Origin of the sequence: Streptomyces sp. NPDC007189, from assembly GCF_040703635.1 — a bacterium.
Lineage (GTDB): Bacteria > Actinomycetota > Actinomycetes > Streptomycetales > Streptomycetaceae > Streptomyces.
The window spans coordinates 137,823-185,571 of the sequence record NZ_JBEYEY010000014.1; the positions used below are offsets into that span (position 1 = coordinate 137,823).

The window sequence follows — 47,749 nt, forward strand, 5'->3', positions numbered from 1 at the left end:
GGAACCGGACCAGTCCCCCTGCCGAGCCCGATCAGGCCGGGGCCGCCTGGATCGAGACCAGCCCTCAGCCCGCCGGAGCGCGACGAGTCTCCAGCCCACCGGAGCCCGACCAGGCCCCAGTCAGCCAAGTCCCGACCAGGCCCCAGTCAGCCAAGTCCCGACCAGGCCCGCCCAGCCCGTCCCAACCAGCTCCCAACCCGCCGGAGCCCCGACCAGGCAGGCACGCCCGGGTCCAGACCAGGCCGGCACGCCCGGAAGCCGACCAGCCCCCACCTCGCCGGCCCTACGAGCCCCCCGCATCCCTCTAGGGCCCTCACCCCGCCGGAGCCCGACCAAGCCCCAGTTCGTCGTGTCCCGATCAGGCCCGGCCTGCCCATCCCGATCAGCCCCCACCTCGCCGGCCCCACCAGCGATCCCCTCTCAGGCCCCCACCCGCCGCAGCGTCAGCAAGCCCCCCGCATCCCCCCTCTCAGGCCCCCCATCCCGCCTGCTGTCCCCCCACCCGTTCCTCGGTGATCCTCTCCGCCCAGCCCGAGCGGCGGTACGCCGTTACCGGGTCGGGGTCCAGGCCCAGTTCCTCGCGGACCTCGGCCAGCAGCGGCCGTACATCCGTGTTGTACGCGTCCATCAGCACGGCGTTCGCGCCGAGCACGTCGCCCTCGCGCTGAGCCGCCGCCAGCGCCTCGCGGTCGACGAGGAGTGCCTTGGCCGTGGCCTCCTGGACGTTCATGACCGAGCGGATGATCGCCGGGATCTTCGCCTCGATGTTGTGACACTGGTCGAGCATGAAGGCGACCTCGGAGGTGAGCCCGTCGCCCCGGACGACCTCGTACATGATCCGGAAGAGCTGGAAGGGGTCGGCGGCGCCGACCATGAGGTCGTCGTCGGCGTAGAAGCGGGAGTTGAAGTCGAACCCGCCGAGCTTCCCCTCCCGCAGCAGGGTGGCGACGATGAACTCGATGTTGGTGCCGGGCGCGTGGTGCCCGGTGTCCACGACCACCTGGGCCTTGTCGCCGAGCTTGAGGCAGTGGGCGTAGGCCGTGCCCCAGTCCGGGACGTCGGTGGCGTAGAAGGCGGGCTCGAAGAACTTGTACTCCAGCAGCATGCGCTGCCCGTCCCCGAGCCGCTCGTACACCTCCGCCAGCGCCTCGGCGAGCCGGTCCTGCCGCTCCCGGATGTCGTCCTGGCCCGGGTAGTTCGTGCCGTCGGCGAACCACAGCTTCAGATCTCTGGAGCCGGTGGCGTCCATGATGTCGACGCACTCCAGCAGATGATCGACCGCCTTGCGCCGGACCGCCGGATCCGCGTGGCAGACGCTGCCGAGCCGGTAGTCGTCGTCCTGGAAGGTGTTGGAGTTGATCGCGCCGAGCCTCAGCCCGTGCTCCTCGGCGTACTTGGCCAGGGCGGCGTAGTCGTCGACCTTGTCCCACGGGATGTGCAGCGCGACGGTCGGGGCCACGCCGGTGAACTCGTGGACCTTCGCCGCGTCCTGCAGTTTCTCCCAGGGATCGCGCGGCACGCCGGGCTGGGCGAACACCTTGAACCGGGTGCCCGAGTTCCCGTACGCCCACGACGGCGTCTCGACGGCCTGGGTCTTGAGCGCGGCCTTCACCGCGACGAGGTCGGTCACTGCGGGGCTCCTGGTGATGTCGGTCGGGACGGTACGGCCGTATGAAACGATTCAGAACCGCAAGCTATGAGTCCTCCAGTGGGGTGTCAAGCGCTCTGACCGACCCTGTTGCCCGTGACTCCGTCGTGACCTTTGGCGATCGAAAGTTTTTCGATCCGGACCCATTGACGTGACATGGCTGTGGTGCCTACGGTCCCGGCAATCCAGTTGAAACCTTTCACGACCCCCGTGGAGGCCCCCAGCGGCCCTTCCGCCGGTGTCGTCGAGGAGCCTGACATGACCCACCCGCCTGACACGGGGCCGGCGCCGGTGCTGGCGCTGAAGGGCGTCTCCAAGTCCTTCGGCGCCGTACGCGCCCTCAGGGACGTCTCCCTGGAACTGCTGCCCGGCGAGGTGCACGCCCTTGCCGGCGAGAACGGCGCGGGCAAGTCGACCCTCATCAAGACCCTCGCCGGGGTGCACCGGCCGGACGCCGGCCAGGTGCTGCTCGACGGCGAGCCCGTCGTCTTCCACGGGCCCGGCGACGCCCGCGACGCCGGCATCGCCGTGATCTACCAGGAGCCCACGCTCTTCCCCGATCTGTCGATCGCCGAGAACATCTTCATGGGACGCCAGCCGCGGCGCGCGCTCGGCCGGATCGACCACAAGGCCACCCGCGCGGCCACGGCCGCCCTGATGAAACGCCTCGGCGTCGAACTCGACCCCGACCGCCCGGCCCGCGGCCTGTCCATCGCCGACCAGCAGATCGTGGAGATCGCCAAGGCGCTCTCCTTCGACGCCCGGGTCCTGATCATGGACGAGCCGACCGCCGCCCTCACCGGCAGCGAGGTCGCCCGGCTCTTCGGCGTCGTGCGCACCCTGCGCGAGCAGGGCGCCGCCGTGCTGTTCATCTCGCACCGGCTGGAGGAGATCTTCGAGATCTGCCGGCGGGTCACCACCCTGCGCGACGGCGCCTGGATCTCCAGTGAGCCGATCGACGGCATGACCGAGGACGACCTCGTACGGCGCATGGTCGGCCGCGACCTCGACGAGCTGTATCCCAAGCAGGCCGTCGAGCCCGGCGAAGTCGCCCTGAAGGTACGACGGTTGACCCGCGAGGGGGTCTTCACCGACGTGTCCTTCGAGGTGCGGCACGGCGAGATCGTCGGCCTTGCCGGGCTCGTCGGCGCGGGCCGTACCGAGGTCGCGCGGGCCGTCTTCGGCATCGACCGCTGGGATGCCGGCGAGGTCGAGGTGGAGGGACGCCGGCTCACCAACGGCGCCCCGTCCACCGCCATGGCGGCCGGGCTCGCCCTGGTCCCCGAGGACCGGCGCGCCCAGGGCCTGGTGATGGACATGTCCATCGAGCGCAACATCGGCCTGACCGGACTGCGCACGACCGTCCGGGCCGGGCTGGTGAACCGCCGTGCGGAACGCAGCCGGTCCCTCGACTGGGCCGTCAGGCTCCAGGTGAAGTACGCCCGGATCGCCGACGCCGTCTCCACCCTGTCCGGGGGCAACCAGCAGAAGGTCGTCCTCGCCAAGTGGCTCGCCACCGGCCCGCGCGTGCTGATCGTCGACGAGCCCACCCGCGGCATCGACGTCGGCACCAAGGCCGAGGTGCACCGGCTGCTGGGCGAGCTGGCCGCCGACGGCGTGGCCGTCCTGATGATCTCCTCCGACCTGCCCGAGATCCTCGGCATGGCCGACCGCGTGCTCGTCATGCACGAGGGCCGCCTCACCGCCGAGATCCCCCGCGACGAAGCCACCGAGGAAACCGTGATGGCCGCAGCCACCGGGAGGGCCGCCGCATGACGGTGACCACGCCCGACCGAGCCCCCGCCGCCGAGGTGCCCGAGTCCAGCGGCACCCGGCTCGTCGACCGCGTCTTCAAGATGCGCGAACTCGCCATTCTCGCCGTCTTCCTGGTGATGATCGTCGTCACCCAGCTGGGCAACAGCCAGTTCCTGTCCGAGCAGGGCGTCAAGGACCTGCTCCTGAACGCGACCATCCTGGTGCTGGTCGCCACCGGCCAGTCCCTGGTGGTGATCACGAGGAACGTCGACCTGTCCGTCGGCTCCACCCTCGGCATCTGCGCCTTCGCCGCCGGCGACTATCTGCACGGCGGCGGGAACGCGGTCGTGGCCCTCGGGCTGGCGGTGCTGCTGGGCATCGGATTCGGCCTGCTGAACGGCCTGCTCGTCAGCCTCGGCCAGGTGCCGGCCCTCGTGGTCACCCTGGGCACGCTCTACATCATTCGCGGCGTCGACTCCATCTGGGTCGGCTCCCGGCAGATCACCGCGGCCGACCTGCCGGGCGGCTTCGTGGACTTCGGCTCCGGCGGCGTCTCGGCGGTGCCGTGGCTGGCGCTGATCGCGCTCGCCGTGCTCGTCGCCACCGCCTACTACCTCAAGCACTTCGGCAGCGGGCGGGAGTTGTACGCCCTCGGCTCCAACCCCGAGGCGGCGCGGCTCGCCGGCATCCCGGTCCGCAAGCGGATCCTGGCCGCGTACACCTTTTGCGGCGGCCTCGCCGGGCTCGCCGGCGCGATGTATCTGGCCCGCTTCGGCAACGTCGACTCCGGCACCGGCAACGGGTACGAACTCACCGTCGTCAGTGCGGTCGTGGTGGGCGGTGTGGTCTTCACCGGCGGCTCCGGCAGCGTGTACGGGGCCGCGCTGGGCGCCCTGCTGCTCACCTCCGTCAACAGCGTGCTGCCCGCCCTCGGCGTCAGCTCCGTGTGGGTGCTCGCCATCAACGGCATCCTGCTCATCCTCGCCATCGCGGTCGACCGGATCGTCGCGCTGCGCGTGGCCTCCGCCCTGAAGAAGAGGAACGCCCGCCATGCCTGAGTCCCTGACGCGCGCGGTCCGCTGGGACACGGTCGTCGGCGCGCTCCTTCTCGTCCTGCTGCTGCTCTCCTTCGGCACCGTCGACGGCTTCGGCAACGCCCTCAACCTGTCCTTCCTGATCGGCAACACCCTGCCGATCGCCCTCATCGCCCTGCCGATGACCCTGCTGGTCGTCGCGGGCGAGATCGACCTGTCCGTCGCTTCCACGGCCGGCCTGTCCGGCGCGGTGATGGGCAAGCTGTGGAACGAGGGCATGGCCATCGAGACGATCATCCCGCTGTGCCTGCTGCTGGGCGTGGTGTGCGGGCTGGTCAACGGACTGCTCGTGACCCGCCTCGGGCTGCCCTCCCTCGCCGTCACCATCGGCACCCTCGCCGCCTACCGGGGCATCGCGCAGATCGTGCTCGGCTCGGACGCGGTGACCGACTTCCCCACGCAGTACCTCGACTTCGCGGCCGGACGCATCGGGAACACCTTCCTCCCGCAGGCCTTCGTGCCCTTCCTCGTCCTGCTCGCCGTCGCCGTCGTCGTCCTGCACGCCACGCCGTTCGGACGCTCGCTGTTCGCGATCGGCGCGAGCGAGGAGGCCGCGCGGTTCGCCGGGATCCGGGTCAAGCGGCACAAGCTGATCCTGTTCACGGTGACCGGGCTGATGGCGTCGCTCACCGGTGTCTACTGGGCGCTGCACTACGCCAGTGCGCGGTACGACAACGCCACCGGGCTCGAACTCTCCGTGGTCGCGGCGGTGCTGCTCGGCGGCATCGACTTCGACGGCGGCAAGGGCACGCTGGGCGGTGCGATCGCCGGGGTGTTCCTGCTCGGTGCGCTGCAGAACGTGATGAGCCTGCTCAACGTCTCCGCGCAGTCGCAGATCGTCGTCACCGGTGTGCTGCTCGTGATCTCCGTGCTCGGTCCCCGGGTCGCCCGGCAGATCGGTGTGGCCAGGGCGGCCCGCTCAGCCGGATAGGCCGTTCGCCGGCTGCGGGCCCGTACAGCCGTACGTCCGCACAGCCCCGCGCCCCTCTCGGTGCTTCTACCCCTCCTCCTCGCAAAGGACCGCGTTATGCGTAAGTCGTCCCTCCGCCGCACCTGTGCCGCCCTCGCGGCCGGCACCTCCCTCGCCCTCGCCCTCACCGCCTGCGGCGGCACCACCAAGAAGGACGTGGACAGCGGCGGCCCCGCGGCCGCGTCGACCGCGAAGGCCGACCCCAACGCCGCCACCAAGAAGGGCCTGACCGTCGGCTTCCTGCCCAAGCAGGTCAACAACCCGTACTTCACGACCGCAGACAAGGGCGGGCAGAAGGCGCTCGCCGAACTCGGCTCGACGTACAAGGAGGTCGGCCCCTCCAGCGCCACCGACACCGCCGGGCAGGTCAGTTACGTCAACACCCTCACCCAGCAGCAGGTGAACGCGATGGCCGTCTCCGCTCAGGATCCCGGCGCCCTGTGCACCGCGCTGAAGCAGGCCATGAGCAACGGCGTCAAGGTCGTCACCTACGACTCCGACACCAAGGCCGACTGCCGCAACGCCTTCGTCTCGCAGGCGTCCGCCGAGGACCTCGGCCGTACCGAGGTGCAGCTGCTCGCCCAGCAGATCGGCTACAAGGGCGAGATCGCCGTCCTGTCCGCGGCCCAGACCGCCACGAACCAGAACACCTGGATCGGGTACATGAGGGACGAGCTGAAGGACCCCAAGTACAAGAACGTCAAGCTGGTCAAGATCGCGTACGGCAACGACGACGCCCAGCAGTCCTTCCAGCAGACCCAGGGCCTGCTCCAGCAGTACCCGAACCTGAAGGGGATCATCTCCCCGACCACCGTCGGCATCAAGGCCGCCGCCCAGTACCTGTCGGGCTCCAAGTACAAGGGCAAGGTCAGGCTGACCGGCCTCGGCACGCCCAACGACATGCGCAAGTACGTCAAGAACGGCACCGTCGAGGCCTTCGAGCTGTGGGACCCGGCGAAGCTCGGCGACCTCGCCGCCCGCACGGCGGTCGCGCTGGCGTCGGGGCAGATCAGCGGCAAGGAGGGCGAGACCTTCAAGGCCGGCGGGACGACGTACACCATCGGCAAGGACGGCGTGATCAGCCTCGGCAAGCCGACCGTGTTCGACGCGAAGAACATCGACCAGTTCAACTTCTAGGCGTACAGGGGTCGTTGATGCAGCGCGTGTGCTTCCTGCTGAAGGTCAGGGCGGACCGGCTCGACGAGTACCGCGAGCGGCACGCCGCCGTCTGGCCGGAGATGCTCGACGCCCTGAAGGCGGCCGGCTGGCGCAACTACTCGCTGTTCCTGCGCGAGGACGGCCTGCTGGTCGGCTATCTGGAGACGGACGACTTCGCCGCCGCCCGGGCCGCGATGGAGGCAACCGAGGTCAACGCCCGCTGGCAGGCGGAGATGGCGCCGTTCTTCGAGTCGCTGGACGGCGCCCGGCCCGACGAGGCCATGAAACCGCTCACGGAGGTGTTCCACCTGTCATGACCGCCGCCGTCAGCGGGCGCGCGGCCCCCGGGATCACCCGGCTCGGCCGCACCCTCCTCGACGCCCGGGCCCTGTACTTCGTGTCGTACGACGGCCTGGTCAACACCAACTCCTTCCAGAAGAACGGCCTGTTCACCCACCGGGGCCGGCAGTACGCGGCCTGGTACGCGGCCGACCGCCGTGCGACCGTCGCCCGCCGCGGCCCCGGTGCGGACCAGTGGCGGACCGTGACGCTCGGCCACCGCCTCAAGAGCGACGACTCCCACAACGTGATCTCGATGGGCGTCTCCCGCGCCGACGGCCGGCTGCACATCGTCATGGACGCGCACAGCGACGGCTTCTTCTACGTGAAGTCCGTCGCCGGACTCCTCGACACGGACCAGCCGTGGACTCCGGCCGCGTTCGGGCCCGTGCGCACCACACTCGACGGACTCGCGCTCACCCCCGAGTTCACCTATCCGCAGTTCGTCTCCACCCCGGAGGGCGGGCTCCAGCTCGGCTACCGGGCCGGGATCTCCGGTGACGGCCGCAACGCCCTCGCCGAGTACGACGGTTCGGCGTGGACGGCACTGGGGGAGTGGACCAGTTCCGAGGGCGTCTACTCCAGTCCGCACGGGTCCAGCACCGCCCGCAACATGTACCTGCACGGCATCGACTACGACGTCCACGGCCGGCTGCACGCCTTCTTCACCTGGCGCGAGCGGAACGCCTCCGTGCTGCGCGGTACCGGGGGACTGACCAACCACGACACCGGTTACGTCCGCTCCGACGACCGCGGCCGGACCTGGCGCAACGACGCCGGCGAGGTCGTGGGCGCGACCGGCGGCCCGCAGAAGGTCGCCGTGGACGGTCCCGGACTGGTGGTGGACCCGCTCGGTCCCGACCACTGCCTGATGAACCAGGAGAGCCAGGCGACCGACTCGGCCGGCCGGCCGCACGCGATCATCAGCCACGTACCCGGCCGCCTCGGAGAACGCACCGCGGACTACGTCGCCGACCGCACCGCCCACGGGTGCGCCTACCACCTCCACAAGGACGCCTGCGGCGCCTGGCGGAAGACCGAGATCCCCGTCCCGCTCCACTCCAGCCAGCGCACCGGGCTCGTCCTGGACCGCTACGACAACGCCTACGCCGTCCTGCCGTTCGGCCGGGTCGCCGCCGCCTCCCAGGCCTCCGGGTACACCGACTGGACGCTGCTGTACGACGGCGGCGACCTGAACGCCTTCGGCGAAGTGGTGATCGACGGGACGCGGGCGCGTGCGCACAATGTCCTGTCCTTCATGTACCAGGAGAAGTCCGCCGGCACCACGCCGTCCCCCCTCCACGTGGCCGACTTCGCGCTGCCGTCATGACGGTAATGTGAAGGTCGTCCCGCCGCCCCTCGTCCCCCTGGAGGTCTTCGCCCGATGGCCCAGTCGGTGGGTATCAAGGATGTCGCCCGTGCCGCCGGAGTGTCGGTGGGCACGGTGTCGAACGTCATCAACCGCCCGGACACCGTCGCCAGTGAGACCCGGGCGCGGGTGCTGTCGGCGATCGACCGGCTCGGCTACGTCCGCAGCGAGTCCGCACGGCAGTTGCGCGCGGGCCGCAGCCGGATCATGGGTCTGCTCGTGCTCGACATGGGCAACCCGTTCTTCGTGGACGTGGCGCGCGGCGCGGAGCGGGCGGCCCGCGACGCGGGGCTCGGCGTGATGGTGTGCAACAGTGCCCAGAACGCGGGCGAGGAGGCCGAGTACCTGTCCCTCTTCGCCGAGCAGCGAGTGCGGGGGGTGCTGCTGACCCCGGCCGACGCCACCGGCCGGAACATCAAGGCGTTCCGCCGGCACGGCATCCCGTTCGTACTCGTCGACCGGGTCGCCGAGGGCGCCACCGAGTGCTCGGTGTCCGTGGACGACGTGGCCGGCGGCGCGCTCGCGGTCCGTCATCTGGTGGACGCCGGACATCGGTCCATCGCCTACGTCAGCGGACCGCCCGGCCTGAACCAGGTCCGCGACCGGCGCACCGGCGCGCTGAACGCCCTCGCCGAGGCCGGGCTCGGCCCCGACGCGCTGCGCGAGCTGCCCACCGAACGCCTCGACGTGGCCGCCGGCCGCGACGCCGGCGCCCGGCTGCTCGGCCTCGCCGACCGCCCCACCGCCGTGTTCTGCGCCAACGACCTCCTCGCCCTCGGCGTCCTGCAGGCCGTGTACGCGGCGGGCGTCGCCGTCCCCGACGACCTGGCGATCGTCGGCTACGACGACATCGAGTTCGCGGCGGCGGCCGCCGTACCGCTGACCTCGGTGCGGCAGCCCGCCGTCACCATGGGCGCCCTCGCCGCCGAACTGCTGCTGGAGGAGACCGAAGAGGGCGAGGGCGCGGGGGCGCACGAGCACCGCCGGGTGGTGCTCCAGCCGGAGCTGGTGGTGCGCCGCTCCAGCCTCGGCGCCCGCTGACCCGGCGTGCGGCGGGAACCGGCGATCCGGGTCTCCGCCCGCGCCCGGTGATGTGCTGAACTGGCTCCCGTCCGTACCGTCCGTGCCGTCCGTCCCGGGAGCCCCGTTGAGCCTCAGCTACCGCCAGCCCGGCGTCGTCCTCACCGACCGCCGTTTCTCCGTGCCGCTGGACCACGCCCAGCCGGACGGCGAGACGATCGAGCTGTACGCCCGGGAAGTGGTCGCGAGCGACAAGGCCGGACGGGAACTGCCGTGGCTGCTGTACCTCCAGGGCGGTCCGGGCTTCGGGGCGAATCGTTTCGTCGGACGTCAGTCCTGGCTCGACCGGGCCCTGAAGGACTACCGGGTGCTGCTGCTCGACCAGCGCGGCACCGGCAGTTCCACGCCCGCCACCCGGCAGACGCTGCCGCTGCGCGGCGGCCCCGCCGAGCAGGCCGACTACCTCACCCGCTTCCGCGCCGACTCCATCGTCCGGGACTGCGAGGCCGTCCGCCGCCAGGTCACCGGCGGCGCCCCCTGGACCGTGCTCGGCCAGAGCTTCGGCGGTTTCTGCGCGGTGTCGTACCTCTCCCTGGCCCCCGAGGGCCTGGACACCGCCGTCATCACCGGAGGCCTGCCCTCCCTGCACGCCCACGCCGACGACGTCTACCGCGCGGCCTATCCGCGCGTCGAACGCAAGGTCATCGCGCACTACGCCCGCTATCCCCAGGACGTAGAGCGGGCCCGCCGGATCGCCGACCACCTCCTCACCCACGAGGTGACCCTCCCCAACGGCTACCGGTTCACCGTCGAGGCGTTCCAGTCCCTCGGCCTGATGCTCGGCACGGGCGACGGCAGCCACCGGCTGCACCACCTGCTCGAGGACGCCTTCGTACGCACACCGGCCGGCCCGGAGCTGTCCGACGCCTTCCAGGAGCAGGCCCAGTCCCTGCTGTCGTACGCCTCCCACCCCCTGTACGCCCTGGTCCACGAGGCGATCTACGGCCAGGACGGCCGGCCCACCGCGTGGTCCGCGGAGCGGATCCGCACCGAGTTCCCGCAGTTCGACGCGGCCAAGGCCCTCGCGGGCGACGCACCGGTGCTGTTCACCGGCGAGACCGTCCACCCCTGGATGTTCGACGCCGACCCGGCCCTGCGGCCCCTGCGCGAGACCGCCGACCTGCTCGCCGCCCGCACCGACTGGACCCCCCTGTACGACCCCGCCCGCCTCGCCGCCAACGAGGTCCCGGTCGTGGCCGCCGTCTACCACGACGACATGTACGTCGACACCGCCCACTCTCTCGAGACCGCCCGCGCCATCCGAGGCCTGCGCACCTGGGTCACGAACGAGTACGAACACGACGGCCTGCGCACAGGCGCCCCACGGGTACTGGACCGCCTGCTGGCGATGGCCCGCGACGAGATGTGAAGCGGGGGCGAGTGCAGCGCCGCTGAAGCGGCACGGGGAACCACGCGCCCGGCCGGCCACCGGACGAGGGCGGACGCAAGACGCCCCAACCCGCCGGGAGACAGCGCCGGTCCCGCCCGGCCGACCGCAGGTCGGCGGACGAGGGCGGAAGCAAGACGCCTGGCCCGCCGGCAGGCGCCGCCGGCCGGCCGCCGGGCGGTGGACGGGGGCGGACGCAAAGGCGCCCCGGCCCACCCGCAGGCCGCCCAGGCCGCGCGCGGCAGCCGGCTGAACGGCGGACGAGGGGGACGCGAAGGCACCCTGGCCCGCCCGGAGGCTGCGCCCGGCCCGCCGGCAGGCGCCGCCGGCTGGCCGCCGGGCGGTGGACGGGGGCGGACGCAAAGGCGCCCTGGCCCACCCGCAGGCCGCACCGGCCCATGCCCAAGTCGCGCCCGGCAGCCGGCTGAACGGCGGACGGGGGAGACGCGAAGGCAACCCCGGCCCGCTCGCAGACCGCGCCCGGCAGCCGCCGGCCGGCGGACGAGGGCAGATGCAAAGGCGCCCCGGCCGCGCCCCCAGGCCGCGCCCGACCGCCCCATTCCTCGCCCGACCAGCCCCCAGACCGCGCCTGGCGGTGCCCCAGGCCACGCCCGGCAGCCGGTCAGCCGCCGGACGAGGGCGGACGCGAAGGCACCCGGGCCCGCTCCCAGGCCGCGCCCGGCAGCCGCCGGCCGGCGGACGAGGGCAGACGCAAAGGCGCCCCGGCTGCGCCCGACCGCCCCAGGCCGCACCCGACCAGCCCCCAGACCGCGCCTGCGGCTGCCCCCCGGGGCCGCGCCCCGCCCTCCCGGCGGAGCGCATAGTCTGCGGCGCATGACCGAGCCCGATATCTCTCGACTCCGGCCCATGCCCGAGGACTGGCAGCGCGCCCTGGCTGTGGTGGCGCATCCCGATGACCTGGAGTACGGCTGCTCCGCGGCCATCGCGGCCTGGACCGACGCCGGCCGTGAGGTCGTCTATGTGCTGGCGACCCGCGGCGAGGCCGGCATCGACAGCCTCGACCCCGCCACCTGCGGCCCGTTGCGTGAGCGCGAGCAGCGGGCCGGTGCGGCCGTCGTCGGCGTCAGTGCCGTGGAGTTCCTCGACCACCCGGACGGCGTGGTCGAGTACGGCCCAGCGCTGCGCCGGGACATCGCCGCCGCCGTCCGCAGGCACCGGCCCGAACTCGTCGTCACCCTCAACCACCGCGACACCTGGGGCGACTTCGCGTGGAACACCCCGGACCACGTGGCCGTCGGCCGGGCCACCCTGGACGCCGTCGCGGACGCCGGGAACCGGTGGATCTTCCCGGAGCTCCGCGAGCAGGGGCTGGAGCCCTGGGACGGGGTCCGCTGGGTGGCGATCGCCGGTTCCAGCCGGCCCACCCACGCGGTCGACGCCAGGCCGGGCCTGGAGCGGGCGGTGCGCTCGCTGCTCGAACACCGCACCTATATCGAGGCGTTGACCGACCAGGACCCCGAGGCCTACGCCCGCGACTTCCTGACCGCGCGGACGACAGCCACCGCCGAGCGCTTCGGCGGCACTCCGGCGGTGGCGTTCGAGGTGTTCGGCCGCTGACTCCTACTGGCCCGGCTTGCACACCTGGGTGACGGCCTGCCTCTCGCCCTGCGGTGTGTACGTGATGCTCTTGCCGTCCGTGTTGAAGCGCAGCCGCACCGAGCCGTCGTCGTAGGCCCCGCCGGGCGACAGGATCTGCTGCACGAAATGACCGGTGCCGGAGACGACGACGGCGCGTCCCTCGGAGATCAGCACATAGGTGTTGTCGACGCCGGTGGAGCAGGACGGGAGGCTCGCACTGGACGGCGGCACGGCTTCGCCGACCTTGAAGGACGGGGACGGCGACGGGCTCGCGGCGGCCGTGGACGGCACGGCGCCGGCCAGGATCTGGACGGCGAGCGCGGCACCGCTCAGCGCGGCGGCAAGGGCGAGCTGGGGCGTGCTGGGCATGAACGACTCCTTTGCCGGTCGGTTCGAGCATCGCTCCTCACACACGAGGGAAGGCCTTCCGGCACCGGTCGGCGATCGCGCGTAGGCCGGTCGGGTGAACCCGGGCACGTCCGGCGGCCCTCGACCGTGCACCGGTGGCGGTCGCGCGGTCGGTGGGCGACCATGTGCCGCACGCCCGGCCCCCCCCGAGCGGCGGGAGCGGCCCGGACCGTAGGGCCCAGTAGGCTGGCCCGCATGCCAGATCCGATAGCCGGCCTTCCGGAGCTGCGCGGGGACTGCGCGCGCTGCTTCGGGCTGTGCTGTGTCGCCCTGCCCTTCGCCGCCTCCGCGGACTTCGCGCTGAACAAGCCCGCCGGGAAGCCGTGTCCCAGTCTCCAGGACGACCACCGCTGCGGCATCCACGCCGACCTGCTGACGAAGGGGTTCACCGGCTGCACGGTCTACGACTGCTTCGGCGCCGGACAGAAGGTCTCGCAGCTCACCTTCGGCGGCCGGGACTGGCGTACCGGCAGCAAGGACCACGCCCGGCGGATGTTCGACGTCTTCCCGGTCGTACGGCAGCTGCACGAACTGCTGTGGTACCTGACCGAGGCGCTCGCCCTGTCCGCCGCCCGCCCGGTCCGCCCCGAGCTGCGCCAGGCGCTGGAGGAGACCGAGCGGCTGACCCGGCAGCCCCCCGGGGCCCTGGCGGCGCTGGACGTGGCCGCGCACCGGCAGCGGGTCAACGTGCTGCTGCTGCGGACCAGCGAGCTGGCCCGGGCCGGCACCGGCGGCGGAAAGGGCGGCAAGAAGAACAACGGCAAGGGGAAGGACCGCCGGGGCGCCGATCTCATCGGGGCCCGGCTGCGCGGCGCCGATCTGCGCGGGGCGAGCCTGCGCGGCGCCTACCTGATCGCCGCCGACCTCACCGGCGCCGACCTGCGCGACGCGGACATGATCGGCGCGGATCTGCGGGACGCCGACCTGAGCGACGCGGACCTCACCGGCGCCTTCTTCCTCACCCAGCCGCAGATCAACGCGGCGCGCGGGAACGCCGGTACCCGGCTGCCCGAGTCAGTCACCCGGCCGGTGCACTGGACAGCGGCCGGCTGACACCGACTGCTCCGCCGCGACGGCCACCGTGGGTGAGGGACAGGAGAGGGCATCCTCCGCGGGCTCTCGCGCAGCCGCGTCCACGGCCTCGTCCCGCGCCGCCTCGGGGCGCTTGCGCCGCTCCAGTGCCAGCCGCAGCCCGTCCGGCATCACCGTCAGCCGCTCGGTGACGCTCAGCCGGTACGCGGGGTCGCCGATCAGGGCGTAGCGGCGCAGCAGCAGGCCGAGGACCAGGGTCGCCTCGTGCAGGGCGAACTGGCGGCCGATGCACGCCCGCGCGCCGGTGCCGAACGGCTTGAAGGTGTGCGGGGGCCTGGCCCGTACCGCCTTCGCGTCGAAGCGGTCCGGGTCGAAGCGCTCGGCGTCCTCGCCCCAGACCTCCGGGTCGCGGTGCAGCATGGGCGTCAGGACCAGGGCCCACGCGCCCCGGCGCATCGGGTGGTCGCCGGCCAGTACGGTGTCCCGCAGGGCCTCGCGGGCGAAGGCCGGGGCGGTCGGCCACAGGCGCAGCGACTCGTCCAGCACCCGGCGGACGTAGCGCAGCTTGGCCACCTGCTCGTAGCCGGGCTGTGCCGCGTCGCCCCAGACGCGGTCCACCTCGGCCCGGGCCCGGGCGGCGATCTCGGGGTGCCGGGCGAGGTAGTACAGGGCGAAGGAGAGGGCGCCCGAGGTGGTCTCGTGGCCCGCGACCAGGAACGTGATCACCTGCTTGCGGACGTTCTCCGCCGACAGCCTCTCGCCGGTCTCCGGGTGGGCCGTCTCCAGCATGCGGTCCAGCAGGTCGCCGTCCCCGCGGCCCGTGCGCCGCCGCACCGCGACCAGTTCGTCGACCGTCCTGTTCAGGTGGGCCATGTCGGCCGCGTTGCGGCGGGCGGCGGTGCGCAGCAGCAGCGGGGCCAGCGGCGCGGGCACGCTGTTCAGGCGCTGGGCGTAGGTGAGCGTGCCGACCATCGCGGTGACGAAGGGGTGCGGCCGGTCCCGCTCGAAGGAGCCGAAGTCGTGCCCGAACCCGGTCCGCGCGATCGTCTCCAGGGTCAGCTTGGTCATGTCCCCGGGCACGTCCACCGTGCGCCCGGCCGCCGCCTCGCGGTCCCAGTGGTCGGTCAGCCGGCCGGCGACCGACAGCATCATGCCGTGGTAGCCCTCCATGGCCTCGCGGCTGAAGCCCGGCGCCAGGACGTCGTGGGCCAGCTGCCAGTTGGGCTCGTGGTTGTAGGCGGTGAACAGTCCGTCCCCGGCGACCGGCCGCAGGTTGGCCACGCCCAGACCCACGTGCTTGGCGAACCGGGACTCGTCGGCCAGGTCCGCGACCAGCCGCGCGCCCCACACGAACACGAACTCCTTGCCGAAGGCCCGCCGCCGGAAGAGAGGCCCCAGCTCCCGCGCGAACCGCATGGAGTCCTGCAGCGGCGTGCGCCGGTCGACGCCGAGGACATCGCCGAGCAGCGGCAGCCGGCGCGGCGGGTGCGGGATGCGGTGCAGCTCGGGCCAGCCCTGCTCGGCGCTCCGGAAGCCCTTCGGCAGTCCGGTGTCCGTCGTTTCCGCCATGACGCCGATCTCCCTTGATCCAACCGTGGTCCAACGGACATGTTGTACGTGGGTTCAATAGCCGGTCCCAGTGTCGACCGCTTGTTGAACCCGCGTCAAGTAGAGTGGCGCCATGCCCGCGAACCAGGGGGAACGCGCCCGGCGCCGACTCAGCACCGAGGAGCGCCGTGAGCAGTTGCTGTCGGTCGGCGCGAGGCTGTTCTCCGAGAGCCCGTACGACGACGTCTGGATCGAGCAGGTCGCCGAGATCGCCGGGGTCTCCCGCGGGCTGCTGTACCACTACTTCCCGACCAAGCGGGACTTCTTCGCGGCGGTCGTCGAGCGCGAGAGCGAGCGGATGCTGCGCATGACGGCGGCGGTGCCCGGCGTGCCGGTGCGCGAGCAGCTCACCGCCGGCCTGGACACCTACCTCGGTTACGTCCAGGCGCACGCCCACGGCTTCCGCGCCTTCCACCGCGCCGACGCGGCCGGCGACCAGGCCGTGCGCCGGGTCTACCAGCGGGCGCTGGCTGCCCAGGAGCAGCAGATACTCGCCGCGCTGGCCGCCGACCCGGAGTTCGGGCCCGCGTTCGAGAACGCCCCGCACGTCCGCCTGGCCGTGCGCGGCTGGCTCGCCTTCACCACCGCCGTGTGCCTGGAGTGGCTGCGCGACGGCGAGTTGACGCGCGAGCAGGTGCGCGACCTGTGCGCGCGGGCACTGCTGGGCGTCATCGCCTGACCGTCCGTCCGGCTCCTTGCGCCGGGGGCGTGGTTGGCGTGCGCCCCGATCTCCGATAAGTTAGGCAAGCCTTACCTAAGGAGGTCTCGGATGGGTGACACGCAGGACTGGACCGCCGCACCCGGCGCGGCGGAACGGGCACGGTCGGTGCTGGCCACGGCCTGGTCGTGCGCGGTGACCGCGGACGGCGCCCGGGAGGAGTACGTCGGCGCCCACACCGTGGCCGACGACGGCGCCGTGCGCCTGGCGGTGCCCGACGACAGCGCCCTGACGGCCGCCGCCCTCTGCGCCCCGCGCCAGGAACCCCCCGCCGTGCTGGAGTTCGCGGACGTGGCGCCCGTACCGGTACGGGAGCGGATCCGGGCCCGGCTGTATCTGTCCGGCCGGATCACCCCGGACCGCGGCGGCTTCCTGTTCCGGCCCGCGCGGGTGGTGCTCAGGCGGTCCGGCGGGGCCGTCGTCGTCGGCCTCGACGAGTACGCCGCCGCCCGGCCCGACCCCCTCGCCGGGGCCGAGGCCCGGCTCCTCACCCACCTCGCCGACGCCCACCCGGACGCCGTGGAACGGCTGACCCGCCTGATCCGCCCGGAGAGCCTGCACGCCGCGACCCGCGTGCGGCCCCTCGCCGTCGACCGGCACGGACTCACCCTGCGCATCGAACGCACCCGCGCCCACGGCGACGTACGGCTGCCCTTCCACACGCCCGCCGACGACGTCGCCCAGCTCACCGAACGCGTGCACGCCCTGCTCGCCCGGGCGAGCGCCGCCGCCTGCCCCCGCGCGCTACAGCGGCAGCGCGCAGACGGCGACGGGTGACGCGAACGGCTCGCCGGCCGACCGGAGTTCACCGCTGGCCGGGTCCACGTGGAAGACGGTGACCGTGCCCGAGCGCTGGTTCGCCGCGAACAGCAGCCCGCCGTCCGGCGAGAGAGCGATCTGCCGCGGGAAGTCCCCGCCCACCGGCACCGTGCCGAGCAGTCGCAGCCGGGCGCCGCCGGCCTCGACGGCGTACCGCGCGAGGCTGTTGTGACCCCGGTTCGCCAGGAACGCGTACCCGCCGTCGGCCGTCACCACGAACTGCGCCGGGTAGTTGGCGCCGCCGCCGGAGCCGGTGGACTGCGGCTCACCGATCGTCAGCCGGCCGCTGCCCGGGTCGTAGGCGCACACGGCCACCGTGTCGTCCACCTCGTTGGCCAGGTAGGCGTACCGGCCACCCGGATGGAAGGTCAGATGGCGCGGTCCAGCGCCCGGCCGGGCGTGCGCCCGCGCCACCTCCGTCAGCGTGCCCCGCGCCGGGTCCAGGCGGTAGCTGTAGACGGTGTCGGTGCCGAGGTCGACCGCGAGGACATGGCCGCCGTCCGGGCTGGTGACGAACTGGTGCGCGTGGGGCCCCTGCTGGCCGGGGCCCGGCGGTGGGCTGGTGTGCGTGACGAGGGCGGTGCGTTCGCCGGGGGCGCCCGAGGCGTCGAGGGGGTGCACGGCGACGCTGCCCGAGCCGTAGTTGGCGCTCAGCAGCCAGCGCCCGGAGGGATGCACCGACAGATGGCACGGGCCGGCGCCGCCCGTGCTCCGGGTGCCCAGAATCCGCCGGTCGGCCAGGCGTACGGCCGTCACCGCGCCGTCCGCACGCTCGTCCACCGCGTACAGCGTGCGGCCGTCCGGGTGCACGGCCAGATACGACGGGTCGGGGACGCCGGTGAGGGCGCCGGAGCCGGTGATCCGGCCGGTCGCCGGGTCGTAGGAGGCCAGCGCGATGCCGGCGCCGCCGCCGTCGGCCGAGGTGTAGGTGCCGACGTACAGCGGACGCGGACCGGACGGCCTGCCGCGCGAGGGAGCGGGCCCGGGCTCGTCCGCCGAGGCCGGGGCGCCGGACGGCGGGGCCGCCGGGGAGGGCACCGCCACGACGGCCGCCGCGCCCGCCAGGACCCCGGCGAACCGGCGCCGGCTCCAGCGTCCCCGCACCGGCTCGTCGTCCGTGTCCATGCAGCACCTCAGGTCGTCGGTCGCCCCCCGCGTGACAGCCACCTTGGCCTCTGCGGGCCCCGGCGGGCAAGTACGGCAGCCGGCGCCGCACGCCCTACCACTCGCCGTCCTCCACCGGCTTGCCGGGCGCGTCCTTCAGCGGGGTCACCTGGCCGGGGGACGGCGCCTGCCACGGGTCCAGGTCGTCGCCGAGCCACTCGCCGACCGGCTTGACCGCCCCCAGGGCGTCCGTGGGGGCCAGATCCTCGGCATCGGCGTCGTAGTAGTCGTACCAGGGCAGTCCCGCGCGCGTGTACGCCGCCCGGTCCACCGGCGACGGCGGGGGCGCCTCGCCGGTGATGCGCCGCCACTGCGGCGGCGTGACCAGATGCACGAACACGCGCCCGGCTGGCTCCTCGGACCAGTCCGTCAGCGGCCGGTCGTCCCGGTACACCTCCTGGCGCATCGAGCCGCCGACGCCCAGCCCCATGGCGGCAGCAGCCCGGGGCGCCCCGCCCGGCGCCGGGGGAGGCGGCATCGCTCCGGGCGCGGCCGCCGCCATCGGCATCGGCGCGCCGTACCCGCCCGCCGGAGGAGAGGGCAGGGCCCTGCGCCGGGCCTGCTCCCGCTCCCGCTCGCGGCGCCGCCACTCGGTCAGAAGCGGCTCCCGCAGCGGGAACGCCTGCAGCTGCACCCCGCCCCACACCTCCTCGCCGGTGACCTGCCCCTCGACCGTCGCGCCGAGGCCCAGCGGGACGGCGACGAACTGGCGGACCGTCCCCTTGCCGGAGTTGATGCCGTCCAGCCAGGGCTGGCGGGGGAGCACCAGGTAGTTCTGCGGGTCCCGGGCCAAGTGGCCGCTCCAGGGCCGGCCGGACACCGCGCACACCTTGCCGACGCCGACCTGGAGCGCCGCCGGCTCCCGCGTGCCGGCAAAGCTCAGCCACATCGCCTCGCGCAGGTACACCGGCAGCATCACCCCACCGCGCGCCCGCCACTCGGCCGGCACCGTGCCGGGGTGATCCTGGACCCGGCGGACGGGGAACTCGCCCAGCCCGGGCGGCAGCGGATGCGTGCCCGTCTCCGGCAGCCGCAGCGTGCGGACGAACCGCACCGCCACCCCGCCCGGCAACCGCAGCGTGTTCCCGTCGATCCGCACCCCGGAACCGGTCATCCGGCCGCCCCCCTCGTGTCCGCGCCGAGCCCGCCCGGCGTCCTGTCACCAGAAACGTTCGCCGAACCCCACCCGGTTCCGCCACAGCTCGTCCTGCACGCCGATCCGCTCGCGCAGCCGGGACATCCGCGGCAGCTTCGTCCGCTGTTCCCGCGAGACCCGGTCCAGCTCCTCCAGCAGGCGGCGGGTGCGGTGCTCGGTGTTCAGCTCGTCGATGATCCGGGTGGTCTCGGTCAGCACGGCCCCGTACAGCTGCCAGTGCGCCGGGTCCTTGCCGATCTCCTCCCGGAGCAGCTCGGCCAGCCGGTCCCGGGTGCCGGCCGCCGTGTGCAGCTCGGCGGACAGCCGGGCCTCCGCCGACTCGGCGTTCTCGCTCAGATGGGTCGTGACCAGGACCGCGAAGCTGACCACCGCGTCGGCGATCTCCGACAGCAGCTGCTCCACGGTGGCGCCCACCCGGGGCGGGAACAGCTCTTCGGCGCCGCGGGCCTTCGCGAGGTCGGTGAAGGTGCGGGCCAGCACCCGCAGGACCACCGTGCAGATCTCCAGCGTGTCCAGGCCGGTGCGCAGCACCACCCGGTGCAGCAGCCCCTCCTTGACCCGCGGATTGAGCCGCAGACTGTCCTCGGCCTGCCGCAGCGACGCGTCCACCTGGGTGATGTGGTGGTCCAGCCGGCGGGCCTCGTGCAACCGCTCGGCCGCCCGCTCCCAGGAGATCCGGCCGGCCGCCTCCTCGCCCATCCGCAGCATCAACTGCCGCACCCGGCGCGCCTGGTCCTCGATCGACCGGCCCGCCTTGTCCACCCACACCGGGGGCGGCAGCAGCAGATTGCAGGCCGTCCCGACGACCGCGCCGATCAGCGTCTCCACGATGCGCGCCCAGGCGGTGAACCCGACGGTGGTGACCCCGAGCACCAGCATGGCGCTGATCGCCACCTCGGCGACGTACTCGTCGACGCGGACCAGGTGTCCCACGGCCAGCGCGGCCACGATCAGCAGCGCGAGGCTCCACCAGGTCAGCCCCACCAGCACGCTGAAGGCGATCGCGACCAGCACCCCCGCCACCACCGAGTTCACCCGGCGGATGCCGTTGGTGAGCGTGGCGTAGAAGGTCACCTGGACCACCAGCAGCGCGGTCAGCGGCGCGGTCAGCGGGGCCGGCTCGGGGCTGAGCCGCAGCGCGACGACATAGGCGATCGTCGCCGCCGTCGCCGAGCGCAGCGTCTGGACGACCACCGGCTCCCGGCGGCGCTGCAGCAGGCCCAGCAGTCCCGTGGTCCACTTCCGTACGTCGTGCATCCCTTGGCCTGTTCCCCTTCCTCGTGCGAGTCGAACGTGCGCCGATCGCGGACCGAAACTGTCCGCAAGTGTTCCTACAGTGATCTCAGTGGGGGACGGACCGCCACGTCACAAGACCAGGAGGAGCCGGTATGGGGAACATCGACGGAGTCGAGGTGCTCCTGAAGGCGCACGCCCATCTGCGCGAGGTCGTCGCCGCAGTGCCGGAGAACGCCTGGGGCGGGCCGACGCCGTGCTCCGAGTGGACCGTACGGCAGGTGCTCAACCACGCGCGGATCGACCAGCAGGCGTACGGCCTCGCGCTCGGCGCGGACCGGCCCGGCGAGGACCCGTTCAGCCCGGCCGACGCCCTGCACGGCGACCCGGTGACCGAACTGGAGAAGGTCCTCGACGCCGTCGCCGGCGCGTACGCGCGGCTGCCCGGCGACGCCGAGTCCGTGCCGACGCCGCTTGGCCCGCTGCCCCTGCCGCTCGCCGCCGGAGCGGCCGCGCTGGACGCCGCCGTGCACGGCTGGGACATCGCCGTCGCCACCCATCAGATTCGGCCACTCGCACCGGCCCTGGCGGCGGCCCTGCGGCCGGCCGCAGACCACCTGGTGCCGCGCCTGCGCGCGTACAGCGTCTTCGCCCCCGCCCGCACACCCGCCGACCCACGGGACGAGACGGCGGCCCTCCTCGCCTTCCTCGGCCGCGACCCGGAGTGGGCACCGCCGGCGTCGTGACTGCGAGGGCCCGGCCGCGGCGTACGGCTCGCGGGTGTGCCGTCAGGCGTACAGCTTGTCGATGAACGCGGACAGGTTGCCCGTCGTGCGGGCGATCTGCTCCGCCGTCGTCAGGCTCTCCTCGAACCGGGTGCCGGACTCCGGCACCTTCTTGCCCCGCACGTACAGCGAGCACGCGAGATCGGTGCACATGTACACGCCGACCGAGTTGCCCTCACGGCCCGCCGGCCCCGCCTTGCGCGCGGTCATCAGCGTCACGCCGCCGCCGGGATGCGTGGTCAGGCACAGCGAGCACATGCTGCGGTGCAGGAATCCGCGCTGCGACGTCTGGAAGCGCAGGGCGACGCCGACGAGCCGGCCGTCCCGTTCGGTGACCAGATAGCCGCGGTCGGGCGCCCCCGGATCCCGCCAGCCGAGGAAGTCCAGGTCGTCCCACGGGCGTTCGCCGAGGTCCCGGGGCACGGCCAGCCGCTTGGCCTCCCCCTTGGAGCAGTTGATAAAGCAGTTGCGGATGTCCTGCTCGGTGAGCGATCTCATGAGGGGAGCCCTTTACGGATTCGATGCCGCGAACCTTGGCCCAGGGGATCCATGGTCCAGAACCTAATGGTCCTAGGTTCGCGGCTAGCCTAGGTAGCCAGGGGGAGGTCGGCCAATGGATTTCCGGCACGCGCTGCCGCCGCGCGCCCGACGCGCGCTGCACCACGTCGCCACGCGGGTGTGCGGCCCGCCGCTCGACCCCGCGCTGCGCATCACCCTGAACTTCCATCCCGACCGGGTCTCCGGCGGACTGCCCATCCTCGAGGCGCTGGCCCGGGACGGCGCGTACCACTCGCAGTACGTCACCGGCACCAGCAACGGCGGCCTCACCGCGCACCCCGGCGGCGACCGGACCCGCTGGGAGAGCCGGATCTTCGGCGGCGTCTACGACGACGCGCCGCCGGCCGAGCGCCCGCTGTACGGCGCGCTGGACTTCCGCCGCCAGGTCGTCGGCGCGGCCCCGCGCTTCGGCTCCTCGCACCTCAGACTCACCGGAGCGGTCCTGGACCGGGCCACGTTCTGCTACCCGGACAGCGCGGCCGAGCCCACCGACTTCGGCGTGTCCTCCGCGATGCCGCTGATCGCGCTGGCGGAGGCCGACGAGCAGGACCCGCTCAACGACTACATCGAGAGCCATGTGCACGGCGGCGTCCTGCTCGCCCGCGACGCGGAGGCGCTGGTCCTGGATGCCGGCTACCGGGGCACCCCCGTGGAGGCGGCGGCCCGGCACCTGCCCGTCCCGCTGGAGTGGCACCCCGGCTACCGGCTCACCGTCACGGAGCTGCGCCGCCACGCCGACTACCGGGGCCCCGAGTACGCCGACCTCGGCGCGCTGATCGCCGACCGCGGCCTGCTCACCCCGCGCGCCATCGGCGACGCCGCCCGCACCGGCCGCCACGACCTCCAGGACCTGAAGATGGTCTGGCACACCCTGGCCCGCTTCGGCGCCCCGGAGGGCGCGGGGACGGCGCACCGGGCCACGGTGGGCGCGGGCGAGGAGTTGCGGGCGGCCGGGGAGGGCGCGGGCGCGGTGTAACGGGCGTGACCTCTCTCACCCCGGCTCCGCCGTCCTCGCCTCCGGGGGCCACACCCCCGGGCTGAGGACGCCCAACGCGTAGGCGCGGGCGATCAGTTCGGTGCGGGTGGCGGTGTTCCAGCGGGCGGACAGGCGTCGTAGGTGGTAGGTGACGCCGTCCTTGCTGAGGCCCAGTTCGCGGGCGGCGCCGGCCGTGGTGGCGCCGCCCGCCAGCAGGGCCAGCACCCGGCCCTCGACCGGCGTGACCCGGGCCGGCTCCGGGGCGGGCGGCGCGCACTCGCCCCGTACCCGCAGCATGACCAGCAGGGCCGGTGTCGCCTCCACGCTGTCGCTGACCGGGTCCGCCGTCAGCTCGCCGTACCGCTCGGCGCCGCCGGACACCCGCCAGCGCACCGACACCTGGTAGCGCGAGCGGTGCCGCAGGCGCAGCGCCTCGGCGATCCGCTCGACCTGCCCGGCCTCCTGCGGGCGGAACAACTCCAGCACGTCCTGGCCGCGCAGCCGTCCCGGCGTCCTACCGCACTCCGCCGCCATCGCGGGATTGGCCAGCAGCACCCGGCCGTACACATCGCACACCGCGACCGGCACCGACACCCGGTCGAAGAGCATCAGTGCCCGGTTGCGCCACACGACCCCGTCGGTCCGCCCCAGGTCCATGACCACCTCCCGCAGGGCCGCACCACTCCCTCATCCAAGACGAACGTCCAGGTCAGCGGCAAATCGGCCGAGGCCCCGGCACGCGCGCCGAGTCCGTTCGCCGCGCTCCGCGCAAGCCCCGCGACCGAGTTTTGACTGCGCGATCGTGTAGTGCCGTGGCGCGGGCGGGCGCCTTCGGCCGCTCACCCTGAAACGCAGTACTCCGTTACCGCGAAAGGCAGTTGTCGCGTCATGCCCCCCACCGCACTGCACCCCGGCCCGGCCGGCACCCTGCCCGGCGTCCCCGTCGTCGACATCACCGCCACCGGCCCCGGCCGCACGCCGATCCAGCAGGCCATGGAACTGATGCGCGCCCACGGCCCGGTGCTCGTGCGCCGGCTGCACGGCCGGGACGTGCTGTTCGTCGCCGACGCCGACCTGGTCGCGGACCTCGCCGACGAGCGGCGGTTCGCCAAGCACATCGGGCCCGCGCTGGAGAACGTGCGCTCCTTCGCCGCGGACGGCCTGTTCACCGCCTACAACGACGAGCCGAACTGGGCCAAGGCGCACGACATCCTGATGCCCGCCTTCGCGCTCGGCTCGATGCGCACCTACCACCCGGTGATGCTCAGGGTGGCCCGCCGGCTCATCGAGTCCTGGGACCGCGCGGCCCGGGACGGGCGGGCCGTGAACGTGCCGGACGACATGACCCGGATGACCCTCGACACCATCGGCCTGGCCGGGTTCGGCTACGACTTCGGCTCGTTCGCACGCGACGAACCGCACCCCTTCGTCGAGGCGATGGTGCGCTGCCTGGAGTGGAGCATGACCCGGCTCGCCCGTACCCCGGGCGAGGACCACTCCGCCGCCGACGCGGCCTTCCGGACCGACGCCGACTACCTCGCCGCGGTCGTGGACGAGGTGATCGCCTCCCGCACGGGCACCGACCAGAGCGGCGCCGAGGACCTGCTCGGGCTGATGCTCAGCGCGCCGCACCCGGCCGACGGCACCACCCTGGACGCCGCCAACATCCGCAACCAGGTCATCACCTTCCTCATCGCCGGCCACGAGACGACCTCCGGCGCGATGTCCTTCGCCCTGTACTACCTCGCCAAGCACCCCGCCGTGCTGCGGCTGGTGCAGCGCGAGGCCGACGCGCTGTGGGGGGAGACCGCCGACCCGGAGCCGTCGTACGACGACATCGGGCGGCTCACCTACACCCGCCAGGTGCTGAACGAGGCGCTCAGGCTGTGGCCGACGGCCGCCGCGTTCAGCCGGCACGCCCGCGAGGACACCCTGCTGGGCGGCCGGATTCCGCTCGCGGCCGGACAGGCCGTCACCGTGCTCACCCCGATGCTGCACCGGCAGCCCGTCTGGGGCGACAACCCGGAGCTGTTCGACCCCGAGCGGTTCACCGCCGAGGCCGAGGCGGCCCGCCCGGTGCACGCCTTCAAGCCGTTCGGCACCGGTGAACGCGCCTGCATCGGACGGCAGTTCGCGCTGCACGAGGCGACGATGCTGCTCGCCATGCTGGTGCACCGCTACCGGCTGCACGACCACGCCGACTACCGGCTCACCGTGAAGGAGACCCTCACCCTCAAGCCCGAGGGCTTCACCCTGACCCTCACCCCGCGCACCCCCGCCGACCGTGTGCACGCCCCGCTGCCCGGCGGCCTCCCCGCACCGGCCGACCAGGGCACGGCCCCCGACTCCCTCCCCGCCGGGGTCCGCCCCGGCACCGGCGTCCTCGTGCTGCACGGCAGCAACTACGGCACCTGCCGCGCCTTCGCCGCCCAGCTCGCCGACGAGGCCGCCGCCGTCGGCTGCGCCACCGAGGTCGCCGCCCTCGACGCGTACGCGGACGCACTGCCCACCGACCGGGCCGTCGTCATCGCCGCCGCCTCCTACAACGGCCGGCCCACCGACGACGCCCGCGCCTTCACCGCCTGGCTCGACGGCACCCCCGACCTGACCGGCGTCACCTACGCCGTCCTCGGCGTCGGCGACCGCAACTGGGCCGCCACCTACCAGCACATCCCCACCCGCATCGACGCCCGCCTCGCCGAACTGGGCGCCACCCGCCTGACCGACCGGGCCGCCGCCGACGCCTCAGGCGATCTCAGCGGCGCCGTACGGGAGTTCACCGCCCGGCTGCGCAACGCCCTGCTGAGGGAGTACGGCGACCCGGACGCCGCCGCCCCGGCCGAGGAGCCCACGACCGCCTACGAGGTGCGCACCCTGACCGGCGGCCCGCTGGACGCCCTCGCGGCCCGCCACGATCTGGTCCCGATGACCGTGACCGAGGCGTACGACCTCACCGCGCCCGAACACCCGCGCACCAAGCGGTTCCTGCGCATCGCCCTGCCCGAGGGCGTCACCTACCGCACCGCCGACCACCTGACCGTGCTGCCCGCCAATGCCCCCGACCTGGTGGACCGCGCCGTCGCCGCGTTCGGCCTCGACCCGGACGCCGTCCTCGACATCCGTGCCACCCGGCCCCGCCGCGACGGCCTGGCCGTGGACCGTCCGCTGACCGTACGGCAACTCCTCACTCACCACGTCGAGTTGCAGGAGCGGCCGAACGCCCGGCAGCTCGCCCTGCTCGCCGAGGCCAACCCCTGCCCGCCCGAACGCGCCGCCCTCGCCGCGCTCGGCGACGACGACCCGCGCACCCTGGTCGAACTCGCCGAGGACCACCCCGCCCTGCGCGGCGCCCTCGGCTGGCCGCTCCTGCTCGACCTGCTGACCCCGCTCAGGCCCCGCCACTACTCGGTGTCGTCCTCGCCGGCCGTCGACGCGGGCCATGTGGACCTCATGGTCTCCGTCCTCGACGCCCCCGCCCGATCGGGGAGGGGCCGCTACCGGGGCACGGGCTCCGGCCACCTCGCGACCCTCCGCCCCGGCGACACCGTGTACGCCCGCGTCCAGCCCTGCCGCGAGGCCTTCCGGATCGACGGCTCGGCGCCGGTCGTGATGATCGCCGCCGGCACGGGACTCGCCCCCTTCCGGGGTGCCGTCGCCGACCGCGTCGTGGCCCGCGCCACGGGTGCCGAACTCCCGCCCGCGCTGCTGTACTTCGGCTGCGACGCCCCCGATGCCGACTTCCTGCACGCCGGTGAACTGAGGGCCGCCGAGGCGGTCGGCGCGGTCGCGCTGCGCCCGGCCTTCAGCGCCGCGCCCGAGCGGGGCGCGATGTTCGTCCAGCACCGCATCGCCGCCGAGGCCGACGAGGTGGGGGAGCTGCTGGACGCCGGGGCCCGGGTGTACGTGTGCGGCGACGGTGCGAGGATGGCCCCCGGCGTGCGGGAGGCGCTGCGCACGCTGTACCGGCAGCGGACGCCGGGCGCCGACGCGGCGGCGGCCGAGCGGTGGCTCGGCGGGCTGGTGGCCGACGGGCGTTATGTGGAGGACGTGTACGCCGCGGGGTGAGCGGCCCCCGGACCCGCCGGGCCCCGGCTCTGCGGCATCCCCGCACGCCCTCCTTAGCTCATATCGTGAACTAAGGGTTGGGAGAAACTCGCCTTCGGCCCGGCCGAAGGGGTATGTTGCAGGTCGGGCCGGGTTCGTGAAGGGAGCCGTATGGCGGGGCGTAACGGGCGTACAGTGCGCGACCTCAGGCGAGGCAACCGTACGGCCGTGCTGCAGAAGCTCTACTTCGACGGCCCCCTCAGCCGCTTCGAGCTGGGCCCGGCCACCGGCCTGAGTTCCGGCTCGATCAGCAACGTGGTCGCCGACCTCGTCGCGGACGGCCTGGTCGAGGAGGCCGGCAGCGTCGACTCCGACGGCGGCCGGCCCCGCACCCTGCTGCGCGTCGCCCCCGACAGCGGGCAGATGATCGGCGTCGACGTCGGCGAAACCCGCGTCCGCGTCGAGCTGTTCGACCTGGCCCTGACCGAACTCGCCCGTACCGAACACCCGTTGACTCCGCAAGGTTACGACGTCGAGGTGATCGCCGGGCACATCCGCGACGGCATCGCCGAGGTGCTCGGCGCCGAACAGGCCGTACCGGAGCGGCTGCTCGGCGTCGGGGTCGGCGTGCCCGGCATCGTCGAGCACACCCCGGACCGGGGCGCCGTCGTCCACGGGCAGACCATCGGCTGGGACGCCGTCCCGCTGGAGCGGCTGCTGCGCTCGGCCTCCCGGCTCCCGGACGAGATCCCGTACTTCATCGACAACGGGGCCAAGACCCTGGGCCAGGCCGAGATGTGGTTCGGCGCGGGGCGCGGGGCGCACAACGCCGTCGTCGTGCTCTTCGGCTCCGGCGTCGGCGCGTGCGTGGTCACCCCCGAGGTGGAGCACGGACGGGCCGTCGAGTGGGGGCACCTGACGGTGCGGGTGCGCGGCCGCCGCTGCCGCTGCGGCGCCTCCGGCTGCCTGGAGGCCTACGCGGGCGCCGAGTCGCTGCTCGCCCGCTGGCAGGAGGAGGGCGGACGGCCGCCCGAGGACACCGACGAGGAGACCGCGCTCACCGCGATGCTCGCCGCCGCGTATCCGGCCGACGGCGCGGCGGCCGACCCGGTGGCGCTGGCCGTGCTGGAGGAGACGGCCGAGTATCTCGGCGCCGGGCTCTCCGACCTGATCAACCTCTTCCAGCCCGAGCGGATCCTGATCGGCGGCTGGGCGGGGCTCCAACTGGGCGCCCGCTTCCTGCCCGCCGTACGCCGGCACGCTACGGCGTACGCGCTGCGGCACCCGGCCGACAAGGTGACCATCGACCTCGGCCGGCTGGGCCCGGACGCGGTCACCGTCGGCGCGGCGATCCTGCCGCTGGCCGACTTCTTCGCCAGCGGCGGCCGCCGCCCGGAACCGGCGACGGAGGACCGCCTGCCGGCATGGCGAGCGGCGCTACGACAGCGGTCGCCGCGCTGACGGACGGGCGCCGATCACCCTTCTGGGGGGGGCAGCCTGAACGCGCGCCCGCCGCTCACGCAGGTGATTCGTCCGGTGACGGGTGTTCGGGGTGGACCGTCCCCGAGCGTGGCGAGCCGCGTGGGCCCGTGCCGGCCTCGTCCGTGTCGGGGACGTCGGTGTCCGGCGGGGAGGCCTCCTCGGCGGAGTCCTCCGCGCCCTGAGTGTCCTCGTCGCGTCGGCCCGGGCGGACCTCCCACGGGTCCTCTCCCGCGCCCGCCTGCTGGTCGGGCATGTCCCTCGGTACCGGGCCCGTGCCGCGCTCCGGCTCGGGCTCGCGTTCTGCGGCCATGACGTACTCCCCTCGGCCCGCTCAGCCGACCTTCTGCCCGCGCATCGGCTCGGTTTCCATTCCCGCGCCCTTCTGCAGGCCGTCCAGGAACTCCTGCAGCACTTCGGTCGCCGTGCGCCGTGGCTGCCAGCCCAGTTCGGTCTGCGCCCGGCCGCAGTCCATCAGCGGCAGGCGCAGCACGGCGTCGAACAGATGCGGCGAGGCCGGCAGCAGATGCAGTCCCCAGGCCGCGGCGATCGCCGACCGGGCCGCCGTACGCGGCAGCCGTACGGGGCGGCTGCCCAGCATCTCGGCGAGCACGGCGGCGTCGAGCGGCGGGTCCGCGGCGAGGTTGAACGCGCCCCGCGCGCCGGCCGTGTGCACCGCCAGCCGGTAGGCCTCGGCGGCGTCGTCGGTGTGCAGCGCCTGCACCCGGAGCCCCGGGATGTCCGGCAGGAAGGGCAGCAGCTCGGGGCGGGCCAGCGGCCCCGGCAGGAACCGACCGCCGAAGATCCGCCGCTGCTCGCTCGCGGACTGCCACTTGAACAGGAACGCCGGGCGCATCCGCACCACCCGCACCTCGGGGTGGTCCCGCTCGAACACGTCCAGCGTGCGCTCCAGATACGCCTTCTCCCGGCAGTACGCGGCGTCCGGCCAGCCGTGCGTCGGCCAGGACTCGTCCACCGCGCGGTCCTTCGGGCCCGGCGAGTACGCGCCCACGGACGAGGCGTGCACCAGCACCGGCACCCGAGCGGCGGCGACGGCCTCGAACACCCGGATGCTGCCGAGGACATTGGTCCGCCAGGTGGTCGCCGGATCGTGCGTCGGCTGGAACGCCCAGGCCAGATGGACCACCGCGTCCGCGCCCTCGAAGCGCTCGGCGAGGCTGTCCTCGTCGGCGGCGAGGTCGACGGCGGACCACTCGGTCTTCGGCGGCGACCACCCGGGCGTCCGCCGGGCCAGTCCGCGCACGGACTTGACCTGTGGATCCTCCGAGAGCAGCCGCACCACGCTCGTGCCGACATTGCCGGTGGCGCCGGTGACGACGACCCTGATGCCCGTTGCGCTGCTCACCTTCGGCTCCTCTCGGCCAGGGTTTCGCGGACGGCCGGGTACCCGGCTCCTCACGCGGGCACACCCGGCCATGACGTGGGGGGTAATCGACCGGCGTGCCCGGTCTGGGCAGTATCGGGACCGTCAGCGCGACGAGAGGCGTCGCACCAGGTCCCCACCGCCGAGGAGGCACCCATGCCGTACTTCGACAGCCCCGTCGACGGCACCCGTCTGCACTACGTCGACCACGGCCCCGCCACCGGCGCCGTCGTCGTCTTCGCCGCGAGCGCCTACCTCGGCCACGAGATGTGGGAGCAGCAGACGCTGCCGCTCGCGGAGGCCGGATTCCGCTGCGTGGCCCTGGACCGGCGCGGCCACGGCCGCTCCGACGACACCTGGAACGGCTACGACCTCGACACCCTCGCCGACGACCTGCACGGCCTGCTCGACCATCTCGACCTGCGCGGGGTCACCCTCGTGGGGCACTCCGTGGGCGCCGCCGAGGTGATCCGCTGCGTGACCCGGCACGGCGCCGCGCGCGTGGACCGGGTCGCCCTGGTGGCCGGGGTCAGCCCCGGGGTCGTCCGCTCGGCGAACCTCCCGGAGGGCATCGGCCCCGCGGACGTCCGCGCCGACGAGGAGCTGTTCCGGCGCGACCGGGCGGCCTACTTCACGCTGCTCGCGGACGACTTCTTCGCCGTCCGGCTCGGCAACGACGTCTCCCCGGCCTACGTCCGTCATCTGATCGACCGCTGCATGGTCGCCGGGCCCCGCGCCGCGACCGGCGTCCGGGCCGTCGTCGCCGGGCTGGACCTCACCGACGAGCTGCCCGCGCTGGACCTGCCGGTGCTGGTGGTGCACGGCACCCACGACGCCTCCGCGCCGTTGCCGCTCACCGGTGAGCGCGCGGCCAGGCTGGTGCCGGACGGCACTCTGAAGGTGTACGAGAACGCCGGGCACGGCCTGTTCGCCACCCACGCGGCACGGCTCACGGCCGACCTGCGGGAGTTCGTCGAGGCGGGTGGCGTCCGCGCGGGCGGGCCGGTCGGTGCCGGAGCGGCCGGCCGGTGAACGGGGAAGCGGCGGCCGGCCCCGGCCGTGAAAGACGGCGGCCCGCCCCCGGGCAGGAGAAAGCCCCGGCCGTGACGGGGGATTCACGGCCGGGGCGGTCAGGTGGCGGGCACGGATGGCGGTCGCCTCTCGGCGAAAGGCTCCACAGGGCTTCAGCCGAACGATCGTCCCTGTGGGCAAAAGGTGAGGCCCGGGGACACTGTCCCATCCGTACCCACGCCTTGTTCAACGGGCAACCACCCTAGGGTGTTCCGGTCGCCCCTGTGACCTGCGTCACCCTCTGTGAAGCTCAGGCCAGCGGGCTGGTGTCGAGCCGCTCCAGCAGGTCGGCGGGGTCGGCGTACACGGCCTCCGCCCCGGCCTCCTCCAGATCGGCCCGGGGGATCCCGCCGCACAGCACCCCCACGCAGCGCACCCCGGCCTTGCTGCCCGCCCGCATGTCCCACACGGTGTCCCCCACGAGCACCGCCCGCGAGGCCGGCGCCCCGGCCAGCTCCAGCGCGTGCTCCACGGGCTCCGGGGCCGGCTTGCCCTCCCGCACGTCCTCCGAACTCGCGGTGTCCGCGATCGCGTCGTCGGCGTCGATCGCCCGGCGCAGCGCGCCCAGTTCGGCGCCGCTCGCCGAGGTGGCGAGGACGACCGTCCAGCCGTCCCGGTGCAGCCGGCGCAGCAGCTCCCCGGCCTTCGGCAGGGCGGGCAGCCGGTCGAAGTACTGGCCGTACAGCGTCTTGTGCGCGGCGCTGAGCCGGGCGTCCTGATCCTTGTCGCGGCCGTCGCCGAGCAGATGGGCGATCAGATCCGTGGAGCCGAGGCCCACGGCCCGGTGCACCGCGTGCATGGGCACGTCGTGCCCGGCCTGCCGGAAGGCCTCCCACCAGGTGACGACGTGCAGGTGATTGGTGTCGACCAGGGTCCCGTCGACATCGAAGACGGCGGCGCGCTCCATCAGGGTTCCTTTCCTGGCTCTCGGTGCGGGCCGGGTACCACACCGGGCAGGTCAGGAACCCGCGGCGCGGGCCGGAACCCGGCCGTCCCGGGTCCAGGCCAGCAACTCATCGGCGGACCAGGTGGTCACCACCCGCTCGGCGGGCACCCCGCACTCCTCGGCCCGGGCGCAGCCGAGGATCTGCCAGTCCAGCTGGCCCGGCGCGTGCGCGTCGGTGTCGACGGAGAACAGCACCCCCGCGTCCACGGCCCGCCGCAGCAGCCGGCGGGGCGGGTCCAGCCGCTCGGGGCGGCTGTTGATCTCCACGGCCGTACCGGACTCGGCGCAGGCGGTGAAGACCGCGTCGGCGTCGAACTCCGACTCCGGCCGCCCCCGGCCCGTCACCAGCCGGCCCGTGCAGTGCCCGAGCACATCGGCGTGCGGATTGCGGACGGCGGCCACCATCCGGCGGGTCATCGAGCGGGCGTCCATCCGCAGCTTGGAGTGCACCGACACCACGACCACGTCGAGCCGCTGAAGCAGCTCCGGCTCCTGGTCCAGCGAGCCGTCCTCGAGGATGTCGCACTCGATGCCGGTGAGCAGCCGGAACGGCGCCCACCGCTCGTTCAGCTGCGCCACCACCTTCAGCTGCTCGCGCAGCCGCTCCGGCGACAGTCCACGGGCCACGGTCAGCCGGGGGGAGTGGTCGGTCAGCGCCGTCCACTCGTGGCCCAGCTCGGCCGCCGCCCGCCCCATCTCCTCGATCGGGCTGCCCCCGTCGGACCAGTCCGAATGGGTGTGGCAGTCCCCCCGGATCAGCGCCCGCAACGTTGCCCCGGCGCCCTCCGCGCCGGGGGACGCCCCGGCCTCCTCCTCCAGCTTGCGCAGATACCCGGGCACCTCCCCGGCCAGCGCCTCGCGCACCACCTGCGCGGTCTTCGGCCCGACCCCCTTGAGCGCCTCCAGCGTCCCGGCCGCGGCCCGCTCCGCCACCTCCTCGGCGGGCAGCGCGGCCAGCGCCCGGGAGGCGGTACGGAAGGCCTTCACCCGGTAGGTGGGCGCGAGCGCCCGCTCCAGCAGGAACGCGATCCGGTCGAGGGCAGCCACGGGCTCCATGCACCCCAGGGTGCCCGAGACGCCCCGCAGGGGCGCGGGGAACCGCGCGGGCAACCGCATCACACCCGCGGCCCGCGACGGCGCCCGGCCGGGCGGATGCGACCGTTTGCCGCCCCCGCCCCCGGGTACTGCGAAAACGCCCAAACCACCACCATGAGGAGGCTCGCCATGTCCCCACCGGCCGCACAGCGCACGGCGTTGGTAACGGGCGCGGACTCCGGGATCGGCCGCGCCACCGCCGTACGCCTGGCAGAGGCCGGCCTGGACGTCGGCATCACCTGGCACACCGACGAGAAGGGCGCCGAGCAGACGGCCGAGGAGGTCCGCGGCAAGGGCCGCCGCGCCGCCGTCGCGCAGCTGGACCTCACCCGGCTGCCCGAGGCCGCCGACACCGTGGACGAACTCTGCGCCGAGCTGGGCCGTCTCGACGTCCTGGTCAACAACGCCGGCACGGGCGTCATGACGCCCTTCCTCGACCTGACCCTGCCGGACGTGCGCCGCGTCCTGGACGTCGACCTCGTCGGCCCCTTCCTGTGCGGGCAGCGCGCGGCCCGGCACATGATCCGGCAGGGCGACGGCGGCCGGATCGTCAACGTCACCTCCGTCCACGAGCACCAGCCCCGGGTCGGCGCGGCCCCGTACTGCGCGGCCAAGGGCGGGCTCGGGCTGCTCACGCAGGTCATGGCCCTGGAACTCGCGGAGTACGGCATCACGGTGAACGCGGTGGCGCCGGGCGAGATCGCCACGCCGATGACCGGCCAGGAGGACACCGACGTGCACACCGAGCGCCGGCCGGGCGTGCCGCTCGGGCGGCCCGGCGACGCCCGCGAGGTCGCCGCGGTCATCGCCTTCCTGGCGAGCCCGGACGCCTCGTACGTCACCGGCGCCTCCTGGAGCGTCGACGGCGGCATGCTCCGGATGGGCCCGCAGGCCGGTTCCCATCTGACGAGCGACGACTGGCGGCGTCCCTGAGCGGGCAGCACGGTGACGCTTCAGGAGGCGCCGGTCCGCTGGACGGCTTCCCCGGACGACTCGTCGGCACGCGATGCGTTTTAGGCTCTATTGCATGACCGAACAAGCAGCTCCCCACATCTCCCATCCGCGGATCCTGGTGCTCGGAGTGTGCCCGGGCAAGCCCGGCGAGCGGCCCTTCCGGATCATGGAGATCGACGGTCAGGTGATCGGTCAGGCCAGGAACATCACCGACGTCCTCGAGACGGCCGCCTCGCACGGCATCACCATCCACGACCTGGACGACCCCGACGTGGTCCGCTGGGTCGGCGGGGGCAAGTACACCTGGACGGTGCACTGAGCGGGCCGCGGCCCGGCCGGTCGTCCACTGCCGGGCCGCGGCGCCGCTGCCGTCGTCCCCCTGGATCGGTGTGCCGTGCGCGGGGCGGGCGCCGGGCAGTTATGTGCCGGCGGGCCCGTGGAGCGGCATCCCGGCCGCGGTGCCGCTGGTCGTCACCGACACCGAGTCCACCACCAGTTGCTGCGGGAACTGGGTACTGGCGTCCGGGTCGCCGGGCCAGTAGCCGCCCACGGCCAGGTTCAGGATCAGGAAGAACGGCTTGTTGTCGTACACCCAGGTCTTCCCGCCGAGGTCGGCGGGGGTGCGCCGCTCGTAGACGGTGCCGTCCACGGACCAGGTGATGGAGCCGGGCGCCCAGTCGACGGCGAAGGTGTGGAAGCCGTCCGCGAAGGCCTGCCCGCCCGGCAGCGTGTAGGCCGCGCCGATGCCGCCGGAGCCGGAGTAGCCGGGGCCGTGGATGGTGCCGTGCACGGTGGACGGCTCGAAGCCGACGTTCTCCATCACGTCGATCTCGCCCGAGTCCGGCCAGTTCACGGGCGTGCCCAGCATCCAGAACGCCGGCCACATGCCCTGGCCGCGCGGGATCTTCATCCGCGCCTCGACGTGGCCGTACTGGGCGTTGAACTTGCCGGACGTGTTCAGCCGGGCCGAGGTGTACTGGCAGGTGCCGTACCAGCACTGGTAGCCGGCCGGGTTCTCCTTCCGGGCGGTGATCACCAGGTGCCCCTGGCCGTCCAGGGCCGCGTTGTTCGTCCCGGACGTGTAGTACTCGCGCTCGTGGTTGTTGACGTTGTCGCCGGTCTCCAGATTCCACTTCGAGGAGTCGACCGGGGAGCCCGCGGGTCCGTCGAAGGTGTCGGAGAAGACGGTGGCGGTCGCCGCCGCGGGCGCGGGGTTCTGCGCCCGCGCCGGAGCGACGGCGGCGGCGCCGACCAGTGCGGCGGACAGGGCGGTGAGCAGGCAACTGCGGAGCAGGCGTGGGGAAGCCATGGCTCTCCGTTCGGCGTGGGGGGGTGTGACGCCTCTTGATTTAAGGAGTGAGAAAAGGGAGGCGTCAATACCCTGGTGCAGACCTGTTGCTGACGGTCAGTCAGACGATTCCGGCGTGCGCACGCGCCGGTGCACCGCCCGCCCGAGCCGCCGCCCCAGCAGCAGCCAGCCGAGCAGCGCCCCGGACGTGTTCAGCAGGACGTCGTCGATGTCGAAGGCCCGCCCGGTGATCAGCGCGCCCTGGACCAGCTCCACCATCAGCATCACCAGCGCCGTGAGCGCCACCACGTGGAGCACACCGCGCGCACGCGGGGCGAGCACCGGCACCAGCACCCCGAACGGAACGCCGAGGAGCACGTTCCCGCCGATCTGCCGCATCGCGTCCACCGTCCGCGCCTGCTCCAGGTAGGCCCGCAGGGAGCGGCCGGGGTGCACGTTGCTGTGCGTCAGATGCGCCGAGGCGGGCGACGGCTCCAGTGTGATCCGGGCCAGCACGACGGCGAAGGCCACCATGAACGCGAACGCCACCAGCATCGCAGCCAGTCGCACGGGCAGCGGGAGCGCGTGCCGAGCGACCGGCCGGCGGCCCTTCGCGGCCGGCGCCCGCCTCCAGGGAGCGCTCAGCGCCTCGGGCAGCCGTGGGACGGCACGGGTCATGGCACACCTCCGACGGTCAACGTCCGTGTCCGCCAAGCCGGTTACCCGGCAACCGGCCCGCAATGCCACCGCCTGGGCGGCTCCGGGCGCGGCGCGGCGTTTCCGTTCACGCTCCCGGGGCACTCCGGATGCGGACCCGCGTGCCGCCGCCCCTCCACGGGCCCGGCGGTGCTTGGATGCCCCGAGCGGCACACCGGACACTTCGCCGCGCATGCGTACAGAGCGGACCGAGGAGGTGGCGGATGACCCGGCGTACGGCGCCGCGCACGCTCCTCCTCACCGTCGGTGAACTCCTCGCCTGGTGGGCGGCGCTGACGCTGCTGTGGCTGGTGCTCATCACCCCGGTCTACCCCCTGGAGTGGGTCGTCGGCGGGAGTTCCGCGGCCGTCGGGGCGCTGCTGGCACGGGCCGGCCGGCGGGCGGTGACCTGGCGGTGAACGGCTGGATCCTCGCGGCGGCCGTCGAGATCGGCGGGGCAGGGACGGCCGCCCTGTGGGGCGTGACCACCGGGGCGCCGGGCCGCCGCGTCGTCGCCCAGAACATGACCACCTCGGCCCTGTGCCCGGCCCTGCTGCTGCTCTCCCAGGGCTACGGCCGCCCGGCGTACGTGGACCTGGCCCTGCTGCTGGCCCTGCTCGGCCCGATCGGCACGCTCGTCTTCGCCCGGCTGCTCTCCGACGAACTGGAACGCGAGCGGCCGAGCGCCTGGGGACTGACCTGGACCGCCGCCGCCCTGAGCGCGGTGGTCGTGGCCGCCGTCTGCGTCCCCACCGGGCCCGGCCGCGCCATGGTGAAGCTGCTGGTCATCGGCGCCCTCCTGATCACCGGCAACGTCATCGCTTCACGCGCCCTGTCGGGCGGCTTCCAGGGGGTGCGGGGTGGCTGACGTGCGCGATGTCCGGCGTGCCGGCGGACCGGCAGGAACGGAGCGTCGGCGGCAGCCAGAGGTGCGCGACGGCGAGGGGCGCCTGACGGTCTGTCACCTTGCGGAAGGGGGAGCGGGGCGTGAGTGATGCCGTGATCGTCGTCGCGCTGCTGCTGATGGCCGCCTCCGCCACCGCGGCCGTCGTACAGCGCGACCCCGCCCGGCAGGCGCTGGTGCTGTCCGTGCTCGGCACCGTGCTGGCCGTGCTGTTCACCGTGCTCCAGGCGCCGGACGTGGGCCTGTCCCAGCTGGCCGTCGGCTCCGCGCTCACCCCGCTGCTCATCATGCTCAGCGTGCGCAAGGTCCGGCGGCGCGGCCGGCCGCAGGACGGTGCCGAGTGAACCGGCTGCGGCTCGCCCTGCTGGCCGTCGGCGGCGCCGGCCTGGCCGCCCTGCTCGTCGCCGGCTGCCTCGACCTGCCGGGCTTCGGCGGCAAGAGCCACCCCTACGGCGTCCGCGCCGTGCACGCCTCCCTCACCCGGCACACCGCCAACACCATCGCCTCCGTCAACTTCGACCAGCGCGCCTACGACACCCTCGGCGAGATGAGCATCATGTTCGCCGCCGTCCTCGGCTGCGTGGTGCTGCTGCGCCAGGCCCGCGACGAGCACCGGGAACAGCCGCAGCCCGCCGAGGTGGCCCGCCCGGTCCGCCGTTACGCGCTGATCGTGCTGCCCGTCGCCCTGGTCACCGGCCTCTACGTCATCGCCCACGGCCAGCTGAGCCCCGGCGGCGGCTTCCAGGGCGGCGTCGTCGCCGCGACCGCCCTGCACCTGCTGTACCTCGGCGCCGACTACCAGGCGCTGGAACGCGTCCGCCCGCTCACCGTCTTCGAGACCTCCGACGCGCTCGCGGTCTCCGCGTACCTCATGCTGGGCGTCGCCGGGGCCCTGGGCGGCACCGCGTTCCTGGCCAACACGCTGCTGCCGTACGGCACCTTCAACACCCTGTCCTCCGGCGGCGCCGTCCCCCTGCTGAACGCGGCCATCGGCATCGAGGTGGCGAGCGCGGTCGTCGTGCTGCTCGCGAACTTCCTCGACCAGGCCGTCGAGATCGAGGAGGAGCACGGGAGTTGAGATCCGTGATGCACGTCCTTCCCTACCTGGTCGCCGCCTACGTCTTCCTGACCGGCTGCTACGGCCTCGCCACCAGCCGCAACCTGATCCACGCCGTCGGTTGTCTCGCGGTCTGCCAGTCCTCCACCTACGTGCTGCTGCTCGCGGTCGGCTACCGCGACGGCGGCACCGCACCGGTCTTCTCCGACATCAAGCCCGGCTCGCGGCCCGTGGTCGACCCCGTCGTCCAGGCCCTCACCCTCACCGACATCGTCGTCGGCGCCACCGTCACCGCCCTGCTGCTCGCCCTCGTCCTGCAGATCGCCAAACGGCACGGCACGGTCGACCCCGACGAACTGCGGGAGCTGCGCGGCTGATGCACCATCTGCTCCCGCTGCTCGTGGCGGTCCCCCTGCTCGGCGCCGCCCTGCTGGTGGCCACCGGCCGCCATCTGCCCCGGATCGCCGCCGAGATCACCGGCTTCGTGGTCTCCGGCGGTACGGCCGCCCTCGCGCTCCTGCTGCTGCTGAACTCCTCGCCGCCGATGGTCGAGTGGGTCGGCGCCTGGCTGCCCGTCGGCGGCGAGAGCGTCGGCATCGTCGTCCTCGGCGACGGCCCCGCGCTCGGCATGGCCGCGCTGGTGTCCCTGCTGACGCTGGCCGCCCTCGCCTACTCCTGGCGCTACTTCGACGAACCCCCGCGCAGCCACCGGGGCGCCTTCACCGCGCTGATGCTGGTCTTCCAGGGCGCCATGTGCGGATTCGCCATCGCCGGCGACCTGTTCAACGCGTTCGTGTTCTTCGAGCTGATGAGCGTCACCGCCTACGCGCTCACCGGCTACCGCATCGACGAGGCGAAGGCCGTTCAGGGCGCGCTGACCTTCGGCGTCGTCAACTCCCTCGGCGCCTACGGCATGCTGATGGGCATCGCCCTGCTGTACGCCCGTACCGGCGAACTCGCCATGGCGAAGATCGGCCGCGGGCTCGACAGCGCGGCGGGGCACGGGGGAGGGGACGCCCTGGTGCTGGCCGCCTTCGTCCTCGTGGTGACCGGGCTGCTGGTGAAGGCCGCCGCCGTACCGTTCCACTTCTGGCTCCCGGACGCGCACGCCGTCGCCCCCACCCCGGTGTGCATGCTGCTGTCGGGGGTGATGGTCGAGCTCGGCGCCTACGGCGTGTGGCGGGTGTACGGCACCGTCTTCTCCGGACCCGGCGGCATCCCCGCCGCCGACCTGACCCGGGCCCTGGTCACCCTGGGCGCGCTCACCGCCGCGACCGGCGCCGTCATGTGCTGGTACCAGCGGCACATCAAACGGCTCCTGGCCTACTCCACCATCTCCCACACCGGCCTGTTCCTCGTGGCCCTCGGCGTCCTCACCCCCGAGGGCGACGACGGCGCCGCCCTCTACGTCCTCGGGCACGCCGGGGTGAAGGCCGCGCTGTTCGCCTGCGCGGGCGTGCTGCTGGACCGGTACGGCTGCCTCGACGAGCACACCCTGCACGGCCGGGCACGCGAACTGCGCATGACCGGGGTGATGTTCGCCGTCGGCGCCCTCGGCCTCGCCGGCCTGCCCCCGTTCGGCACGGGGCTCGGCAAGGCGGTCAGCGAGGAGGCGGTCGGCGGCCCGCTCACCGTCGTGTACGTCGCCGCCTCCGCCATCACCGCCGGCGCCGTGCTGCGGGTCGCCGCGCGCGTGTTCCTCGGTCTCGGACCGCAGCCGGACGAGGCCGGCTCCGAGCTGGAGACCAGCGGATCCAAGGAGGAACCCGAGACGACCGGACCGCTGAGCCGGATCCCCGACACCATGAGGACGGTCCCCGCCGTGCTCCTCGCCGCCGCACTCGCCGTCGGCGCGGTCCCCGGCTTCGGTGATCTGGTCGCCCGTGCCGTCAACGAGGCCGGATCCGGCGGCGCCCACGCCTCCGCCCAGTGGACGGCCCACGGCGTCCTGCTGGGCCTCGCCTCCACCGCGCTCGCCGTCGCCCTCGCCGGCCTCGCCGTCACCCGCCCGGACTGGACCGCCGCCCCCGACTGGGCCGCCCCCCTGCGCCGGCTGCAGTCCGGGCACGTCGGCGACTACGTGGCCTGGGTCCTGATGGGCACCGCCGTGCTGGGGGCGCTGGCCCTGCCCGGGGTGCTCGGCGGCTGACCGGCCGCCTCGGAGGGAGCGCCCCACTCCACAGAGGGGAAGGCCTGCTCAAAGGCCGTAGGTGATGTGCACCTCCCGGAAGCCGAGGGAACGCAGCAGGCCCTGGATCATGCCGGTGGTGTTGGTCTCGGCGCGCGCGGTCAGGCCACTGCCCTTCGCCGCGTCGGCGATGTGCCGCACGGCGAGCTTCTGCACGGCCTGCTCGCTGTCCGGGTTGTCCGAGAACAGATCGCCGAGCCGGTCCAGCAGGCCGCGTTGCTTGGACACGGCGTAGGAGTGGTCGGGGTCGAGGGCCGGCCTGCCGAGCCGGGCGTGCGGCAGCCGGAGCGTAGCGGACGTGCGGTCGCCGTTGACCCGTATGTCCTTCTCACCGACCTGGCCGAGGTCGACGTACGCGTCCACGGTGCCCGCGCCGACGTACAGGGTGCGGGTGCCGCGGATCGCCGAGGGCAAGTACTTCGCGTTCTTCTCCAGATCGACGACCACCTGGAAGTCGCCCGAGGCGGCGTCGTAACGGCTCATGTCCTGGATCGACTTCAGGAGAGCGGGACCGGAACGGTCGTGCGTCTCGGTGCCGAACAAGTCCTTGATCCCCGGGAGTACGGCCAGCCGGACACCGGCGAACAGCACGGCCAGCACGAGGACCAGCGCGGCGACGGCCTTGGCCCAGCCGGGCAGGCGCTTGACGGAAGTCGTCATGGTGACGTTCCTCCTTCCCCATCTGCGGATGCCCCGTCAGCTGCCCGCCAGACCGGCTCATCGAGGCGGCACCGTGGGCGGCGGACTCCCGCAGCAGGTAAGGAACACGCTTTTGCGGTGCAAATTCGATGTCACGTCATTAAAGAGACCCCCTGGACGCGATGAGAATTTCCTTGAAGGGTGCCGCCGCGGCGCTGCGCGGGCGCGCGGTGACCAAGACTGCTGGCCATGGCCACGAACGTCCTCGACGCAACCGCGTCCACCGGTGCCGACCGCCGCCCGCCCCGGCGACCACCCTGGCGGTCACCGGTGGGCGAGCCCGCGTACGCACGACCGGCGCTGCTGCTGCTCACCGTGCTCGCCGCCGTCCTCTACGGCTGGGGCATCGACCACAGCCAGTACCACACGTTCTACGCGAGCGCCGCCCGCAGCATGACGGAGAGCTGGAAGGCCTTCTTCTACGGCTCTTTCGACCCCGGGAACTCCATCACGCTCGACAAACTGCCGGGATTCCTGTGGCCGCAGGCGCTGTCCGCACGGCTTTTCGGATTCCATCCGTGGAGCCTGGCCCTGCCCCAGGTCCTGGAAGGAATGGCCTGCCTGCTGGTCCTGCACCGCCTGGTGCGCCGCTGGGCGGGCGTGAACGCGGCGCTCATCGCCTGCACGGCCTTCCTGGTGACCCCGGTTGCGGTCGGGTTGTTCCGCACCGCCGTCGAGGATCCCGCGTTCACGCTGTGTCTGCTGCTCGCGGCCGAGGCCACCCAGCGTGCCGCCCGTGCCGGCCGGCTGCGCCCGCTGCTGCTGGCCGGTGTCTGGGTCGGCGTCGGCTTCCAGGCCAAGATGCTGGAGGCATGGGCCGTCCTGCCCGCACTCGCCCTGGTCTACCTGCTGTCGGCGCCGCTCACGCTGCGCCGGCGCCTGCTGCACCTCGGCGTCGCCGCCCTCGTGACGACCGCCGTGTCGGCGTCGTGGATGCTGGCCGTCGCCCTCACCCCGGCCAAGGACCGGCCGTATGTGGATGGCACCACCACTAACTCCGCGTTCAGCATGGTGGTCGGCTACAACTTCCTGAGCCGCTTCTCCTCGCTCGGCGTCAGCGCGGCCTCGACGGGCAGCGTGAGCGCGACCCAGGGCGGCGGCGCCGGACGGGTCTTCCCCGGTACGACCGCCGGGGACGCCGGCCGACGCAGTACCGGCGCGTTGGGCGCGGGCGGGGCGCGCGCCGGCCAGGACGGCGGACTTCTCCGGGACGCCCGTGGCGCGGCGGGCGGCGGCGCCTTCGGCCGGGGCCAGAACGGCTGGTCGAAGATGTTCGCGACGTCGCTCGCCTCCCAGACCGGCTGGTTCTACCCGATCGCCGCCGTGGCCGCGGTCTGCGGACTGCTGTGGTGCCGGGGACGCCCGCGCACCGACCGGCTGCGCGCCGGATACGTCCTGTGGTCCGGCTGGCTCGCCCTGTACTTCCTGGTCTTCAGCGCGGGCAGCGTCGGCGGCCACACCTACTACATGGGCGTGATCGCGGTACCGCTCGCCGCGCTCACCGGAGCCGGAACCGTGCTGATGTGGCGCGCCCACCGGGCCGGCGGGCCGCGCGCCTGGGCGCTTCCGGCCGCGGTCGCGGCGACGGCCGCCTGGGGTGCGTACCTCGCCGGGCAGTTCCCGGCGTTCGTGCCCTGGCTCGCGCCCGCGGTGGCCGTGCTCGGCGTCGCCGCCGCCGGGCTGCTGATCCTGGCCCGGCCCGGCCGGCCGCGCGCCGCGGGCCGCCTCGCCCTGACCGGACTGGCCGCTTCCCTGGCCGCCCTGCTCCTCGCGCCGAGCGCCTGGGCCGTCCAGGTCTTCAACCCCGCCTACCGCTCGTCCACGATGGGCGCGGTCGGACCGACCGGCACCGGCCGCGGCGGCGGAACGGCGCGCAACGGGCCCGGCAGGTTCGGCCGGGCCGCCTGGACCGGCGGCGCCCTGTCCGGGCAGACGGCACGCGACGCCGCGCGCGGGGCGGGCCGCGGCGGCTTCGGCGGCGCTCAGGGCGACGGCTCACTGACCGCGGACCAGCGCCGCCTGCTCGACTACGCCCGCGCCCACCAGGGTTCCGCCGCCTACACGTTCGCCACCGGCAGCTGGAGCACCGCGGCCCCCTACATCCTGGCGACCGGCGCCCACGTCCTGCCGCTCGGCGGGTTCAGCGGCCGGGTGCCGTTCCCCACCGAGACGCACTTCCGGCAGCTGGTCGGCGCGGGCAAGGTGCGGTTCGTGCTGCTGGGCGGCGGCCGCGGCACGGGCTCCCTGACCACCGGCACGAAGTACCCCGGCACCGCGGCGGGTTCGCCCGCCGGCACGGGGACGACGACCGCCGCGCGGATCACCCGCTGGGTGCAGTCCGCCTGCACCCCGGTGCCCGCCTCGGAGTACGGCGGTACGGCCGCCCCCGGCGGCGGGCCGTCGGCCACCGCCCAGACGCTCTACCGGTGCGGCCCCGGCCGGTAGCCGCTCCCCGCCGCGACGGGGAGCGGGGGAGGAGTCACAGCGAGCCGGACGCGGCCTCGGACCGGGCCACGGCCGCGTCCAGCGTCGGGTGCGGGGGCAGCAGCCGGGACAGACCGGTGACCCGGAAGACCCGCAGGGTCAGCGGATGCGTGCACACCAGGTGCAGCTGCCCGCCCGCGCCCAGCACCCGGGCGCGGGCCCGGTACAGCAGCCGCAGCCCCGAGCAGTCGAAGAACTCCACCGACCGCAGGTCGATGACGACCCGCGCACCGGGCCGGTCGGTGACCCGGTCCAGATACGGGCCGATCTCCGTCGCCGAGACCAGGTCGATCTCGCCGCGCAGCTCCAGCACCGTGTGCGCCCGGTGTTCGTACACGCGGAGGTGACGGGTGAGTGGCGCAGGCTCGTCTCGCACGACGGCATCACCTCCCACCCGTGCCCGGACGTCGGTCTCCCGATCGTCAAGTTACCCTCGATGGAAGGAATTTGAGCATGTTCGGTTGACATATGTCTTCGAGTTTGAAGCGTATCGCCCGGTAATCGCGCTCCACCGACCGGAGTTGACGGTCAGTCGACCAGAAGGACCAGCTTCCCGGTCGTCCGTCCGGTGTCGCCCACTTCGTGCGCCTTCGCCGCGTCGGACAGCGGGAACGTCCCGGCGATCGTCGCCTTCAGCTTCCCCGCCTCCGCCAATTCCGCGATCTTCTCCATGCCGGCCCGGTCGGCGTCCACCAGCATGCGCACGGCCCGGACGCCGAGCCGCTCGGCCTCGTCGTGGAACTCCCGCGACCCGACCGGCAGGATCGACACCACGACACCGCCCGGCCGCAGCACCTTCAGCGACTCGACGGAGGTGTCCCCGCCGATCGTGTCCAGCACCACGTCGACGTCCCGGACCGCCTCGGTCACGTCGGTCGTCCGGTAGTCCACCGGCTCGTCCACGCCGATCTCCCGCAGGAAGTCGTGCTTGCCGGCGCTGGCCGTGCCGATCACGTAGGCGCCGCGCGACTTGGCGATCTGCACCGCCACATGCCCGACGCCGCCCGCCGCCGCGTGGATCAGCACCCGCTGCCCGGGCCGTACGTTCGCGTGCTCGGTCAGCGCCTGCCAGGCGGTCAGGGACACCAGCGGCAGCGCGCCCGCCTGGGTGTGGTCGACCGAGGCCGGCTTGTGCGTCAGGGCCCGGACCGGGGCGATCACGTACTCGGCGTGCGAGCCGTGGCCGAAGGGGTAGGGCAGCATGCCGAAGACCTCGTCGCCGGGCGCGAAGGCGGCCACGCCGATCCCGGTCTCCACGACCTCGCCGGAGACGTCCCAGCCGAGGACGAACGGCGGCTCGCCGAGGAAGCCGCCGGTGGCGCGGTGCTTCCAGTCGGTGGGGTTGACTCCGGCGGCCCGTACCCGGACCAGCACCTCGTTGGGGCGCGGCTTCGGCCGCTCCAGCCGTACTTCCTTCAGCACCTCGGGACCGCCGAGGACGTCCTGGCTGATGGCTCGCATCGTGTTCACATCGCTCATGGTCACCCAGCCTGCCGGGCGCCGCCCGCCGGGGAAATGGCATGATTGCCAAGCTCCGATAGGATCGTGCCATGACCGATCTGCAGTTCCGCACCCGGCGCCCCGAGCGGGTCGTCGTCCTCGCCCTGGACGGCGTCTACCCCTTCGAGCTGGGCATCCCCAGCCGTATTCTCGGCGCCGCCGACGGCCACTACGAGGTGCTGACCTGCACGGTCGACGGCCGCCCGGTGCGCACCAGCGCCGACTTCACCATCGGCGTCGCCCACGGCCCGGAGCTCCTTGGGACGGCGGACACGGTCGTGGTCACCTCGATGCCCCCGGCGTACATCCCCGCGGAACTGCCCGAGGAGGTCGCCGCGGCCCTCGCCCTGATCCGCCCGGACGCACGCATCGTCTCCATCTGCACGGCCGCCTTCGTGCTCGCCGAGGCCGGCCTGCTGGACGGCCGCCGGGCCACCACGCACTGGCAGGTGGCCGACCTGTTCCGCCGCCGGTACCCCAAGGTCGACCTGGACCCGGACGTCCTCTTCGTCGACGACGGCCGCATCCTCACCTCCGCCGGAGCCGCCTCGGGCGTCGACGTGTGCCTGCACATGGTCCGCACCGACCACGGCAGCTCGCTGGCCAACTCCGTGGCCCGCCGCTGCGTCGTCCCGCCGTTCCGGGACGGCGGCCAGGCCCAGTACATCGAGCAGCCGGTCCCCGTCAGCGGCGCGGCGAGCACGGCCGCGACCCGGGCCTGGGCCCTGGAGCGTCTGGACGAGCCGCTCACCCTGTCCGACCTCGCCGGCCACGCCCGGATGAGCCTGCGCACCTTCGCCCGCCGCTTCCACGACGAGGTCGGCCTCAGCCCCGGCCGCTGGCTGATCCAGCAGCGTGTCGCCCGCGCCCGGCACCTGCTGGAGTCCAGCGACCTCCCGGTGGACCGGATCGCCGCGGAGGTCGGCTTCGCCACCGGCGCCTCGCTGCGCCAGCACCTGCACGCCGCGATCGGGGTCTCCCCGCAGGCGTACCGGCGGACCTTCCAGCAGACCCGCTGAACGTTCCGGCCCGCTCGCGCGTCGCAGGGGCACGCAGCACACGGGAACAGGGGTGGGACATGCGCAGAGGACTGCCGGCGGTGGCGGTGCTGACGGTCGTGACGGTGGCGGGGTGCGGCGGCACGCCCCGGCCGGACCTGGTGGTGAAGGGCACCCCACCGGCCTCGGCGTACGGCGGACCGCTGTACGTGCCCACCCGGCAGACCGACGCGAGCGGGCCGAGGGCCCTGCGGCTGGCCTCCGGGGCGGCGGGCCGGGCGCTGGAGTGCGACGGGGAGATCTTCGAGGGTTCGGGCCCCGACGGCTGGAGCGAGCCGGAGGGCGGCAGGACCCCGCAGGACGGCCTGCGGCTCTTCTTCGACATGGTCCAGCCGGGCCTGCCCGACCACGGCTGGCGCGTGGAACGCCGGGCGGGGGACCGGGTGTTGTACTCCTACGACGTCGGCGGCCGGACCAGGGCGGCCGTCGTGGTGGCCAAGGACCAGAGGAACCGGCCGGGTTGGGGCCCGGAGACGAACGCCTCCTGCGACCCCGCCGAGTTCCCCGCCGCGTTCGCGGCCGCCCAGGGCTGGGAGGTGTGGACGGACCGGCACGGCAGACGGGTGCCGGTGAGCCGGCTGACCAGCTCCGCCGGCCCCGCACACTGCGGCTGGCAGTCCGCCCACTTCCTCGACCTGGACGGTACGACCTACGCCCGCGACCCCGAGGGCGCGCTCGGCGACGAGCTGCTCACCGCGCCGTACCGCGGCCGCGTCCGGATGCCCGCAGACGCCCGCGACACCGGATACCGCTACCGCGACCGGCGCCTCTGGCTCACCCCCGACCACGCCACGGCCTACGTGCGCACCCCCGACGGCGTGGAGGCCTGGCCCCGGCTGAAGAAGGGCGTCGGCTGTGCGTGACGCCCGCTCCCTGCGGCCGCCGGGACACGCCTGGATCACATCCGTGCGGGGACCCGGGGCAGACGGTCACACTGGACGCCGTTCGCGAACCGAGGAGGCGTCATGACCCCACCGCCCGCCCGCACCCCCGCAGAGCGCAAGAAGGACACCCTGCACCGGCTGGAGAACGACGTCGACGTCTGGGTCGCCACCGCCGGACCGGACGGCGCCGAGCCCTATCTCGTGCCGCTGTCCTTCGTGTGGGACGGCGCCACCCTGCTGATCGCCACCCCGGCCGACAGCCCCACCGGCCGCAACCTCCTGGCCACGGGCCGGGCCCGGCTGGGCCTCGGCCCGACGCGGGACGTCGTGATGATCGAGGGCACCGTCCAGTCGGTGACCCCGGAGGACCTCCCCGAGGAGGACGCCGAGGTTTTCGCCGGCAAGACCGGCTTCGACCCCCGCCGGCTCTCCGCCCGCTACCTGTACTTCAGGATCCTCCCGCAGCGCGTCCAGGCCTGGCGCGAGGAGAACGAGCTCAGGGGCCGGGAGTTGATGCGCGACGGACGGTGGCTGCCGGCCGAGTGAACCCGGCCGCCCGGGATATCCGCAGAAGGAGGACATTCCCGGGAGGAGACATGACACTGGTGAACCGCGGCGTGGTCGTGCTGGACTGCGCCGAGCCGGAGAAACTCGCCGAGTTCTACCGGCAGTTGCTGGAGGGCGAGCAGTCGCACGCCTCGGCGAACCTGGTGGAGGTCCGGGGCGCCGACGGCATCCGGCTGGCCTTCCGCCGCGATGTGAACGCCACCCCGCCGAGCTGGCCCCGCCCGGAGAACTCCCTCCAGGTCCATCTCGACTTCCTGGTCGAGGACCTGGACGAGGCCGAGCGGCGGGTGGTGGCGCTGGGGGGCCGGCCGCTCGACACGAAGGACGCGCCGGGGCCGTACGAGGAACGCGGCTACGCCGACCCCGCGGGCCACTCCTTCACCCTGCGCCTGCTGCCGGCCACGGCGCCGAAGCAGGGCTGAGCGGCTCCGCAAGGCGGCCCGCCGGGACCCGGCTCTGCCGCGAGGGGGGTTCGCGGGTCCGGGCGATGCCGAGAGCCGCGGGCCCGACCAGTCACGACACATCCGCAGGGGGGCGCGACCTGACTTCGAGGCGTCGCGGCATTCGCAGCCGGGTGGCTCGACCCGCGGCGTCG

At 73.6% G+C, this 47,749-nt stretch carries 46 protein-coding genes and 1 pseudogene; 30 read left to right on the top strand and 17 right to left on the bottom strand.

Going from position 1 to position 47,749, the window contains the following annotated elements; genetic code table 11:
• Positions 1 to 469 precede the first annotated feature (469 nt).
• Positions 470 to 1,630, bottom strand: coding sequence for an L-rhamnose isomerase (rhaI, locus tag AB0950_RS26945; protein WP_360574455.1), 1,161 nt, complete (start codon positions 1,628 to 1,630; stop codon positions 470 to 472).
• A gap of 276 nt (positions 1,631 to 1,906) precedes the next feature.
• Here rhaI and AB0950_RS26950 point away from each other — a divergent pair, with 276 nt between their 5' ends.
• From AB0950_RS26950 to AB0950_RS26990, 9 genes are all read left to right on the top strand, one after another.
• Positions 1,907 to 3,424, top strand: a complete 1,518-nt coding sequence (locus AB0950_RS26950) for a sugar ABC transporter ATP-binding protein (RefSeq protein WP_360574457.1) — start codon at positions 1,907 to 1,909, stop codon at positions 3,422 to 3,424.
• A complete protein-coding gene (locus tag AB0950_RS26955; RefSeq protein WP_360159827.1) occupies positions 3,421 to 4,461 on the top strand; it encodes an ABC transporter permease in 1,041 nt (346 codons plus the stop codon). Before AB0950_RS26950 ends, AB0950_RS26955 begins: the two co-directional genes overlap by 4 nt.
• Positions 4,454 to 5,428, top strand: coding sequence for an ABC transporter permease (locus tag AB0950_RS26960; RefSeq protein ID WP_360159828.1), 975 nt, complete (start codon positions 4,454 to 4,456; stop codon positions 5,426 to 5,428). Before AB0950_RS26955 ends, AB0950_RS26960 begins: the two co-directional genes overlap by 8 nt.
• A gap of 96 nt (positions 5,429 to 5,524) precedes the next feature.
• Entirely contained in the window at positions 5,525 to 6,604 is a 1,080-nt protein-coding gene (gene rhaS, locus AB0950_RS26965; protein ID WP_360574461.1) for a rhamnose ABC transporter substrate-binding protein, read from the top strand.
• A gap of 17 nt (positions 6,605 to 6,621) precedes the next feature.
• Positions 6,622 to 6,942: an L-rhamnose mutarotase gene (locus AB0950_RS26970; protein WP_360159830.1), complete on the top strand. Its 321-nt coding sequence runs from the start codon at positions 6,622 to 6,624 to the stop codon at positions 6,940 to 6,942.
• The gene (locus AB0950_RS26975; RefSeq protein ID WP_366779585.1) at positions 6,939 to 8,294 is read left to right on the top strand and encodes a BNR repeat-containing protein; all 1,356 of its coding nucleotides are present in this window, start codon (positions 6,939 to 6,941) and stop codon (positions 8,292 to 8,294) included. Before AB0950_RS26970 ends, AB0950_RS26975 begins: the two co-directional genes overlap by 4 nt.
• A 54-nt stretch (positions 8,295 to 8,348) precedes the next feature.
• Positions 8,349 to 9,374 (top strand): LacI family DNA-binding transcriptional regulator, encoded by a 1,026-nt coding sequence (locus tag AB0950_RS26980; protein ID WP_366779586.1) that lies wholly within the window; start codon positions 8,349 to 8,351, stop codon positions 9,372 to 9,374.
• A gap of 106 nt (positions 9,375 to 9,480) precedes the next feature.
• Positions 9,481 to 10,782: an alpha/beta fold hydrolase gene (locus AB0950_RS26985; protein WP_360159833.1), complete on the top strand. Its 1,302-nt coding sequence runs from the start codon at positions 9,481 to 9,483 to the stop codon at positions 10,780 to 10,782.
• Positions 10,783 to 11,634: 852 nt separating this feature from the next.
• Positions 11,635 to 12,378, top strand: a complete 744-nt coding sequence (locus AB0950_RS26990) for a PIG-L deacetylase family protein (RefSeq protein ID WP_360148906.1) — start codon at positions 11,635 to 11,637, stop codon at positions 12,376 to 12,378.
• Positions 12,379 to 12,381: 3 nt separating this feature from the next.
• Here the strand turns inward: AB0950_RS26990 and AB0950_RS26995 are convergent, their stop codons facing one another.
• The gene (locus tag AB0950_RS26995) at positions 12,382 to 12,768 is read right to left on the bottom strand and encodes a hypothetical protein (RefSeq protein ID WP_360148903.1); all 387 of its coding nucleotides are present in this window, start codon (positions 12,766 to 12,768) and stop codon (positions 12,382 to 12,384) included.
• 234 nt (positions 12,769 to 13,002) lie between these two features.
• Here AB0950_RS26995 and AB0950_RS27000 point away from each other — a divergent pair, with 234 nt between their 5' ends.
• Positions 13,003 to 13,860 carry a pentapeptide repeat-containing protein gene (locus AB0950_RS27000; protein WP_360148900.1) on the top strand — a complete coding sequence of 286 codons (858 nt, stop codon included), beginning with the start codon at positions 13,003 to 13,005 and terminating at the stop codon, positions 13,858 to 13,860.
• Here the strand turns inward: AB0950_RS27000 and AB0950_RS27005 are convergent.
• A complete protein-coding gene (locus AB0950_RS27005) occupies positions 13,822 to 15,408 on the bottom strand; it encodes a cytochrome P450 (RefSeq protein WP_366779587.1) in 1,587 nt (528 codons plus the stop codon). The genes AB0950_RS27000 and AB0950_RS27005 overlap by 39 nt on opposite strands.
• A gap of 112 nt (positions 15,409 to 15,520) precedes the next feature.
• Here AB0950_RS27005 and AB0950_RS27010 point away from each other — a divergent pair, with 112 nt between their 5' ends.
• Complete coding sequence (locus AB0950_RS27010; RefSeq protein ID WP_361989447.1) at positions 15,521 to 16,126, top strand: TetR/AcrR family transcriptional regulator; 606 nt, start codon at positions 15,521 to 15,523, stop codon at positions 16,124 to 16,126.
• Between the two features lie 90 nt (positions 16,127 to 16,216).
• Entirely contained in the window at positions 16,217 to 16,942 is a 726-nt protein-coding gene (locus AB0950_RS27015) for a DUF2470 domain-containing protein (protein ID WP_360148891.1), read from the top strand.
• Here AB0950_RS27015 and AB0950_RS27020 read toward each other — a convergent pair.
• From AB0950_RS27020 to AB0950_RS27030, 3 genes are all read right to left on the bottom strand, one after another.
• Positions 16,910 to 18,109: a lactonase family protein gene (locus tag AB0950_RS27020; RefSeq protein ID WP_360574473.1), complete on the bottom strand. Its 1,200-nt coding sequence runs from the start codon at positions 18,107 to 18,109 to the stop codon at positions 16,910 to 16,912. The two genes, AB0950_RS27015 and AB0950_RS27020, sit on opposite strands and share 33 nt — an antisense overlap.
• Before the next feature lie 94 nt (positions 18,110 to 18,203).
• The gene (locus AB0950_RS27025) at positions 18,204 to 19,262 is read right to left on the bottom strand and encodes a hypothetical protein (RefSeq protein ID WP_366779588.1); all 1,059 of its coding nucleotides are present in this window, start codon (positions 19,260 to 19,262) and stop codon (positions 18,204 to 18,206) included.
• Positions 19,263 to 19,307: 45 nt separating this feature from the next.
• On the bottom strand, positions 19,308 to 20,561 hold the full coding sequence (locus tag AB0950_RS27030; RefSeq protein ID WP_360148882.1) for an aromatic acid exporter family protein: 1,254 nt from the start codon (positions 20,559 to 20,561) through the stop codon (positions 19,308 to 19,310).
• A 131-nt stretch (positions 20,562 to 20,692) separates the two neighbouring features.
• Here AB0950_RS27030 and AB0950_RS27035 point away from each other — a divergent pair, with 131 nt between their 5' ends.
• Entirely contained in the window at positions 20,693 to 21,283 is a 591-nt protein-coding gene (locus AB0950_RS27035) for a TIGR03086 family metal-binding protein (protein WP_366779589.1), read from the top strand.
• A 42-nt stretch (positions 21,284 to 21,325) separates the two neighbouring features.
• On the opposite strand, the gene AB0950_RS27040 is transcribed toward AB0950_RS27035, so the two are convergent.
• Positions 21,326 to 21,820 (bottom strand): FBP domain-containing protein, encoded by a 495-nt coding sequence (locus AB0950_RS27040; RefSeq protein ID WP_366779590.1) that lies wholly within the window; start codon positions 21,818 to 21,820, stop codon positions 21,326 to 21,328.
• A 115-nt stretch (positions 21,821 to 21,935) separates the two neighbouring features.
• Between AB0950_RS27040 and AB0950_RS27045 the strand changes: the two genes are divergently transcribed.
• A complete protein-coding gene (locus AB0950_RS27045) occupies positions 21,936 to 22,856 on the top strand; it encodes a DUF3626 domain-containing protein (protein ID WP_360148873.1) in 921 nt (306 codons plus the stop codon).
• Between the two features lie 15 nt (positions 22,857 to 22,871).
• Here the strand turns inward: AB0950_RS27045 and AB0950_RS27050 are convergent, their stop codons facing one another.
• Positions 22,872 to 23,513 (bottom strand): PAS domain-containing protein, encoded by a 642-nt coding sequence (locus tag AB0950_RS27050; RefSeq protein WP_360148870.1) that lies wholly within the window; start codon positions 23,511 to 23,513, stop codon positions 22,872 to 22,874.
• Positions 23,514 to 23,744: 231 nt separating this feature from the next.
• On the opposite strand from AB0950_RS27050, the gene AB0950_RS27055 reads away from it, so the two are divergent.
• The gene (locus AB0950_RS27055) at positions 23,745 to 26,921 is read left to right on the top strand and encodes a cytochrome P450 (RefSeq protein ID WP_366779591.1); all 3,177 of its coding nucleotides are present in this window, start codon (positions 23,745 to 23,747) and stop codon (positions 26,919 to 26,921) included.
• Positions 26,922 to 27,071: 150 nt separating this feature from the next.
• A complete protein-coding gene (locus tag AB0950_RS27060) occupies positions 27,072 to 28,361 on the top strand; it encodes an ROK family protein (RefSeq protein ID WP_360148864.1) in 1,290 nt (429 codons plus the stop codon).
• A 55-nt stretch (positions 28,362 to 28,416) separates the two neighbouring features.
• Here AB0950_RS27060 and AB0950_RS27065 read toward each other — a convergent pair whose 3' ends face one another.
• Together AB0950_RS27065 and AB0950_RS27070 are read right to left on the bottom strand one after the other, a co-directional pair.
• Positions 28,417 to 28,692, bottom strand: a complete 276-nt coding sequence (locus AB0950_RS27065; RefSeq protein WP_360148861.1) for a hypothetical protein — start codon at positions 28,690 to 28,692, stop codon at positions 28,417 to 28,419.
• A gap of 21 nt (positions 28,693 to 28,713) precedes the next feature.
• A complete protein-coding gene (locus AB0950_RS27070; RefSeq protein WP_366779592.1) occupies positions 28,714 to 29,745 on the bottom strand; it encodes an SDR family oxidoreductase in 1,032 nt (343 codons plus the stop codon).
• Positions 29,746 to 29,919: 174 nt separating this feature from the next.
• Between AB0950_RS27070 and AB0950_RS27075 the strand changes: the two genes are divergently transcribed.
• The gene (locus AB0950_RS27075) at positions 29,920 to 30,795 is read left to right on the top strand and encodes an alpha/beta hydrolase (protein ID WP_360148855.1); all 876 of its coding nucleotides are present in this window, start codon (positions 29,920 to 29,922) and stop codon (positions 30,793 to 30,795) included.
• Between the two features lie 289 nt (positions 30,796 to 31,084).
• Here AB0950_RS27075 and AB0950_RS27080 read toward each other — a convergent pair whose 3' ends face one another.
• Entirely contained in the window at positions 31,085 to 31,741 is a 657-nt protein-coding gene (locus tag AB0950_RS27080) for an HAD family hydrolase (RefSeq protein WP_360148852.1), read from the bottom strand.
• Positions 31,742 to 31,792: 51 nt separating this feature from the next.
• A complete protein-coding gene (locus AB0950_RS27085; protein ID WP_366779593.1) occupies positions 31,793 to 32,836 on the bottom strand; it encodes a PHP domain-containing protein in 1,044 nt (347 codons plus the stop codon).
• A gap of 168 nt (positions 32,837 to 33,004) precedes the next feature.
• Between AB0950_RS27085 and AB0950_RS27090 the strand changes: the two genes are divergently transcribed.
• Positions 33,005 to 33,808 (top strand): SDR family oxidoreductase, encoded by an 804-nt coding sequence (locus tag AB0950_RS27090; protein WP_360148846.1) that lies wholly within the window; start codon positions 33,005 to 33,007, stop codon positions 33,806 to 33,808.
• A gap of 94 nt (positions 33,809 to 33,902) precedes the next feature.
• Positions 33,903 to 34,148 carry a hypothetical protein gene (locus AB0950_RS27095; RefSeq protein WP_360149780.1) on the top strand — a complete coding sequence of 82 codons (246 nt, stop codon included), beginning with the start codon at positions 33,903 to 33,905 and terminating at the stop codon, positions 34,146 to 34,148.
• A 15-nt stretch (positions 34,149 to 34,163) separates the two neighbouring features.
• Here the strand turns inward: AB0950_RS27095 and AB0950_RS27100 are convergent.
• A pseudogene (locus tag AB0950_RS27100) lies at positions 34,164 to 35,138 on the bottom strand (glycoside hydrolase family 16 protein); the annotation flags it as partial.
• 96 nt (positions 35,139 to 35,234) lie between these two features.
• Entirely contained in the window at positions 35,235 to 35,795 is a 561-nt protein-coding gene (locus tag AB0950_RS27105) for a VanZ family protein (RefSeq protein WP_360148843.1), read from the bottom strand.
• Between the two features lie 242 nt (positions 35,796 to 36,037).
• Here AB0950_RS27105 and AB0950_RS27110 point away from each other — a divergent pair, with 242 nt between their 5' ends.
• The 6 genes from AB0950_RS27110 to AB0950_RS27135 all read left to right on the top strand — a co-directional run bounded on the left by AB0950_RS27110 (position 36,038) and on the right by AB0950_RS27135 (position 39,923).
• On the top strand, positions 36,038 to 36,232 hold the full coding sequence (locus AB0950_RS27110) for a hypothetical protein (RefSeq protein ID WP_366779594.1): 195 nt from the start codon (positions 36,038 to 36,040) through the stop codon (positions 36,230 to 36,232).
• Entirely contained in the window at positions 36,229 to 36,681 is a 453-nt protein-coding gene (locus tag AB0950_RS27115; RefSeq protein WP_360148837.1) for an MrpF/PhaF family protein, read from the top strand. Before AB0950_RS27110 ends, AB0950_RS27115 begins: the two co-directional genes overlap by 4 nt.
• Before the next feature lie 119 nt (positions 36,682 to 36,800).
• Positions 36,801 to 37,061, top strand: coding sequence for a hydrogenase subunit MbhD domain-containing protein (locus tag AB0950_RS27120; RefSeq protein WP_360574487.1), 261 nt, complete (start codon positions 36,801 to 36,803; stop codon positions 37,059 to 37,061).
• Positions 37,058 to 37,795: an MnhB domain-containing protein gene (locus tag AB0950_RS27125; protein WP_366779595.1), complete on the top strand. Its 738-nt coding sequence runs from the start codon at positions 37,058 to 37,060 to the stop codon at positions 37,793 to 37,795. The genes AB0950_RS27120 and AB0950_RS27125 overlap by 4 nt, the downstream gene beginning before the upstream one ends.
• Before the next feature lie 8 nt (positions 37,796 to 37,803).
• Positions 37,804 to 38,151: a sodium:proton antiporter gene (locus AB0950_RS27130; protein ID WP_330342723.1), complete on the top strand. Its 348-nt coding sequence runs from the start codon at positions 37,804 to 37,806 to the stop codon at positions 38,149 to 38,151.
• A complete protein-coding gene (locus AB0950_RS27135; RefSeq protein WP_360148828.1) occupies positions 38,151 to 39,923 on the top strand; it encodes a complex I subunit 5 family protein in 1,773 nt (590 codons plus the stop codon). Before AB0950_RS27130 ends, AB0950_RS27135 begins: the two co-directional genes overlap by 1 nt.
• A 48-nt stretch (positions 39,924 to 39,971) precedes the next feature.
• Here the strand turns inward: AB0950_RS27135 and AB0950_RS27140 are convergent, their stop codons facing one another.
• Positions 39,972 to 40,622 (bottom strand): DUF4230 domain-containing protein, encoded by a 651-nt coding sequence (locus tag AB0950_RS27140; protein WP_366779596.1) that lies wholly within the window; start codon positions 40,620 to 40,622, stop codon positions 39,972 to 39,974.
• Positions 40,623 to 40,850: 228 nt separating this feature from the next.
• Here AB0950_RS27140 and AB0950_RS27145 point away from each other — a divergent pair, with 228 nt between their 5' ends.
• Positions 40,851 to 43,106 carry a glycosyltransferase family 39 protein gene (locus tag AB0950_RS27145; protein ID WP_366779597.1) on the top strand — a complete coding sequence of 752 codons (2,256 nt, stop codon included), beginning with the start codon at positions 40,851 to 40,853 and terminating at the stop codon, positions 43,104 to 43,106.
• Positions 43,107 to 43,140: 34 nt separating this feature from the next.
• Here the strand turns inward: AB0950_RS27145 and AB0950_RS27150 are convergent, their stop codons facing one another.
• On the bottom strand, positions 43,141 to 43,521 hold the full coding sequence (locus AB0950_RS27150) for an anti-sigma factor antagonist (RefSeq protein WP_360148819.1): 381 nt from the start codon (positions 43,519 to 43,521) through the stop codon (positions 43,141 to 43,143).
• A 152-nt stretch (positions 43,522 to 43,673) separates the two neighbouring features.
• On the bottom strand, positions 43,674 to 44,624 hold the full coding sequence (locus AB0950_RS27155) for an NADP-dependent oxidoreductase (RefSeq protein WP_366779598.1): 951 nt from the start codon (positions 44,622 to 44,624) through the stop codon (positions 43,674 to 43,676).
• Between the two features lie 71 nt (positions 44,625 to 44,695).
• Between AB0950_RS27155 and AB0950_RS27160 the strand changes: the two genes are divergently transcribed.
• From AB0950_RS27160 to AB0950_RS27175, 4 genes are all read left to right on the top strand, one after another.
• On the top strand, positions 44,696 to 45,664 hold the full coding sequence (locus AB0950_RS27160; RefSeq protein WP_360574493.1) for a helix-turn-helix domain-containing protein: 969 nt from the start codon (positions 44,696 to 44,698) through the stop codon (positions 45,662 to 45,664).
• 59 nt (positions 45,665 to 45,723) lie between these two features.
• The gene (locus tag AB0950_RS27165) at positions 45,724 to 46,566 is read left to right on the top strand and encodes a hypothetical protein (protein ID WP_366779599.1); all 843 of its coding nucleotides are present in this window, start codon (positions 45,724 to 45,726) and stop codon (positions 46,564 to 46,566) included.
• A 102-nt stretch (positions 46,567 to 46,668) separates the two neighbouring features.
• On the top strand, positions 46,669 to 47,133 hold the full coding sequence (locus AB0950_RS27170) for a pyridoxamine 5'-phosphate oxidase family protein (RefSeq protein ID WP_366779600.1): 465 nt from the start codon (positions 46,669 to 46,671) through the stop codon (positions 47,131 to 47,133).
• A gap of 50 nt (positions 47,134 to 47,183) precedes the next feature.
• Entirely contained in the window at positions 47,184 to 47,576 is a 393-nt protein-coding gene (locus tag AB0950_RS27175) for a VOC family protein (RefSeq protein WP_360148804.1), read from the top strand.
• Positions 47,577 to 47,749: the final 173 nt, after the last annotated feature.

What these genes read in the sequence shown, in the direction of transcription:
- AB0950_RS26950 (WP_360574457.1), top strand. Translation starts at nt 1,907, where the DNA reads ATGACCCACCCGCCTGACACGGGGCCGGCGCCGGTGCTGGCGCTGAAG.
- AB0950_RS26955 (WP_360159827.1), top strand. Translation starts at nt 3,421, where the DNA reads ATGACGGTGACCACGCCCGACCGAGCCCCCGCCGCCGAGGTGCCCGAG.
- AB0950_RS26960 (WP_360159828.1), top strand. Translation starts at nt 4,454, where the DNA reads ATGCCTGAGTCCCTGACGCGCGCGGTCCGCTGGGACACGGTCGTCGGC.
- rhaS (WP_360574461.1), top strand. Translation starts at nt 5,525, where the DNA reads ATGCGTAAGTCGTCCCTCCGCCGCACCTGTGCCGCCCTCGCGGCCGGC.
- AB0950_RS26970 (WP_360159830.1), top strand. Translation starts at nt 6,622, where the DNA reads ATGCAGCGCGTGTGCTTCCTGCTGAAGGTCAGGGCGGACCGGCTCGAC.
- AB0950_RS26975 (WP_366779585.1), top strand. Translation starts at nt 6,939, where the DNA reads ATGACCGCCGCCGTCAGCGGGCGCGCGGCCCCCGGGATCACCCGGCTC.
- AB0950_RS26980 (WP_366779586.1), top strand. Translation starts at nt 8,349, where the DNA reads ATGGCCCAGTCGGTGGGTATCAAGGATGTCGCCCGTGCCGCCGGAGTG.
- AB0950_RS26990 (WP_360148906.1), top strand. Translation starts at nt 11,635, where the DNA reads ATGACCGAGCCCGATATCTCTCGACTCCGGCCCATGCCCGAGGACTGG.
- AB0950_RS26995 (WP_360148903.1), bottom strand. Translation starts at nt 12,768, where the DNA reads ATGCCCAGCACGCCCCAGCTCGCCCTTGCCGCCGCGCTGAGCGGTGCC.
- AB0950_RS27000 (WP_360148900.1), top strand. Translation starts at nt 13,003, where the DNA reads ATGCCAGATCCGATAGCCGGCCTTCCGGAGCTGCGCGGGGACTGCGCG.
- AB0950_RS27005 (WP_366779587.1), bottom strand. Translation starts at nt 15,408, where the DNA reads ATGGCGGAAACGACGGACACCGGACTGCCGAAGGGCTTCCGGAGCGCC.
- AB0950_RS27010 (WP_361989447.1), top strand. Translation starts at nt 15,521, where the DNA reads ATGCCCGCGAACCAGGGGGAACGCGCCCGGCGCCGACTCAGCACCGAG.
- AB0950_RS27015 (WP_360148891.1), top strand. Translation starts at nt 16,217, where the DNA reads ATGGGTGACACGCAGGACTGGACCGCCGCACCCGGCGCGGCGGAACGG.
- AB0950_RS27020 (WP_360574473.1), bottom strand. Translation starts at nt 18,109, where the DNA reads ATGGACACGGACGACGAGCCGGTGCGGGGACGCTGGAGCCGGCGCCGG.
- AB0950_RS27025 (WP_366779588.1), bottom strand. Translation starts at nt 19,262, where the DNA reads ATGACCGGTTCCGGGGTGCGGATCGACGGGAACACGCTGCGGTTGCCG.
- AB0950_RS27030 (WP_360148882.1), bottom strand. Translation starts at nt 20,561, where the DNA reads ATGCACGACGTACGGAAGTGGACCACGGGACTGCTGGGCCTGCTGCAG.
- AB0950_RS27035 (WP_366779589.1), top strand. Translation starts at nt 20,693, where the DNA reads ATGGGGAACATCGACGGAGTCGAGGTGCTCCTGAAGGCGCACGCCCAT.
- AB0950_RS27040 (WP_366779590.1), bottom strand. Translation starts at nt 21,820, where the DNA reads ATGAGATCGCTCACCGAGCAGGACATCCGCAACTGCTTTATCAACTGC.
- AB0950_RS27045 (WP_360148873.1), top strand. Translation starts at nt 21,936, where the DNA reads ATGGATTTCCGGCACGCGCTGCCGCCGCGCGCCCGACGCGCGCTGCAC.
- AB0950_RS27050 (WP_360148870.1), bottom strand. Translation starts at nt 23,513, where the DNA reads ATGGACCTGGGGCGGACCGACGGGGTCGTGTGGCGCAACCGGGCACTG.
- AB0950_RS27055 (WP_366779591.1), top strand. Translation starts at nt 23,745, where the DNA reads ATGCCCCCCACCGCACTGCACCCCGGCCCGGCCGGCACCCTGCCCGGC.
- AB0950_RS27060 (WP_360148864.1), top strand. Translation starts at nt 27,072, where the DNA reads ATGGCGGGGCGTAACGGGCGTACAGTGCGCGACCTCAGGCGAGGCAAC.
- AB0950_RS27065 (WP_360148861.1), bottom strand. Translation starts at nt 28,692, where the DNA reads ATGGCCGCAGAACGCGAGCCCGAGCCGGAGCGCGGCACGGGCCCGGTA.
- AB0950_RS27075 (WP_360148855.1), top strand. Translation starts at nt 29,920, where the DNA reads ATGCCGTACTTCGACAGCCCCGTCGACGGCACCCGTCTGCACTACGTC.
- AB0950_RS27080 (WP_360148852.1), bottom strand. Translation starts at nt 31,741, where the DNA reads ATGGAGCGCGCCGCCGTCTTCGATGTCGACGGGACCCTGGTCGACACC.
- AB0950_RS27085 (WP_366779593.1), bottom strand. Translation starts at nt 32,836, where the DNA reads ATGGAGCCCGTGGCTGCCCTCGACCGGATCGCGTTCCTGCTGGAGCGG.
- AB0950_RS27090 (WP_360148846.1), top strand. Translation starts at nt 33,005, where the DNA reads ATGTCCCCACCGGCCGCACAGCGCACGGCGTTGGTAACGGGCGCGGAC.
- AB0950_RS27095 (WP_360149780.1), top strand. Translation starts at nt 33,903, where the DNA reads ATGACCGAACAAGCAGCTCCCCACATCTCCCATCCGCGGATCCTGGTG.
- AB0950_RS27105 (WP_360148843.1), bottom strand. Translation starts at nt 35,795, where the DNA reads ATGACCCGTGCCGTCCCACGGCTGCCCGAGGCGCTGAGCGCTCCCTGG.
- AB0950_RS27110 (WP_366779594.1), top strand. Translation starts at nt 36,038, where the DNA reads ATGACCCGGCGTACGGCGCCGCGCACGCTCCTCCTCACCGTCGGTGAA.
- AB0950_RS27130 (WP_330342723.1), top strand. Translation starts at nt 37,804, where the DNA reads ATGCACGTCCTTCCCTACCTGGTCGCCGCCTACGTCTTCCTGACCGGC.
- AB0950_RS27135 (WP_360148828.1), top strand. Translation starts at nt 38,151, where the DNA reads ATGCACCATCTGCTCCCGCTGCTCGTGGCGGTCCCCCTGCTCGGCGCC.
- AB0950_RS27140 (WP_366779596.1), bottom strand. Translation starts at nt 40,622, where the DNA reads ATGACGACTTCCGTCAAGCGCCTGCCCGGCTGGGCCAAGGCCGTCGCC.
- AB0950_RS27145 (WP_366779597.1), top strand. Translation starts at nt 40,851, where the DNA reads ATGGCCACGAACGTCCTCGACGCAACCGCGTCCACCGGTGCCGACCGC.
- AB0950_RS27155 (WP_366779598.1), bottom strand. Translation starts at nt 44,624, where the DNA reads ATGAGCGATGTGAACACGATGCGAGCCATCAGCCAGGACGTCCTCGGC.
- AB0950_RS27160 (WP_360574493.1), top strand. Translation starts at nt 44,696, where the DNA reads ATGACCGATCTGCAGTTCCGCACCCGGCGCCCCGAGCGGGTCGTCGTC.
- AB0950_RS27165 (WP_366779599.1), top strand. Translation starts at nt 45,724, where the DNA reads ATGCGCAGAGGACTGCCGGCGGTGGCGGTGCTGACGGTCGTGACGGTG.
- AB0950_RS27170 (WP_366779600.1), top strand. Translation starts at nt 46,669, where the DNA reads ATGACCCCACCGCCCGCCCGCACCCCCGCAGAGCGCAAGAAGGACACC.
- AB0950_RS27175 (WP_360148804.1), top strand. Translation starts at nt 47,184, where the DNA reads ATGACACTGGTGAACCGCGGCGTGGTCGTGCTGGACTGCGCCGAGCCG.